Raw genomic sequence first — 57,473 nt, forward strand, 5'->3', positions numbered from 1 at the left:
GCCGCTTGGCATGATTTCGGAGGAGCAGTTCAACCGCACCTTCGATACCAATGTTCGAGGCACCCTGTTTACGGTGCAAAAGGCGCTGCCACTGATGCAGTCGGGCGGGTCGATCATTCTCACTGGCTCGACCACTGGATCGAAAGGCACACCGGCGTTCAGCGTCTACAGCGCGAGCAAGGCCGCGGTGCGCAACTTCGCGCGAAGCTGGGCGCTTGACCTCAAGGGCAGCGGCATCCGCGTCAACGTGCTTTCGCCCGGAGCGACCTTGACGCCCGGCCTTCAAAGTCTTGCGAGTTCGCCCGAAGAAGAAAACGCGCTCGTCGCCGGCCTGACTGCACAGACGCCGCTAGGTCGGATCGGCCAGCCCGAAGAGACGGCCGCGGTTGCCCTCTTCCTGGCCAGCGAAGACAGCAGCTTCATGACCGGTGCCGAGGTGTTCGTCGACGGAGGCATGGCGCAGGTCTGAGCCACCGAACGGCAATTTCTGATATCGCATAAACCCGGCACCTTGCCTTCAACGAGGGGCCGGGCCGCGACAGCCTGGCCCGTCTCGCTCGCCGTTCCTTCGAAACGTCGAGCCCATCAACGCACCGATCCCGGTTGTTCGAAGAATTCGTCTTTGAGGAACCTAGCTTTGAGCAACACGGCTTCCACCTTCTCCATGGCAATCCCGGAAAGCGTTAGCTCATCGTCCAGATTGCTGTCGCCGTCGCCGATAAGCAGAGATTGGACGGTAAGGTGTTTTAGCCACCTGGACATGACCGAGGCGGCAACCCTGTGCCGATCTGCAACTATCCGCCCGGTAATAGGCACGCTATGAGCATCCGCAACAAACAACTCGAGCAGCATTTCCCACGCCGGTTCGCCGAATATGTCCGGCGAAAAAACTTCCATCCGACACCTGCGAAAACGTAGGATTGCGCCCGCTAGCTGGACTGCTTCGTCATTGCCCTTCACAAATCGCTCCCGAATATCGGTAGCGATATCACCGTATTAGGCCTTATTAGGCAACCACTATCGGCTTTCGATGTGATTACCCATCATTCGGTCTAAAGCTTGACTGAGCCAGGCTGCTAGGGCGAAATCCTGTTTGGCATCGGCAAAAGCGATCATATCCTCAAGCTGGCTTGCAAAAACGCGAGGACATTGGTTTCCAGTATTTTGTTCCATATCAGTTCGGTTCCCAGGTAAGCCCGATTGTTACGCCACCGAACGAGATAGCTTAGTCATCTAAGCCGGCGCCCAAACGTATCACAAGCTGAACCAGATTGATCTAGATTATAATTCTGTCACGCCAAGAGATGGCGGTTCGACCGTCTGGTCGACACAACGCCCACGTATAACAACTTGAACATTCGGCTGTAGATGCGCTGCCGGATATCCAAGCTACCTGTTCCAGCATATGAACCGTGAACCACCCGGTAGCTCAACTCCCGATCACGCGGAGCCAACGCGAGCGGTTTGCACCAGAGGTCCGCGAGCGAGCGGTACAGATGGTGTTCGATCATCATCGGGTTATCAATCGCGATCGGCGACGGTGGTTTCGATTGCGAAAAAAATTGGCTGCGTGACGCAGACTTTCCATGAAGTAAAGAAGGCCGAGATCTATAGCGGCAAACGCGCCGGCGTCCCGACCAAGGTCGCCGACAATGTCAAAACGCCGGAACGCGACGTCCGCGAACTGCGCCAGGCTAGGGTCAGGACCCATTGATCTGAGCGGCTCGATCTGATTCAGGCTCCGTGAGGAGACCGAGGATGAGCGACCTGTACTGGCTGACCGACGAGCAGATGGCGCGGCTCGAACCGTATTTTCCCAAGAGCCACGGCAAGCCACGGGTTGATGACCGGCGAGTGTTGAGCGGCATCGTTTTCGTCAACCGCAACGGGCTGCGCTGGTGCGATGCCCCTCGGGAGTATGGCCCACACAAGACGCTCTACAACCGGTGGAAGCGATGGGGCGAAAGGGGTGTCTTCCTCCGCATAATGGAAGGACTGGCGGCCGCGAACGCCACGCCGAAGACGATCATGATCGACGCGACCTATCTGAAGGCGCACCGCACGGCGTCCAGCCTGCGGGTTAAAAAAGGGGCCTTGGACGCCTCATCGGTCGCACCAAAGGCGGTATGAATACGAAGCTGCACGCCGTCACCGATGCAGAAGGCAGACCGCCCAGCTTCTTCATGACCGCGGGCCAGGTCAGCGACTACACCGGCGCTGCCGCGCTGCTTGACGATCTACCCAAAGCGCAGTGGATGCTGGGCGACCGCGGCTATGACGCAGACTGGTACAGGGACGCCCTTCAGGCAAAGGGCATAACGCCTTGCATTCCGGGGCGAAAATGTCGGATCATCCCCGTCAAATATGACAAGCGCCGCTACCGAAGCCGGAGCCGTATCGAGATTATGTTCGGTCGTCTGAAGGACTGGCGCCGCGTCGCTACCCGCTACGATCGATGCCCGACCGTCTTCTTTTCCGCTATCGCGCTCGCCGCCACCGTCATCTTCTGGCTCTGATCAATGAGTCGTGACCCTAAGGAGCGCTTGCGTAAGGCGTCTGCGTATTTTGCCCAGGCGGAGCTTGAACTGCGTTCAAGCGATGATCGCGTTCGTTGACGATAACAGCGGTACCTATGGAATCGAGCCGATCTGCCACGTACTGTCACTGTTCTACTCACCTACCGCGAGCGCGTCGGGCAGCGACAGGATTCCGCGCGCCGGTCGGCGCGGGCGCGGCAGGATGCGGCCCTTAAGCCGGAGATCGCCCGTATGTTCGCGGACACGTTCGAGACATATGGCGTCGAGGAGCGCAATCGGCTTTTGAGCGCACTGATCCAGATGCGGCAAGATGTCTGCGTCACGCGCAGGAGCGACCCTGACCCAAGGCGAGGGCAAACCTCTCCGCATCGTCCAGGTGCAGGTAGCCGGCGTTGAAGTCCGCTACACCGGATAGCGCCTTCCAGTTTTCAATCGTGACGGACCGCTTGTCGCGGGTGATCAGACCATCGCTGTGCAGTTTGTGAAGCGTACGGTTGACGTGAACGGGCGTAAGCCCCGTCGCATCGCCAATTTGCTCCTGGGTCATCGGAAGCTCGTAGCGGTTTCCGGTTATCAACCCGGCGGAATGCAGCCGGAGGGCTATCTCGCAAAGTAGATGAGCAACGCGGCTTCGAGCATCGCGCCGCCCGATATTGGCGATCCACTCGCGGGAAATAGACCCTTCCGCCAGCGTTTCGAGCCACATGGCCCGACCTATTGCGGGATGCGCAACGGCGATTTCATGAACGGCTTCGGCCGCGACGAACGCAACATCCCCATCCGAGAGCATTTGGATGCTGTGATCGGCGATGCCAAGGAAGGCGTGTTGAAGATCAAGCAGTTCACCTGGAATATTAACGGATAATATTTGCCTTCCACCATTACCTACGATCTTACTTCGAAAGGCAAAACCAGAAATAAGAAAACAGCAGTTCTTTGTTATATCCTGTTCGCGGATTATATAACTCGACGGAGATAGGCTCTTTACGGAAAAAGGTAGATTCATAAATGCGGAGCGGTCGCATTGTGAAAACGAGGATCGCCGTTCCAGCTTCTTCAAAGCTGGCCCAAGGACATCTTTTGATAGTGCGGGCATTATGGTTACACCGTTGCGGTAACGCGCAACCCATGCAGTTCAATATTTGGCTGCCATGAAAGATCTAAACAAGGTTACGCAGGAAATCCCTGCGCTAGATCACATCGTAATGATTTTCTGCGCCTAGGAACGTTAACTAATTCCAGGCTGACGATTTGGCTGATCGCCCCCCCCCCCCGAACCACGTGTAGCGCCGCTCGCGCCGCTCGCGCGTTTCATCAGCACTGGTTGGCATTTCGCCACGACCTAATCGAGGCAGCAATGAGTAATCCCTGGGCTACAAAGATGGAGCAATTCACCGCGTTTACCGCGGGTGAGCGTACCCGTCTTGATAATTTAGTAGCGTTCAAGCAGCGAGGATTTCAGGCCCAAGAAGATATCATCGCTGATGGCGCACACTCGGACTACTGCCACGTTCTGCTGACCGGGCTCGCCTGTCGGTATAAAATTCTACCGGACGGAGAGCGCCAGATCATGGCTTTCCTGGTCCCGGGAGATCTGTGGAACGCCGAAATATTCATCTTGAAAAAGATGGATCATGCGGTTGGAGCACTGACCGCAAGTACGACAGCGATGATCCATTCCAGCGAGATGAAGACGCTTTTGCGGGAAGCCTCGCCGATCGCCGAGGCGTTGTGGCGGGGTACGATGACGGACCTTGGAGTTCTGCGCGAACGGATCGTCGATCAGGGTAGGCGCGACGCTACAGAGCGCCTTGCCCACCTGCTTTACGAAATGCTTGTTCGCTACCGGGTCAGTGGGGCCACCAAGACAAACGCTATCGACTTTCCAATCACCCAGACCGACCTCGCCGATGCTACCGGGATGACGCCGTCCCACGTCAACCGGGTACTGCAACGCTTCCGCGAAGATGGGCTGATCGAACTGCGTAGCCGGACGCTGACTGTCACGAACCCTGGACGCCTGAGATCCCTTGCGCAGTTCAGCGCGACATACCTACACTTGGACAGGACAGAGGCCAAAGACCCTACGGTTTATGCGCGGGCCGGGAAATTGATATGAGTTCCAAATGACCCACAACCGGCCGTTCGTAGCGGCTCCGACTTCGCCTATTTTCCCACGTTCGTTCATCGAAAGCACAATGCCTTTCAACAAGCGAACCCAGGCGATCGAACAGATTGCATCGTTCGCGCCCTGCACAGGCTGGTCTGAGGCAAGGCAGCAACTAGGGCTGCTCTTGCCCAACCGCTCCGCCTGACTTGGGATGTCAGTCTGAGGCATTCTTCCGATAATCCAGCGGCGGTTTGCGATCACCGAGCATCGCCTTGTAGGTGAAGTTCGGACCCCGGCGTTTCTCGAACTCCGCCTTTGCCGCGGCGATCTCGGCGGGATTGCGAAACAGCTCCGCCGCGGTCAACGCCAGCGTCTTGGTAGCGACGATCGCACCCTTCACGCCGATGCTGGAGCCCGCCGCGGCGACATTCTGCCAGCTATGCCCCGCCGATCCCGGCACGAAGGTGGCGGTCGAAAGCCCCACCGTCGGCGTCACCCAGCTGACGTCGGACACGTCGGTGGATCCCCCGATTGCCTTAGTCTCCAGCCGTGCAGGTTCGATTTGCGCGACACTGGTCAGTGCAGGTGCGCCCGCCGTCATCGATTTCTGAAGTTGCGTGGCGAACGCCGTCTCTTCCGGCGTCCAGGTAATGCCGCCCGCGGCGTGGAGCCCGCGGTCCATCGCCTTCATCAGCACCTCGTTCGAGAGCAGGCTGTAGACGCCACCGGTCTGCTCGAAATCGACCGTCGTCTCGGTCCCCATCGCGGCGCCCTGCGCAGCCTTCTTTACGCGCTCCATCACCGATTTGACGATCTCGGGATCCTGGTCGCGAACGTAGTAATAGACTTCCGCCTCGTCGGGGACGACGTTCGGCGCCTTGCCGCCATTGGTGATGACATAGTGGATGCGGGTGTGATCGGGAATGTGCTCGCGCATCATGTTGACCATGGCGTCCATCGCTTCGACCCCGTCGAGCGCCGACCGCCCCTTTTCCGGCGCGCCCGATGCGTGCGACGATCGGCCGTGGAAGCGGAACTTGCCAGAGATATTCGCAAGCGACGGTGCCTGCGACGCCGAGTTCGTGTTGCCGGGATGCCAGTGCAGCACGGTATCGACGTCGTTGAAGAGGCCTTCGCGGACCATATACACCTTGCCCGATCCGCCTTCCTCGGCCGGGGTGCCGTAGACGCGGATTTCGCCCTGCACCTTGTTCTTCAACATCCAGTCCTTGACCGCGATCGCGGCATAGGTGGAGGCGGTGCCGAACAGATTATGCCCGCAGCCATGCCCGGCATCGCCACCCAGCGGCGTCCGCACCGGCACCGCCGCCTGCGACAGACCCGGCAGTGCGTCATATTCGGCGAGGACACCGATGACCGGCCCCGTACCGTTCTTGAAGCTCGCGACGAACGCGGTCGGTTCACCCGCCACGCCTGCCGTCACAGTGAACCCGGCGGCCTTCAACCGGGTCTGGAGAAGCGCGGAACTCTGCGTCTCGAGATAACCCATCTCGGCGTATTTCCAGATCTGCAGCGCTGTATCCGAGATCGGCTTAGCGTTCGCATCGACCGCGCCGATCAGCGCGGTGCGATCGGCAACGGCCAGTTCCTGCCCCAGTGCGGGCGTGGCGAGTACGGGCGCGGAGGCGGACGTCATCAGCGCCACCCAGAACATCATGGTCTTCATCGTCGGTATCCCTGTGCGAGGCTGGATCAGAACTTCTTGGTGACGCCGAGGAAGAAATAGCGGCCGATCACGTCGTAGTTCTGTGCGTCGTAATTGCCCTCGGTGTCGCCCACCTGGGGCGGCTTCTTGTTGAACAGGTTGGTCGCGCCCATCCGGAACTCGGTGGTCTCGCCCGCCTCGAACCGCGCGTTCAGGTCGAACACGTTATAGGCATCGACGCCGCGCGTGGTGCTCACCGGGTTCACGACGCGCGCCGACGAGATCATCTTGTCGATATAACGCCAGCGTACGCCCAGGCTCGCACCGCCCAGCGAATAGGTGAACGACGTGACCGATTTCCATTCGGGATGCGCGAGGCCCGCGGTGGTTTCCACGCCAGTGCCGATGCTCCCCGCATAGTCGTAGCTCGGGGCGCCCGGCAGCGCCTGGATCTTGAACGATTCGAGGTAGGACACCGCGGTATTGAGCGCGACCGTACCCGCGTTGCCGCCCAAGCCGATGTCCGACAGGTTTACCTTCCAGTCGAACTGCACATCGACGCCGCGGACCTTGAACGTACCGAGGTTCAGGAGCGGCTGGAGCGGGTTGACCGGCACGCCGTTTGCGGTGTTGCGCGAGATCAGCGAGCAGTAATAATTGCTCGCGGCATATTGCGGATTATTGCCGCCCGAATTGAAGCAGAACTGGAACGCCTGCGCGATCGACAGCGGCCCCACCGCCTGCTTGATGTCGATGCGGTAATAGTCGACCGACAGCGACATGTGGCGGAACACCGGCGACGAGAAGGGCGACTGGATGACGCCACCCGCCGAATAGGTGTCGGCGATCTCCTCCTGAAGATCGGGGTTGCCGCCGGTCAGCGCGAACACCTGCGCGGTACCGAGCTGATAGCTGTCGATGATCGCGGTCGGCACGCCCTGTTGCAGGCACAGCGCGCGGACCTGCGCGCCGTTCGCGCCGACGCGGTAGGACGAGCGCACGTCGCACGGATCGCCGTTCGCGGTGGTCGCGGCCGGACTGCCAATCGCGACGCTGCCGGTCGAGATCGGCGCGTAGAGCTCGCCCACACTCGGCGCGCGGATCGCGCGGTTGTAGCCGCCGCGCAGTCGCAGCGCGTCGAACACCTGCCAGTTCGCATCGGCCTTGTACGCGTGCACCCCGCCGACCGAGTTATAGTTGGAATAGCGATAGCCGAGATCGAGATCGAACTGCTGGATCAGCGGAATGTCGTGCAGCAACGGCACCAGCAATTCGCCGTAGACCTCGCCCGCCTTCACCGTGCCGCCGGCCGCGCGAAGCACGCTGTAACCGAGGATGTCGCTGGTCCCGTCAGGCAGCGACAGCTGCGAATCCGGCTGGAACGCGTAGGAATTGGACCGGTAATCGGCGCCCAGCGCGAACCGCAGATCGCCCGCCGGCAGCTTGGCGAGGCCGCCCTGGATGTTCCCCTCGACCGTCTTCTGGCGCAGCTCGTTCGTATTGAGCGTGCGACGCGAGATATAGGCGATGCACTCCTGCGAGGGCGTCACGTTGCCGAACGGGTTGAAGCCGCCCGCGCACAATTCGGTGCCGCCGGTCGGGCTGTTGAGCAGCCGTGAGATAGCGCCCGCGCTGGCGCCGCCGCTTTGTGCGTTCTGGAACTTGGCCTTGCTGGTGTTGGCGTAGATGTCCCACGTCCAGTCGCGGATGCCGATCTTGCCCGACAGGCCCGCAGTCAGCTGGTACACGTCATAATCATAGGACTGCACGCGCGGTCCGAGAATGCTGAGCGCCTTGTAGAAGGTGACGGGCGCATTGGGGCTCGGCCGCGACGCCAGGATCGAGCGGAAGGCTGGCGTGATGAACGGGTTCGTCGTCGGCACGGTCAGGCCATAGACGTTCGACGCGAGCGTCGGGTTGGTGATGCCGACCGAGCTGTAGGTCGTGTAGCTGAACTGGCCGAACGCCTTGATATTGTCGGTGACGTCGTAGTCGACCTTGCCGAACACCGAATAGCGATCGAGATCGGCCTGCAGCGAGCCACCGTTATAGCCGAAATTGACCTGCTGGCTGTTGGTACCGCTGTTGACGATATAGGCTTCGTCGGTCTGCGGGTCGCGATAGTTGAGGACGGGAACGCCCGCGCTGCTGAACAGCGTCTGGTCGGTGTTGAAGCCGATCTGGCCGGTGTAGCGCCCGGCCGCGTTGCCGGTCAGCGCCGGCGTTCCGTACTGGCCGACGAACACCGCATTGACGGCGGCGAGCGTCGGCAGGTTGGAGCCGAACAACGCGTTGCCCTGCGGGATGGTGCTGAGCCCGGGGGTGGTGGTGCGGAAGGTGTAGTAATCGCGCTCGGCCTGCTGCGCGGTGTCGCGGCGGGTATAGTCGAACGACAGAACGCCGTGCCCACGCTCGTCCGCAAAGGAGGAGCCGGCGGTCGCGGTGATGCGGTAGGTGTTGCCGTCGCCATAATCGCTGACGCCAGTCTGGCCGTTAAGCTCGATCCCCTTGAAGTCGCGGCGCAGGCGGAAATTGACCACACCCGCGGTCGCATCCGAGCCATAGGTGGTCGATGCGCCGCCGGTAATGACCTCGATATTTTCGATCAGCGCCTCGGGAATGGTGTTCAGATCGACCGAGCCGTCGGGGTTGGACGGCTGCATCCGGCGGCCGTCCATGAGGATTAGCGTGCGCTTCGATCCCAGCCCGCGAAGACTGGCGTTCGCCTGGCCGCCGTTCAGCCCGGTGCTGGTGCTGCCGGTGTTGCCCTGCCCGAACGCGCCGCTGAACTGTGGCATCTGCGACAGCGCACTCTCGACCGTGACGCGACCGGTATTCTCGAGCGTGTCGCTCGACAGCGATACGATCGGGCTGTTCGCGACGTAATCGGACCGGGCGATGCGCGATCCGGTGACGGTGATCTCTTCGGTCGGCGCGTCCGCGGCCTGTTCGGCCTGCTCGCTGGGCGGCGGCGCGGTCGGCACGCTGCTCTGCGCGTGCGCGGCGCCCGCGACGAGTGCGATAGAAGCGCAGCTCCCGACGAGAAACGCGCGCGTGATACCCCCTGCAACCATGTCGAATGTCCCCTTGAACCAACCGCATCGTTGGCGGCCTCAAGGATCAAGACGCAGGTAAAAGACGGCCCCTCACGCACGACACGTAAAAAAGTTGCATAAAAAGGGGAGCAACCGTTTCCGATCGCTCCCCGAACCTCACCTTGATGTACTATTATATCATTCCGTCATCGCGTCGCCGTCACCGACGGCCCGTACAACAGCCCGTTGAACAGCAGCTTGAACGTCGCATAGGGCTGCGCGCGCTGCGTGACCTCGGGGCCCATCGCGAACAGCTTGCCCTTGCCCAGATCGGCGTCGACGACCGCGACCGTGCCGTCCAGTTTCTCCTGGCCGACCGCCCAGCCGCTGCGCAGCGGCGCCGTCCCCTCGAACCATGCGACCTTCTTCGCCGCGGCGCCGGACAGCGTGAACGGCTGGCTTTCGTCGAAGAAGATATCGACCGTCGGGGTCATGCCGTACGCCAGCGGCTGGCGCGTATCGATCTTCGCCGACAGCAATGCGCCGGGAATGTAGAACTGCTTCTTGTCGAGCGCCGACAGCGTCCCGTCGGCCTTCTTCGTCACCAGCGCGGGCTGGATCTGCGGATCGAGCAGGGTCGCCAGCCGGTTCGCGCTGCCAACCGTCAACACCGTCCCCCCCGCCTTCGCAAACGCGGCCACGGCGGGCAGTGTCTTCTCGGGCGTCACCTCGCCCAGCCAACCGCGATAGTCGGCCGGAATGTCCTTGGCGTCGGGCATCCCGAACCGATAGCCGCCCGGATACGGCCCGCCCGCCGTCGTCGGCACTGTGCCGTCGGCGAACAGCAGCACGTCGTACTTCGCGTTCAGGTTCCCGGCGTCGAGTTCCGGCGGATAGACCACGCTGAACGGGAACTCGTATTGCTCCAGCAGCCATCGCGTCCAGCCGGCCGGAATGACGCCACCATAGCGATCGACCAGCCCGATACGGACCGGCTTCAACGCCAGCTTGGCACCAGCGGGCGCGCTGCCAACGGCATAGGCATCGATCCCGAGCTGTTTCGTCGACGATGCCAGGATAGCACTCGCGGCCGGCGACGCCGGGATCCAGATCGCGCCGGGCGCCAGATCCTTGCCGCCCGCCTTGGTGGCGGTCTCGATCCAGGACACCGGCACGCCCGCTTTCAACAGTCGGTTGGTCAGCATGAAGCTGTTGTTCGCCTCGTGCCCGACGATCCAGCCCGCCTCGCCCGATCCGATCACGCGGCCGGGGGCGACCGACAGCAGGTCCGGCACGCGTTCGAAATTGCCCGAGAAACCGTCGAGCACGCGGTCGAAACTGACCCCCATCTGGTACGCCAGCGTATAGCCGGTGATGTCGTACGGCGCCTTGGGCGGGCCGCCGGGGAATTCGGGATCGTGCGGATGATCCTGCGGTTCGAACATGTCGATCACGTGCGGGCGATAGGCCTGCGCGGTCTTCACGACGTACGACCCCGCCGGATAGCGCTTGCCGCCGGCGGTGAACGGCGCGGTCGCGCGGTCGATATCGACGCCGTTCTTGATCAGCGCGTTGAGGAACGCGATCGTGGTGGGCATGTCGCGTTGGTCGGGCGACAGCACATAGCCGCGCGGGTCGCGCTTGGCCGGGTCCTGCAGGACCTTGGCATAGAGCGACGACGCGACCATCCCCTCCTTCGCGCGGCTGTTATAGCCGACATAGCCCTCGTCGGCCTTGGCGCCCTTGCCCGCCTCCTTCAACGCATCGACGCGTTTCGGCGTGGTGGTCCAGCTGTCGGTGCTGCCGCGCATGATCGCCTGATGGCCCATTCGCCAGATGTTCATCAGCAGTCGCTCGCGGTTGCGCGACGCGTAATCCATCACCGCGCGGTCGAGCGACCATTGATATTCCAGGCTGTCCTTCAGATGCCAGTCGCCCGGCGCGATCGGCAACGGCTCGTCGCTGCGCGCGAGCTGGGTATCGGCGATCAGCGGGATTTTTTCCGGCGTCGGCCCGCCGATGATCTCGGTCAGCAGCCCGATCGAATTGTGGAAATACGCGACCGAGCGCTCCATGCCGTTGTGCCAAGTCGAATAGGGGGCGGCGCTGCGCATCCCCGATCCGCCCTTTTCCTCCGACACCAGCCGGCTGTGCATCGCCGAGCCGACCTCCTGCAACTCGGTCATCACGATCGGGTTGTAGTTGTAATTGAACGGATCGCGGAACGGCGGCACGAACACCACCATGCCGGCGGGGCCGGTCTGGTGCTGGTTGAACACGATCTGCGGAAACCACTCGCGGAACAGCATCCTGTTGACGGCTTCGGTCTCCGGCATCTGCACCATGAAGCTGTCGCGGTTGTTATCGTGGCCGATATACTTCTGGTAGAGACGCGGGATCGTCCGGAACTCGCGGGTATTCTTGTCGGCGTTGCGCATGTACCAGTCGGCAACCAGCTGAAGCCCATCCGGATTGTCCTGCGCGAACAGCACGATGTCGTCGTTCAACACGCGCATCGTCTCTGCATCTGTGCCGGTCAGCATGCGGTAGAGCACGTGGATCTGGCTTTGCGTCGTCACCGTCTCGGTCGCGTGCATGCCGGAGTCGATCCAGACGATCGCCTTGCCTTCGTTCGCGAGCGCCTGCGCCTCGGCCTCGGTCTTCACCTCCGCCTTGGCGAGTTTCCGCGCGATGCCCTGGTAATGGTCGAGCTTCGCCAGGTTGGCGGGCGAGCTGACGATCGCGACCCACATCGTGCGCCCCTCCGCCGACTTGCCGATATCGACCAGCTTCATCCGGTCGGACTGGCTGGCGAGCTTTTTCAGATAGGCTTCATAGGCGTCGTAATTGGCGAGGAAATAGTCGCTGCCGGGTTCCTGTGCGAAGGCTTCGGCGGGGGACGTTATCGTGCCGACCTTGGGGCTGATCGGCTCGGCGGATGCCGCACCCGCGAGCGCCAACAGCCCCGCGCCCAGAAGCAACATGGTCTTCGACATGCGATATCCCCCTTTTGCCGCCGGACGTTGCCGGCCCCGTATTCCTCTAGACGTACGCGTGTGCCGATCCCTCAGCACGCCGCGACAATAATTCAGCCGGGCAAGAGATCGAACGCTACCGTCAGCCGCGAGGCATCGCCGGTAAACGGCTCGGTGCCGTGCCACGAATAGGATGGGAACAGCACGAGCTGCCCCGGCACCGGCCGGACATGCCGAGTCGGCGGCAGCGCGGGCGCGGTCGGAATGCCGGGCCGCCCGAACGCCAGCCAGCCCTGCGGCTCCTCCGCCACAGACGCCGGCAGATCGACATAGAAGGCGGACGACAGCCATCCGCGCGGATGGACGTGATCGGTGTGATAGCCGCCGGGCCGCAGCAACACGGACCACGCCCCCGCGAGACGATATCCACCCGTATTGCGCCGCCGTACCGGATCGCCCCCCGCCCCCAGCTGCGCCAGATGCGCCCGGATCGGCAGGTCGAGCGCCGCGAACAACGCGCGCAGCACCGGATGATGGACCTTGCTCAGATCCTCCTGCGTCTGGCTGCCGTGGCGAAGCGACTGGTCGAGCGGATGCGTGCGCCACGCATGCCGCGCGCGCAGGGTCGCCGCGAGATCGTCCAGGAACGCGGGCAGCGTGGACCATCCCGGCGGCACGTCGATCGTGCGCGCGGAGACCAGCCTGGGATCGTCGCAGAGCGCAGCATGGCGCGGATCGCCGAGCAGCCGCCACGCGGTCGCGAGCAACGCGATCACGCCTTGATCGTCGGGTGCGACGGCGGCGATCCGTTCCGCCAACGCCGCCCCTTCTGCGACACGCCCGACGTGCAGCAACGCCTCGACCGTGGCCTTCGCCGCGTCGGTAGACGACGGCACAAGCCGCAAGGCTGCCGTGGCCTGGGCGAGTTGGCCGTCGGCGTCGCCCAAAGCGGCCCGCGCATTCGCCGCGAGCAGATGCAGTCCGGCATCCGGTGCGCGGGCGATCGCGCGGGCGAGCGCAGCCGCCGCACGCGCCGGTTCGCCCGCACTCATCAGCACCACCGCCTCGACCGATGCGAGCGCAGGCACCCGCGTCGCATCGACCGACGCCAGCGCCGCGCCGACATCGGCGGTCCGCATCCACCGCAACTGCGCGAGATCGCGATGCGCGGTCAAATAGTCCGGGCGCACGCCGATCGCCGACAGGAAAGCAGCCTCCGCCGCATCGAAATCGCCCGTCCCCTGCAATGCGCGCGCACGCACCAGCCAGGTCTCGGGCGCTGTCGATCCCTTGGCGAGGGCACGGGCGGACGCCGCCGCCGCGCCGGCGAAATCACCGAGATCGCCCAGCGTGGAGGCAAGATTATGCTCCGCCACCGCGCTTTGGGGGCGCTCCTCGGCGGCACGCGCATACAGGGCCGCCGCGCTGCGCAGATCGCCCGCGGCCTTCGCCTGCCGCGCCTGCTCCATCGCCGCGGATGCTGTCACTTTGGTGGCATCACTTTGGCGGCATCACTTGGGCTCGGTGACCATCAGCACCGCGAGCGCCAGTGTGCGGATGCCCGTGCGGATCGCCTTGTCGTGGTCGGGTGCGAAGAACGGCGAATGGTTGCTCGGCACCGCTTCGCCCTTCGCCTTGTATGCGGCCAGCGTCGCCGCATCATAGCCGCCGATCGTGAAATAGACCGACGGCACGCCTGCATCGACGAACGCCGACCAGTCCTCGCTCGCCGACCAGCCGGGGGCGGTCGCGGGCAGATACGTCACCCGGTCGCCGCCCGCCGCCTTCAGTGCCGCCGCGGCGCGCTCGGCCAGCACATGGTCGTTCATCACCGCCGCGGTGCCGTGCAGCCATTTCACCTCCGGGGGCGGCGCCATCGACATCGCCGCCGACGCGTCCGCAGTGCGCTTCACACCGTCTAGCAGCAGCTGGCGCACGTCCTTGTCGAACGACCGCAGGCTGAGCTTGAGCACGGCCGTGTCGGGAATGATGTTGCCGACGGTGCCCGCCTGGAACGCGCCGACGGTGACCACGCCGAATGCGTTCGCGTCCTTCTGCCGGCTGATGACCGCCTGCACGTCGGTGACGAAATGCGCGCCCATCACGATCGGATCGATCGTCGCGCTGGGCATCGACCCATGCCCGCCACGGCCCTTGAAGGTCACTTGCAGGCTGTCGGAATTGGAACTGGTGACGCCGTCCTTGACCAGCACCGTCCCCGCTTCGCCCGATCCGACATGAGCGGCAAAGCCATAATCAGGCTTGGCGAACTTGGTGAAAAGCCCGGCGTCGAGCATCGCCTTGGCGCCTTTGAGCTGCTCCTCGGCGGGTTGGGCGATGAACATCAGCGTGCCCTTCCACTGCGCCTTCATCGCCAGCAGCGCCTGCGCGGTGCCGACCCACGCCGCCATGTGCACGTCGTGGCCGCAGCTTTGCGCGACGAAGGTCGTCTTACCCTCGAACTCGGTCTGCGCGCGGCTGGCATAGGGAAGCCCGGTCTTCTCCTCCATCGGCAGCCCGTCGAGTTCGGTGCGCACCATGACCGTCGGCCCCGCACCGTTCCTGTAAATCGCGACGAGCCCGGTACCGCCGACCTTCTCGGTCACGGTGAAGCCCAGCGCCTTCACCTTGCCCGCCAGCAGCGCGGCGGTACGCACCTCCTGCATGCCGATTTCGGGATGCGTGTGGATATCGCGGTACAGCATGTCGAGCCCGGCGTAATTCTTCTCGATCTGTGCATCGATCGCGGTCCGGTCGCCCGCCGGATCGGCCGACGCCACGCCGATCCCCGCCATCATCGCACATCCGGTCAACAGCAGCCGCATCGTCTTCATCGGAAATACCCATCTTTCGAGACCGAGGATGCCCCGCCCTGCCATGCAAGACGCGATTGTGCGCGATCCCCTCAGCATCGAAAAGGCACACCCCTCAGAAATCACGATCGAGCGACAGCATGACGGTGCGCGGTGCACTGCTGTAAAGCTGCCGCGTGCCGAACGCGCTCGACGTCAGCCGGTTCGCGCCGACCGCGTTCAACACGTTGCGCAACGCTACCCCTGCGCGCCACTGCGCCAGCCGGATATCGGCCGTGGCGTCGATCACGAACCGCGCGGGCGTCACCGCGTAATAGGTGCTGCGATCGTTGAACGCGGTGCGCACCCGCGTCGCGCCGACCGCGTCGACGGCGAACGTCGCGACCTTGCCCCCCGCGATCGCCGTGCTGGTCTGCACGCCAAGCGCATAGGTCAGGCGCGGCACGTTGGGAAGCGGATCGCCGCGCCGCCCGGCACCATCGGTCGTGCTGACCGCCTGATCCTCGCCGAGCCGCGCATCGGTATAGTTGGCGGACCCCGTCAGCCGCATCGCGCCCAGCGCGAGACTCGCCTTGGCCTCCGCACCGTCGATCCGCACCGTGCCGATATTCGTATTGTACCCGAACGCGCCGTTCGCGCTCCATGCGGCGTAGATCGGATCCGACCAGTCGATATGGTAGAGCGCCCCCTCTAGCGTGAGCCGCCCGCCCGCGATCCTGGTCCTGGCGCCCAGTTCGTAGCTCCAGACATGGTCGGCGTCGTAACTGCGCTCCTGATCGGTCAAGTCGGGGGTGATGTTGACCCCGCCGGGCCGGAACCCTTCCGATGCGATCGCATAGACGAGCGTCTCGCCCGGCAGGCGATAGGCAAGTTCGGCCTTCAGGTTGGTGCCGTCGTCGGCGCGCGCATACCGATCGGTGCCGATCGCGCCGGTGCCGGTGATGATGTTGGGGATCGGCACCGATCCATAGGCGGTGCGCGTGTAATGGAAATAGCGCAGGCCCAGCGTCGCCGTCAGCCGCGACGTCACGCCCCAGTTCGTCTCCGCGAACAGCGCCTGCTGGTCCAGCGCGCTGTGCAGCAGCCGCAAGCCGGTGATGTCGAGCGGCGTGACGCGCAGTCCGGTGGTGGCATCGGCGCGCACCGTGTAACTTTCAGCCGAATCGCGCCGCCGCTCGACGAATCCGCCGAGTGTCCAGCCGAGTGCCCCTGTCCTGTCCGACGACACGCGCACCTCGGCGGTCGAGCTCTGGACGTGGAAGGGCTGGTACAGCACGCCCGGCAGCCGCGTCTGCAGATAGGCCTGGAACGCGCTGCGCTGCGCCGGCGTGCACCCGGTACCGCTCGCCAATACCGCATAGCGCTGGCAGCCCGCCTCGCTCCTCGCCTGTTGCGCCAGCACCTGCGTGAAGTCGCCTTCCTTCACGATCGTCCAGCGATAATGCGACCCGGTCGCCACGATCGCGATGGCGCCCGTCGTCCAGTGCGCGGTGACGCTTGCCAGGTCGAGCCGCTCGCGATTGGGCGTACGCACCGGCTGGTCGTTGCGATAGCGCCCGAGGTCCGGGTACCAGAATCCCGCATCATCGATCCGCGTGCTCTGGTGCAGCAGCAGCGTATCGACGCGCAACGCCTGCGATGGCGTCCACGCGAGCCCTAGCCGCGCGCCCTGACGCAGGATGCCGCCGGTGTCCTTCAGTCCCAGCCGATCATTGTCGACATAGCCGCCGCTCGTGCGCCGATGCACCACGATCCGCGCGGCCAGCGTGTCGCGCACGATCGGCGCGTTGACGACGGCTGCGACATTGCCGCCCATCACGCCGCCCTGCACCGCCGACACCCCGGCATCGACATGCCCGGTCCAGCGCGTCGCGTCGGGCCGATTGAACAGGACCCGCAGCGTGCCGCCCATCGAACTTGCGCCATACAGCGTCCCCTGGGGCCCACGCAGCAGCTCGATCCGGTCGACATCGACCAAGTCGACATCGGGCGTGCTCGCGGCGGGATCGAACGTCGTCCCCGACGGTCCGCTTATCGGGGTCTCGCCGTAATAGACGCCCACTGTTGACTCCCCGGTGCCCGTGACGCCGCGGATAGCGATCCGCTGTTGCAACGGTGCGGTCGCGATCGGCACTAGCCCCGGCAGTAGCGCGGCGGCACTGCGCAGGTCGTACGCACCCCGCGCCAGCACCTGCGCGCCCGTCACCGCGTCCATGCTGATCTCGGTATCGCCGAGCGCGGTCGGGCGTTTCAGCGCGGTGACGACGATGTCGGCCGAGGGCGGCGCAACCTCTGCCGTGGCGTTGGACGATTTCGCGGTTGACGACCGCGTGTCGTGCGATCGCGCAGGGGGTGCGGCGACGATGATGATGACCCCGGCACGGACATGCTTCGCGACCAGCCCGGTATTGGCGAGCAACGTCCTGAGCGCACGCTCCGGCTCGATAGGCCCGTGTAGCGCCGCCGTCGTGCGGCGACCGGTCATCTTGGGATCGAACAGGATCTGCTGACCCGTCTGCGTCGCCAGTTGGCGCAGCGCTATGTCGAGACGCCCAGCGGGGATCGCCAGCAGTATCCGGTCGTGGGGCGCCGACGTCGCGTAACCACAGCCGGCACCACAGACGACGCCGCAGACAACAACCGCGATCCTTGATGCTGTAACGCCGCGTGCATGCATCAGAACGTGTCGATCGACCCCCGGTAAGACGTGGTCCCTCCCCCCGTTCTGATGACGGTTTCGCTACAGTGTCTGCTTGACGCCGGACTGGCAACATGATCGATTGTGACAGATATATAAAAAGGGGATGCCGCGGGCTTCGGGCGGATTTGAGACGGGGCGCGATCATGCAGAGTTCCTATGCGCGCATACCCGCCGGCGACGGCGGTACCGTCGACCTGAGCCGCCATCTGGGCGCAGTCCGCCGGTTCCTGATGAAGCGCGCACCGATCGGCGAAGTCGACGATCTGGTCCAGGAGGTGGCGCTGCGCATGCAGACCCGTCGTGCGACCGAAGCCATCGACAATGTTGAAGGGTATCTGTTCCAGGTCGCACAGAGCGTACTGGCCGATCGCGGCCGCCGCGATACCGTCCGCCATCGGTCGGCGCACGACAGCCTGGAAGAATTTCATCATCCCGTTGAGGACCGCTCGCCCGAGCGCGTCCTACAGGGCAAGGAACATCTCGCGCAGCTGATCGCCGCGATGAACGACCTGCCCGACCGCACGCGTCAGGCATTCGTCCTTCATCGCTTCGAGGAAATGAGCTATGCGGCGATCGCCCGACACTTGGGAATATCGGTGAGCGCGGTCGAAAAGCATATCATGAAAGCGATCAAGCTCCTCTCAGGTTCGCTGCGCTGATGGCCCCCGTATCGGCGAATCCGGACGCCGCGGCGGCCGCTGCGGCATGGTATGCGCGGCTGCATGCCGACGATGCGACGCCGGCCGACCGGGCGGCATTCGGCCGCTGGCTCGCCGCCGAGGATGCGCATGATCAGGCTTGGCACGATCTGGTATCCGCGACGCGCATCCTGGACGAGGCACGCGACGATCCCGCCCTCCTCGCGATGATCGCCGCGACCTACAGCGAAGCGCGCGCCAGCCCACCGCGGCGCTGGTGGCCGATGGCGGGCGCCGCAGCCGTGCTGCTCTCTATCGGTGGCGCCGCCGCTCTTGTCGTCGACAGGCATGCGTCGACGCCCGCGACCGAGATCGCGGATACGCGCTATGCGACGCTGATCGGACGATCGCGCGACATCGCGCTGCCCGACGGAACGCTGATGACGCTCGATGCCGAGTCCTCGGTCCGGGTTGCGGCCCCCGGTGCGACGCGCCGCGTGGCGATCGATCGCGGCCAGGCCTTTTTCAAGGTCGCGCACGATGCAGGTCATCCGTTCATCGTGGCCGCAGGCGGCAACAACGTGACCGCTCTGGGCACGCAGTTCGCGGTACGCACCGCGACTGACCGCGTTGTCGTCAGTCTGATCGAGGGCTCGGTTCGCGTCGACACTCCCGCAATCGGTCGCGCGATGACGCTTGTGCCGGGCAATACGCTGACGGTCGGCCGATCGGGACTGCAACTCACCCGCGCCGGCGCCGATACCGCCACCGGATGGCGCAAAGGCGAATTGACGTTTGACGCAACGCCGTTGAATCAGGTCGTAGCCGAACTCAACCGGTATTCCGTGCAACGCATCGAACTCGCCGACGCACGCCTCGCGAGCCGCGTGTTCAGTGGCGTCCTGAAGACAGACGGTGGCGGGCCCGCGCTTGCCGACGCGCTATCGGCCTATGGGGTTGCGCGCGTGACACATGTCGATCGAACGCGATTGGTGCTTGCTTCCCAACCGTGAAAGACAAGTTGGGCGAGCAAGATTGCTAGGGCGTCGCAGCTTCCCGTCGAAGGTCGTTCGACCTCACTAAGCGGGGATCGCACGCACGTGTCATTTAAGATTGCGGCATTAGACCTATAAGTCGCCGTTCAAGTCCCTCCCCGGTTTTCCCAACTTCAGACGCTCATTAATCTTAGCCGGACGGTCGCTCGACCGGCCACCAAAGGTATTCTCGGAGGGCAATAAGTGGGACGAAACCGTCGTTCCGAAGGGAGGCACCTAACGGCGACTTGTGTCAGAAGCCGCCATTCCGCGTTTGCCCAATCGGCTCGGTAGAACGGCAAAAGGTGGTCGAAGGCTCACCTTCATTAACGAGCCAAGAGTCATGCGTTGCCGCGCTGTGGGAGCATGCGATCGCGTAGAGCGCCCGCTATTTGCGTCGCGACCATGACGGAAACGGCGACGTCAGGTCTCGAACGATAAGGATAGGAGAGCGGCCACGGAACGGACGGCTTTGGCGGAATGGGTGGGATGCGAGATAATGCCCCACGAACGCGACCTTCGTGGTTGGCTGCGGTCACGCGTGCTCGCCGCTGATGACGTGGAGGATGTCGTGCAGGAATGCTATTGTCAGCTCGCGCAGCTCCCCAGCGTGTCCCACATCGTCGAGCCGCGGGCCTATCTGTTCGCTATGGCGCGGAACCTCGCTAACCGACAACGCCGGCGCGCTCGCGTCGTGCGGATCGAGCCGATCGCGCAGGTCGAAAGCAGCGAACTGGCAAGCGACCAGCCCCTACCGGATCGGATCGCGGCGGGGCGGCAGGAACTCGATCGCGTGCGTGCCGCGTTGGGCACCCTGTCCGATCGCGCTCGCAAGATTTTCCTGCTGCGACGCATCGAAGGGCTGAGTCAGAAGGAGATCGCCGCACGGCTCGGCGTGACGGAAGCGGTAGTTGAAAACGATGCCAGCCGTAGTCTTCGCGCTATCCTCCGGATGCTGACCGAACCTGCAGAGGTGGTTCCCCCGGCGAAGGAAGGAAAAGCTCATGCTCGATCGCGTTGAAGATATCGCGGCCGAATGGGCGCTGCGCCACCCGCTTGACCCGGCGGGTGAAGCTGAAATCGCGGCATGGCTGGCGGAAAATCCGGCCCATGCCGGAGCGCTCCTGCGGGCAATGGCCGGGCTGAGCCTCGTCGATCAAGCCATCGCACCGAGCGCCGGCTTTGCAGAGACATTGCCCTGGTCACCCATACGCCGCAGGCTTCTAACTGGCATGGCCGCTGCGCTCGCGGCGAGCGTTACCGGGCTATTCGGATTGCAGTATTGGCGCGCGCAGCATGTCGAGACTGCGCAAGGCGAAATCCGCCGCCTGCCGCTTGCCGACGGATCGGTCGCGATGATCAACACCGACAGCGCGCTCAGCGTCGCACTGGAGCGGGACATCCGCCGCATTTCGCTCGATCATGGCCAGGCCTGGTTCCAGGTTGCCAAAGATCGGGGCCGCCCCTTCGTCGTCGATGCCGGTATCGCGCTTGTCCGAGCGGTAGGAACCGCCTTTTCGGTGGAACGACGCGACCAGGGGGTGGAGATCGCCGTGACCGAGGGCACGGTGGCAGTATGGGCGGCGGACGCCAGCGGGGCGATGACGATCATCGAGGCAGGCCAGTCCGCGCGCTTTCATGCCGGTGCGGCAGAGCCTGTTGTCAGCACCGCGCCTGCCGCAATCACCCGCGCGCTGGCCTGGCGCAGCGGCGAGATCGCGCTGGAGAACGAAACGGTCGCCAGCGCGGTTGCCCAATTCAACCGCTATAACCGCCAGCAACTGATCGTCGAGGATCAGGAACTGGCGCAGGAACGGCTGATCGGCCTATTCCAGATCGACAGGCCTGGAGACTTCGCCGCAACGTTGGCCACATCGTTCGAGGCGCAGGTGACCGCCACGCCGAATGAAATCCGCATCGCGCGCAAAAAAGTTGAGCTGCCCTGACGGAATCCTGGGCTCATCGGCTCGTAAGGTGTGAGCGCTTCGGAAGAGAAGGCGCCGACACAGGGAGAGGTTCACCCATGGCATCCGTGCGTTCTCAAATCCTAGGCTCCGCCGCGATTCTACTCGCGTCGGTTGCGCCGATGGCCGCCGCGGCGGCGCAAACCCGCCAGTTCGACGTCTCGGCGCAGCCGGCCCGCACCGGCATCCCCCAATTTGCGCACCAGGCCGGCATCCAGATCCTCGTTCCAGGGCCGTTGGCAGAAAACCTCCGGGTCAACCCCGTGAAGGGATCGCTGGACGTCGCCGCGGCGCTGCGTCAGTTGCTCGACGGAACGGATCTGGTGCCGGTTCGCGCGAGCGGCGCGATCGTCCTTCGCCGTCGCGCAGAGAACGCGCGGGCGTCGCTCACACCCGCCGCCGCCCAGGTCGAACCTGCGTCGATGCAGATGACGGCGGAACTCGCATCGCAGGAGGAGCCGAGCGCGGGCGAGGAGATTGTTGTCACGGGCATTCGCGCCTCTCTGCAGGAATCGATCAACGTCAAGCGCGCCGCTGGCAACATCGTCGACGTCATCACCGCGCAGGACATCGGCAAGCTGCCTGACCAGAATGTGGCAGAGTCGATGAGCCGCATCACCGGTGTGCAGATCACCCGCCGCGAAGGCGACGGGTCGAACTTCACGGTGCGCGGCATTTCGCAGAACCGTCTCGAGATCAACGGCCGTACCTTCCTTGGCCCCGGGGCCGGCGGGAGCGCCTCGCTCGAATCGGTGAGTCCGGAGATCATCTCCAGCATCGTGGTGTCGAAGTCGCCGACGGCGGACATGCCCGAGGGTGCGCTGGGCGCCACTGTGAACCTCAAGACCAAGAGGCCACTGGAGCTTGCCGACTTCGTCGTCAGTGGCCGTCTGCAGGGTGCCTATACCGATCAGGCGGATCACCTCGGCTATCGCGGGTCGGCCCTGGTGTCGAAAACGTTTGCGGACAATTTCGGGATCCTAGCGAGCGCCGCCTATTCGAACACGCATACCCGCGGTTATTCGTTCGACACAGGCGGATGGACCCGCACCAACAATATCGACGGCAATGGCGACGGGGTGAACGATCCCGGCCTGTACAGGCCAAACCGCTACATGGCACGGATCTACGATCGTGCCGAGGAACGGGTCACGCTCAACAGCTCGATCCAGTATCGGCCGGGCGAGCGCTGGGAGATGATCCTCGACGCCACCCATACCCGGCTGAAGCGCAACCGGCAGAGCGCGAACTACCAGATCCTGTTCAACGACAACGACGTCGGCGCCGTGGCGGATGCCAACGGCACGGTGGTCCGTTCCACCTATACCGGCGTGACGGTGCGCCCGCTGATCTATGACGAGCCGACCGAATTCAAATCGACCAATATCGGCTTCTCAACCAAGTATGAGGGCGACGTTGTAACGGTGAAAGCCGATGCGTCCTACGCCAAGGGGCTCGGTACCGATGGCGGACCGGGCGCGTCCTTCACCTATGTGGTGGTGCCCCGCGCCGGCCGTACCGCCAATGCGACGATCGATTTCTCCCGGCGCGGCACCGTGCCCGATCTGTCGCTCGCTTCCAATTTCGATGTGAACGATCCGGCTCAATATCAGCTCGCCTCAATCTTCGAGAACGACTTCCGCACCGACAATAGTGGTTATGACGGGCGCGTGGATTTCACCATCCGCACGGATTTCGGCCCACTGCAGACCGTCGAGGTCGGTAGCCGCTATGAATCGATCCAATTCTATTCGGAAGCGCCGCAGAACATCCCCACGGCGGGAAGCCTGTTGTCGCGCGGCGACAAGAATGGTGACGGCATCCTGACCGTCGATGAACTGCCGGGGCTGGTATATGATAATCAGCAGGGCAGCTTCTATCCGGGCGTGCCGGGCAATTTTCCGCGCGACATACTGGGCGGCACAACGGACAAGCAGGCCGCGCGCGACGCCTTCGGCCTGCCCGTTCCGCGTGCAGACACGATCCCGTTCGGGCGCGTCTCGATCAAAGATGTGAACCAAGATACACTGGCCTTTTACGCCAAGGGCAATTTCGAAGGCGCGATCGGATCGATGCCGCTCACCGGCAATGCCGGCGTCCGCTACATCACCTTCGAGCGGATTTCGTCGGGCTATCTCTCCGATACCCAGCCGACGGCATCTAAGTCGCGGTTCGGCTATTGGCTGCCGAGCGCCAATGCTTCGCTCGACATCGTTCGCAACCTGACTTTCCGGCTCGCTGCGGCAAAGGTCGTCGCGCGGCCCAGCCTCAGCGATGTGGGAGTTAGCTTCGTGCCGCTGTTCGTGTCGCGCACGGGCTCGCGCGGCAATCCGGCGTTGCGCCCGTTCGAGGCCACGCAATATGACGCGACGCTGGAATGGTATTTCGCGCCGTCCAGCGCGCTGACGGTCGCCGGCTTCTACAAGAATGTTGATTCCTTCACACTCAACCGCACCCAGAGCGAGTTCATCGCCGGCCTGTCGGATCAGCTCGATCCCAGCACCGGCCAGACCTATGGCGCCTTTCAAATCACCCAGCCGGTCAACGGCGCTTCGGGCAAGATCAAGGGCGTCGAGGTCGCCTATCAGCAGTCGTTGCGCTTCCTGCCTGGTCTGCTGCGCAACCTCGGCGTGCAGGCGAACTACACCTATGTCGACAGCGAAACTCCGCTGATCGACGAAGCGACGGCCGCGCGGCTGCCACTGCCGGGGCTGTCGAAGCACAGCTACAACCTGATTGGTTTTTACGAAGACAAGACGCTCTCTGCTCGGGTCGCCTATATCTACCGCTCCAGCTACCTGCTGGGCCAAGGCAGCGCCGGCGCAGGCGGCAGCTCCTATGCAGCAGCCCGGGGGCAGCTCGACGCCTCGGCGCAGCTCAACCTCACCCGCAGCCTGCGGTTGACGGTGGAGGCGATCAACCTCACCCGATCGATCGACCGCCAATATCTACAGGACGCGACGCGGCTGCTCACGAGTGCGCGGGAAGATCGGCGCATCTTCTTCGGTCTGGCGGCGACGTTTTGAGGGGCACGGGCATGCGATTGGCATATCTCGCTTCAGCAGCGCTACTCGCCGCCTCCGGGCCAGCTACGGCGCGCGAAGCGCCGGCTACCGCCGACATCGTCATATATGGATGCACGGCGGGCGGTGTAATCGCCGCGATCGAGGGCCGGCGGCTCGGGCGCAGCGTTACTCTGGTTTGCCGGGACGCCTATCTCGGCGGCATGACCACCAACGGCCTCAGTTGGTCCGATACCGGCAACCATCGCGCGATCGGCGGGCTGGCGCTCGAATTCTACCGCCGTGTGAAGCGTCACTATGACGACCCGGGCGCCTGGACCCATGCCCCGCGGCCGGCGCGCGCCGAGAACTTCATCGACGACGGCGCGATGTGGCAGTTCGAACCCAAGGTCGCGGAGCGCATCCTTGAGGCGTGGGTGCAGAGCGCTGGCGTCCCGGTGGAGCGGAGCCAGCCGCTCGACCGTAGCCGCCATGGAGTGGAGCGGCGCGGCACGACGCTGGTCGCCTTCCGCTCGAAGACGGGGCGCCGGTTCGCCGGCCGGATGTTCATCGATGCCAGCTATGAGGGCGACCTGATGGCCGCCGCCGGGATTTCCTACACCGTCGGTCGTGAGGCGAATGCGACCTATGGGGAGACACTGAATGGCGTCCAGCTCGGCAGAACGACCAACCACCAATTCACGCTCGACATCGATCCGTATAAGGTGCCCGGCGATCCCCGCAGTGGACTGCTGCCACGGATAAGCGCGGAAGCGCCGGCAGCGGACGGCAGCGCCGACACCAAGATCCAGGCGTATACCTATCGCCTGTGCCTGACCGACGTGGCCTCGAACCGTCTCCCGCTGCCTAAGCCGGCGCGCTACGATCCCGGACAATATGCGCTGCTCCAGCGCTACATGGTCGCGGGCTACCGCAACTTCTTCCAAAAGTTTGATCGCATTCCGAACGGCAAGGCGGACGTTAACAATTTCGGCGCATTCTCCACCGACAATATTGGCAGGAACTATCGTTACCCGGAGGGCAGCGACGCAGAACGCCAGGCGATTGCGCGTGAGCATGTTCGATACCAGCAGGGCCTGTTGTGGTTCATGGCGCACGATCCGGGCGTACCGGCCGAGACGCGTGCCGAGATGGACCGCTGGGGCCTGTGCCGCGACGAATTCACCGCCACCGGCGGGTGGCCGCGGGAAATGTACGTCCGCGAGGCCCGACGAATGGTGTCTGATTTCGTGATGGCAGAGCCGCAGGTGCGCGGGATGCAGCCAACGCCGCGGCCGATTGGCATGGGCTCGTACCAGATGGATTCGCACAATACGCAGCGGATCGTCGATGGCCGGGGCCGCGTGCGCAACGAGGGCAATATCGAGGTGGCGGTCGGCCACGCCTATCCGATCAGCTACGATGCGATCGTTCCGAAGCGTGGAGAGGCACGCAATCTGCTGGTGCCGGTCGCGCTGTCCGCTTCGCACATTGCCTATGGAACGATCCGAATGGAACCGGTGTTCATGATCCTAGGCCAGTCGGCGGCCGCTGCCGCCGATCTTGCCATTGCAGGAAACGTACCCGTGCAGGCGGTGGCGTATCCGCTGTTGCAGCAGCGGCTTCTTTCCGAGGGCCAAATCCTGACGCTTAACGGTCGATAAGGCAGGGATCGTGGCAATTGCCGATCGCCATGGGATACGTGCGAGCGCTCCGATGTCGCTGTCCCGAGCAAAAGCGCAAGACATTAGGGCGCCCAATTGGAAACGTTGCCGTTCGACAAGATTGCAGGGCGAATGACCGGTCTCGGGGTTTTCCGCCGTGGTATGTTACGCGACAAGGCGTCTATCGGCTGCCCGGCGGCCAATTGTCGGCAAGCCTGTCCTACCTAATCGCGACACGGCTTTGGATCACACTGGCAGCGCTGTCGTGTGCTTGATCTCAGATAACGCCACCGTCGAATTGATCTCCTGGACGCCCGGCAGTTGCGACAGGCGCTCGAAGAAAAGGCGTTCATAGGATTCGATATCGGCTGCGACGATGCGCAGCATGAAGTCGACCGAGCCCATTAGGACATGGCATTCCAGCACTTCGGGAACATCGCGGATTGCAGCGGAAAATTCGTCCAGATTGGCCCGACCGTGCGCGTTCAATTTCACCTGTGCGAAAACCTGCGCCTTCAGCCCGACCTTGGCGCGATCGACCAGCGCGACCCGCCGTTTGATGATGCCTTCCCGCTCGAGCCGGTCGATACGCCGCCAGCATGGCGACGTGGACAACCCCACCGCTTCGGCGACGGCGGCAGTCGACAGGCTCGCATCCTGTTGCAGGATCATCAGGATCCTGCGGTCCCATTTATCGAGATCGATCGGCATAATCGACCCGATACTCTATATTCGCCGGTCGATCCAACCTGGTCTCCGGTCTTTCGGTACATAATTAGGTCAGTTCCACCGCCGGTTTCCCGCTAACTTCGCGTGACGACAACATGGGGAAACACGATGTATTCTGACGCGCAGACCGGTCCTTCCGTACCCGAAGAGGTGGTGCCGTTCCACGATGCGATCACCGGCGTGCGCGGTGCGATCGTGCTGCATTCCACGGCGCTCGGCCCCGCCGCCGGCGGGTGTCGCCTGGCGCGGTATCCATCCGACAAGGACGCGGTCGCCGATGCTCTGCGGCTGGCCGAGGGGATGGCGTGGAAGAATGCGCTGGCCGATCTCCCGCTGGGTGGAGGCAAGATGGTGCTTTGCGCCGCCGACGAGTTGGACCGGACGGCGCTCTTCCGGGTGGTCGGCCGTGCGGTCGAGGCGCTGGGTGGTCGCTACGTCACTGCGGAGGATGTCGGGACGAGCGTCGCGGACATGGACGTCGTCGCGCAGGAGACGCAGCATGTCGCCGGCCGGACCGTGCGACCCGGCCATGCAGGCGGCGATCCGTCGCCATGGACGGCGCTCGGCGTGCTGAACGCGATGCGCGTCGCGGTGCGGCATCGGCTGGACGCGGACCTGTCCGACATAACGGTCGCGGTACAGGGACTGGGGCATGTCGGTTACGCGCTGTGCGAGCTGCTGTACGAAGCCGGTGCGCGCCTGCTCATCGCCGAGCCACGCAGCCACGTCGCGGCACAAGCAGCCGTGCGGTTCGGTGCGACGGTGGTCAACGGAACGCGACTGTCCGACGTTCATGCCGATGTTTTCGCACCCTGCGCACTGGGCGGCGTACTCGACGCGCCGATGGTCCGCAACCTGCGCGCCAAGGTTGTATGCGGCGCCGCCAACAACCAGTTGTTCAGCCCATTCCAGGCCGAACAGCTGGCCGATCGTGGCATACTGTATGCGCCCGACTTCCTGGTCAACGCCGGCGGCATCATCAACGTCGCGGCCGAGCATCTTGGCTGGGACGAGAGCGACGTCCGCACGAGGATCGACCAAATCGGCGCCCGGCTGAACGAAACGTTGCATTATGCCGAACGGTTTGGCGTCACGGCACATGACGCTGCGCGCCGGATCGCGGTGCAACGCATGGCCGCAAACCGCGTGACCATGGCCGCGGCGGCGTAGGGCGATGATGGTGGCGACGGTCCAGTGCACCTCTGTCTTCGACATCCGGCTGGAGCGCTGCACGCAGACGCTGTGCCGGCTGATCGGTCTGTTCGCCCAGCGGGACGAGGCGCTGTCCGCGCTGACGCTGACCGACATCGCCGACGTGCAGATCCTGACGATCGCCACCGACGCCCTGGCCCCCGACGACGCACGAATTGTCGCGGCCAGAATGCGGCAATTCATCGCCGTCCACTCCGTCATGCTGCGCAGCGACTACAGCGACGCATCACAATGGGCAGGCGCTGTCGGGAATACCCGGCACCCGCTGCCATGTATCGACGGCCGCACCGCGCGGGAGGTAGGTGATGGGCAACACGCGGCCGGCGCGCATCACCGATAGCGTCAACTCGCGTCCCTGCGTGCCCTGAAGCTGATCCTGCGGCACCGGCGTGACGACCTGGTCTCCGTCGCGCAGCCCGGCTCGGGCCGCCGCCGAACCGGCGATCAATCCCCGTACAATCCGCTGAGGTTCGGCGAGAACGGCCGTATCGAAACCCAGGTCGTAGCGTCGCAGGCGCACGCTCGTACGCTGAAAACACGGACCGAACGCATCCGACGGCGGCAGGGGCATCTGACCGTTCAGAAAGGCGCGAAATTCGACCACTGCTTCTGCTCCGAGTTCGCGCGTCAGCTGATCTTCCCAATCGGCGTTGGTCAGCAGCGTTCCGCTCCGCTCCCGACGCAGCATCGCGAGCATCATGTCGTCCAGCGACCGTCGCCCCCGCGAGGAATGGCGGACCGCCGTATCGACCGTCGAGAAATACAGCATGCCGCGATCGTAGGGCAGCGTGCGGATCCGCGTATCGGCCCAGAAGCGCTTCGCTATTTCGGCATTCGGCACGCCTGCCATTACGCTGGAATAATAGCGTCCGGCATGGAAGTTCACGTCCTTTAGAAAGGCATCGGGCGTTACGAGCCCGAACCGCAACGGCAGGCGACGCTGGTACAGCGTTGCCAGCCCCTCGTTCGACTCTCCGCGGGACATCCTGCTTGAGGGTTGGAGAGCCGTCCACGTCATCAGTTGTGGATGTTCACGGGTTAGTTTCCGCTCCCCACCTTCGGCCCTTCGTTCATGTCGAGGCGGGGCTCATGCGGCACGCATTCCCCCTGTCGAACGGTACGCCGAATTTCTCGAAAAGGATCAAGAAACGGGGATCAGCGCGTGAACAAGAACCCCACGCCGAACAGGAACGTCGCACCTTCCAGCAGCCCTACAAATACGTTCCCTGCGGCACGCAATAGGGTGATGCCCAGCGCTTGTGCGAACCACCGCGTTTCTACGATCCAGAAGTTCACGATGCTCAATACGACGAGCCAATGGCCAACCGTACGCGTCACTTCGTGTTGGTCGAGCCCGAAGCTGCTACCGACACTCAAGCCGAGAGCAAAAACAGCTGCCGGATAACATTGCTCGTAAAAAGGCTGCTGTAGAGAATTGCGATCGAGCTTGATCTTGCGCTTGCGCACCATGCGCGCTGCCAGGAAGAGTGGGAAGCCCGCGAAAACGACGACGCGAAGGACCAGGGCACTCGCATTGTCGTTGACCAGGTCGGCGAGGCCATGATGATTGGCGATAATCTTGTCGGTCTGCCCCAGCGCCGTAGAGACCGTGTGCGCCAGCAACAGCGTCAGAGCCAGAAAAAGGGGCGGACTGAGCACCGACGCATATCGTTCATCGTCAGGGAGCGCCATTTCGAGCTCGATCTCCTTCATCGTATCGACCGGTCGCAACAGCGCCTGCCAAAGCGTAAGGGGGAAGAAGATCACCCAGCTCATGACCTCGTAGAGGAGTTCATCGAGCGAATTTAGCCACTTCATAAAGTCCATATCGCATGATGTGCGATGTAGAATTTGTTCGCAACGGCTTGCTATTCGTCGTCTGTGTATTTCCAAGGCTCGCCCACGGCGGAACCTGCGGCAGCAATAAGTGATTGAGAAACGTCGACAGTGATGGACGCCGTCATCCCGCTTCCATAAACTCGTCACATTGATGAAGAGGTAATTTCGAACGAACGGGAGAGTCGCCATGCGCTATCGAGCACACCTGTCGAAGGTCACGACCGCACTTCTTTTAGGAACAGCACTTCCGGCGGTTGCCGATGCGCAATCTACGGGTCTCGAGGACATGGTAGGCGCCCGTGCCGGGCAAGGCGAGATAGAGTTGCAGCGGCGCGGCTACGTCAACATCCGCGGTGAGCAGGGTGATGATCGCGCCTATACCTATTGGTGGAACGCCGATCGCCGCCAGTGCGTCAGCATCGCCACGATGGAAGGCCGCTACAATTCCATCCAACCGACCACGTCCCCCGATTGCAGGAAGCCGGCGAACCTTCGCCCCAACCCCAACTACGGTGGACCGCCTGCGTCCCGGCCACGGCCCGACTATGAACCCGATCCGGCATATGGACGCGCGCCAGTGGGTCCCGGTGGCGGTCAGGCCAACTATCCATCGAGTGGGCCGGTCGTCGATGGAAGGAACGTGGAACTCGGTCTCGTATGTTTCGGGGATGGGTCGAAAACCGGTTTCGCCAGCGGTACGACGTGGAATTGGAACCGTGATCGTGATCGGTATGAGTCCGGCAATTACACGGAAACCAGAAGGGAGGTCTTCGATGCCTCCCTCATGATCCAGACTTGGGCAGGTGGGGGACGTATCCGGCTACCCAAATCGCTGATCCCGCCGATCAATTCTCGTGGTGATCAGGGATGGTGGGACTTGCGCGACGTATCCGTCGGCCCCGACACGATCCGCGCCAGTTACCGTCTGAACGGGTTGAACAAGCCAAGGCTGACGATCGACCGGCGCAGCGGTCGCATCACGGTCGAGGGGATGAGCAACTATGGTTTTCGGGGCACGTGCGACACAATCGGGCACGAACCGCGGCGGTTCTGAGTAAAGTCGCGTCGATGCATTGCGGACGCATTGGGGCGATAGCTGAGGCCCACGCGCTTGACGAATAGCTGTTATCGGGAGGCCCGATCCACAACCTGAGCGTCCGTGGGTGAGCGAACGCGCCCCATCCGACACCTTCCGGCCAGACCCGGTTGTGGACGTTCACGACGTAATTTCCGCTCCCCAACTTCGGCCCTTCGTTCATGTCGAGGCGGGCTCACGTGGCACGCATTCCACCCTGCCTGACGGCACGCCGAATTGCTTGAAAAGGATGGCAGACCGTGCGAAAACTCGCTGGCATGGTGCCAACCTGACGTTCTTTTCGACGGGGCGGATCTAGAGGCGATAAAATTTGGTTCTTCGGCTGTGCCGGTGCCGCAATGGCTCGATGGGGAGCATGCTTGGGCTGTGTCGGCGCAATTTGCAGTGTGGATCAGGCCCTCACTGCCTGGATAAGCTCCGGGATGCCGATGATGGTGATGGCCCGCCTGAGATTGTAGGCGAGCGCGGTCAGGCTGAACTCGGCGCGGACCTTCTCCAGCCCGCGCATTAGGAACACGCCTTGGTTCATCCACTGTTTGATCGAGCCGAACGGGTGTTCGACCGTTTCGCGCCGTATGGCGAGGACGCCGGGCCGGGCCGCGAGCCGTTTCGCCATGCGCTCGAGCACCGCCTCGTTCTCCCAACGGTTGATGCGTCGCCAGCGGCTACCGGTGCAGCGTGCCTTGATCGCGCAGGCGGCACAGGCGGCGGGGCTGGAGTACTGGATCGAGACATGGCCCCGCGTCACCGAGCGGTAGCGGGTATCGAGAAGCTGGCCACCGGGGCAACGATAGGCATCGGCTGCCGGGTCGTAGACGAACCGCTCCTTGGGAAAGCGGCCGTTGGCAATCGCGCTGCCACGCTCCGGCCGGGCGACATAAGGCGTTATGCCAGCCGCCTCGCATGCCTCGATGTCCTCGCCTTTGTAATAGCCCATGTCCGCCACGGCAGCGATCCGGTCGACGCCAAGAGCTTCCTTCGCCGCGCCGGCGGTGGATGCGAGCAGACCCATGTCGGTCGCGGCGTTGGTGACGTGCTGCTCGACGATCAGCTTGTGCTTCGCATCGACCGCCACCTGCGCGTTGTAGCCGACCGTGGTCTTTTGACCCGTGACCATCGCGCGCGCATCGCGATCGGTCAGCGAGATCTGGCTCTCGCCGCTGGCGGTCAGCTGCTCCAGCATCGCCGCCTGCGCCTGCCGCCGCTCGCGCACCCTGGCGATCTTCGCCGCCAGTGCCTCACCGCGACCAAGCCCATGGCCGTCCTCACCGCGGTCGATGGCATCCAGCTCGACCAGATACCCCTCAAGCCGCTCGTCGGCCGCGGCGATATACCGGGCCAGCTTGTCGCGCGAGAAGTTCCGTCCCGGATTGTTCACCGCCTTCAGCCGGGTGCCGTCCACCGCCAGCAGCTCGCGGCCGAACAGGTCGAGCTTGCGGCACAGGATGACGAAGGCGCGGAACACCGCCTTGAAGGCGCTCCGGTTGTCGCGACGGAAATCGGCGATGGTCTTGTAGTCCGGCCGCAGCCCGCGCAGCAGCCAGATCAGCTCAAGGTTGCGCGTCGCCTCCGCTTCCAACCGTCGGCTCGACCGCACCCGGTTGAGATAGCCGTACAGGTACAGCTTGAGCATGTCGCCCGGGGCATAGCCCGGCCGCCCCGTCGCCTTCGGCCGCGAGCGATGGAAACCGGCCTCGCCCAGATCAAGGTCATCGACAAAGACGTCGATGAACCGAACCGGACTATTCGCCGCCACATAATCCTCGACCGATGCCGGCAGCAGCAGCGCCTGGTCGCGCGCATGACCCTCGATGTACGCCATGATCACAGCATACGCCGGTCAGCGACACGATGGAATCAGCCAGCGAGTTTCCGCACAGTCTGGATGGCTGATCGGGAAAGCACTATCCACGATTGTGGCGGCGGCGAAGCTAGCTAACTTAGCTAGTGAGGTGGATGACGTCGCTCACAAATCTATTTGCGATCTAATTAATCATATAGAAAAATGAGAGTTATAGTAAATTATAATACTCTTAGTTAAACGTATGGAACGGGCCCCGTGGATCCCCTAATGATAAAGTCCACGTCGAACAGAGCTTTCATCACAGATGGCAGAGATGGCTTGCTAATAAGAGTCTCAACCGCTGCTTTAGCAATTTCGCTGATCGGCTGTCGGACCGTAGTCAATGATGGCCATACCAGTTGAGCGGCTTCGCTATCGTCGAAGCCTGCCACCGAGATGTCACCCGGCGTAGCCAATCCGGCGCGATGTGCTGCGGCGACGACGCCGACCGCCATGTCGTCATTTGCAGCAAACACGAAGGTCGGGCGGTCGCGGAGATTGAACAGCCGTTCTCCCGCTTCCATGCCGGACGCGAAGGTAAAGGCTCCGGATGCGCACATTACCGCGCATTCACCGACATGGCGCGCAATGGCCGCGTGATAGGCCTCGCGGCGCACGCCCGACGCACGGTGGGCAGGTGGCCCTTCGACGAAGGCAAAACGACGATGACCCAGAGCGGCGGCATATTCCACCATCGCATCGACGCCAACCGCATCGTCGGCGACGATCATGGGCGCGGCGTTTACCTCGTCAATCGGATCGAGAAGGACATAGCGAACGTCGTAACGGTCCAGGATCGCCAGTACAGCCGGATCGTTACAGAGCGGCGGCGGGACGATCGCACCGTCGAACGATGCAGTCGCGACGGCGCGCTCGAATTGCGCTAGCATCGCCGGATCGCTGGAATCGAGTTCTTCCAGCGCCAGATGAAAGCCCCGTTCGCGGCAGATGACTGACGCCCCGCGGTGCAGTGCGACGCTGTAATGCGCCGAAAGGCTTGCGGTAAGCGCCGCGATCAGAAACGTTCGTTCGCCGGCCAGCGATCGCGCGGCGGTGTTGGGCCGATAGGCCAGGTCCGCGATCACCGACCTGACCCGTTCCGCGGTCGCCGGACGCACGTTTGGTTCGCCATTGACCACGCGCGATACCGTTTTCCACGAAACGCCCGCCTGCTTGGCGACATCGATGATCGTCGGATTCTTCATCACTCGATATCGTCCTTTGTGCAGATGTTGACAATAACCACCAGGAATTTTCAAAGTTACAACGTTGTCATTATGAGTTGACAACGTTGCCATTGATCCGCCAGCATCGTTGTCAAGCAGGAAAAATCTGCACGAGGATTCGAAAAGGGGAGAGGAAAAATGCGCACGTTCCGCATGTTGACGTCTGTGATCGCTATATCCACAGCTGCCACCCAGCCGGCCTGGGCTCAACAGCTACCGGGTGCCGGGCCCGCTACCACTGAGCAGCGAAACACGGACATAAACGGGACGCCCGATCCGTCATCGTCACCCGACCGGACCGCAGACTCATCGACAGCATCCGATCAGGGCATTCCCGGCGATGCGATATCCACTGGCGACATCGTCGTCACCGCGACCCGCACATCGACGCTGGCATCGAAGACCCCGGTGGCCCTCACCGCTGTGACGGGAGACTCGCTGATCGAGACCGGCGTCACCAACCCTACCCAAATCGGCGAGGTCGTCCCGAACATCTCGATCGACCGAAACAACGGGCTTCAGATCACGATCCGCGGCGTCACCTCCACGGACGGCACCGAAAAGGGTGATCCTTCCGCTGCCTTCATGCTCGACGGAATCTACATCGCGCGCAGCCAGGCGCAGGAGACGAGCTTCTTCGACGTCGCCCGGGTCGAAGTCCTGCGCGGCCCACAGGGCACGCTGTTCGGCCGCAACACGACCGCGGGCCTCGTCAACGTCATCACGAATCGGCCGACGTTCACCTTTGGCGGACGCGCCGATGTGACTTACGGCAATTTCGGTCAGGTCCAGACGACCGGCGTCGTCAACCTGCCAATCACGAAGACCTTCGCGGTTAGGGCCGCCGTGAACTACGATCGCAGGGACAATTTCATTACCAGCGGTGCACGGCTGACGCGCGATCTTGACCCGTTCAAGAAGAACATCTCTGGTCGCGTCACTGCGCTTTGGGACCTTGGCCGAGGCGAGATCATTGTGCGCGGCGACTATGCGCATATCGGCGGCAACGCACCCAACGGGGTGCTGACCAGCAACTTCTATTCTGGGTTCGGGACGGGGCAGACGCCGCTCTACATCGGCAATGATCGATCAAGCAAAGACCTGCGCCGCTTGAATGTCCCGATCACGAGCGACCTCGATCGCGACAACAGCACTTGGGGCGTCCAGGGCGAGTTCACCTATGATTTCGGACCGATCGGCGTCGCCTATCTTGGGTCCTATCGCGAATTCAAGCGCCGGGAAAACGGCGTGAGCATCCTGGGCAGTGGCGCCGCCGCGATCCGCAATCGTTTCGACGGCGATTATTGGCAGAACAGCCAGGAACTGCGCGTCTATACCAATGGCGACGGTCCATTGAAGGCACAGGCCGGGCTCTACTATTTCAAAGAAAAGTCCGGGATCAGCTTCAACCTGTTCGGCCTTCTTGCCCCCAATCCGGGGACAGTCGGCTATGTCTTCGGCTTTCCGCAGGACCCGACGATCGCCAAATCCTATGCCGGTTTCGGCCAGCTCACATGGCGCGTCGTCGAGGGCGTGCGCCTGACCGGCGGCGTACGGTATTCCAACGACGACAAATCGCGCGTCGGCGCTACGATCCGTTGCGGCACCGTCGCCTGCACCGGCCCTGGCGACGTCGTCACCCGCAACATCGCGCAGCGCACCTTCGACAAGGTGACTTGGCGCGCCGGCGTCGATGTCGATCTCGATCCGCGCACCTTGCTGTTCGGCACCATATCGACCGGATACAAGGCAGGCGGGTTCAACGACGGTTGCCTGGCGACCACGGCCGGCTGCAACAATCCGCTGCCCGAAGCGGCATTGTTCTATAATCCCGAGACGATCACCTCGTACGAAGCCGGAATCAAGACGCGCCTGCTGAACAACGCGATCAGGCTCAACCTGACGGCCTTCCACTATGACTACAGCGGCATCCAGCTGAGCCAGGTGTCGGATATCTGCGGCGGGCCATGTTCGGTGACGACCAACGCCGCCGAGGCCGACGTCACCGGCTTCGAGCTGGAAACCACGGTGCAGCCGGTCAAATCGAGCCTCTTCAACATCGCGTTGTCCTATCTCGATGCCGAATATGCCGATTTCCAGGTTACGCCGGCAGTCAGCTTCACGGGCCGCAAGCTCGACCGGTCACCCGGCCTTTCGGTGATCGCAGGCTATACCCACACGATCGAACTGCCCGGCGGCGGCAACATCGAGGCGAATGTCCGAACCCGCGTCAGCGACAGCTACATGCTGTCTGCGCTGGCGACGCTGAACCAGTTCCGCGTTCCCGGCAGTACGCGGTCCGACGCCAGCCTCACCTTCAACGCGCCGTCGGACCGGTTCTACGTGCAGGGCTTCGTCAAGAATATCGAGGACGCGGTGGTCGTGACGACGGTCGCGACCGGCACCTTCGCCACTGCCAACTTCGCTGATCCGCGGACCTATGGCGTGCGCGCCGGGGTCAAGTTCTGATGCGGCGGCGCATCCTGTCGACGATGACCGCGATCCTGCTCTGCACGGCGGCCGATGCCGCCGGGCGACCGGACCAGATCGAGATCAACAGCCGGGCGGTGTCGGTCGTCGTCGTCGACGGGCTGCGCTTTCGCGATCTCGACCGGGACGGCCGACTGACGCCCTATGAGGACTGGCGTCGGTCGCCCGCGGCGCGGGCGGAGGATCTGCTTGGGCGGATGACGTTGGCGGAGAAGGCCGGCGCGGTCATGCACGGCAACCTCCTGGGCATCGGCAACGCGATCGGCGCGTCGACGACGGGATATGATCTTGACGCGACACGTGCGCTGATTCTCGACAAGAAAGTGACCACCTTCATCACCCGGCTGGCCGTCACGCCGCAGGTAATGGCGGAACAGAACAACGCGGTACAGGCGATCGCCGAGCAGGGGCGGCTCGGCATCCCGGTGATGATCAGCACCGATCCCCGCAACCATTTCCAGGCGGTGGTGGGTGCGAGCGTCGGCGGCCGCGGCTATTCGCGCTGGCCCGAGCCGCTGGGTTTCGCAGCGCTGCGCGACCCGGCGATGATGCGACGCTTCGCCGATATCGCACGCGTCGAGTACCGCGCTACCGGCATCCACCAGGCCTTGTCGCCGCAGGCCGACCTGTTGACCGAGCCACGCTGGTCGCGCGGCACCGCGACGTTCGGGGCCAGTCCCGATCTCGCCCGGCAGATGGTCGAGGCCTATGTCACCGGGTTCCAGGGCGGCAGCGGCGGGGCGGGACGCGATGGCGTGCTGGCGACCGTGAAGCACTGGGTCGCCTATGGCGCGACGCCGGACGGATGGGACGGACACAATTATTACGGCCGTCACGCCCGTGTCGATGCCGCCAGTTTCGCGCGACATGTAGAGCCGTTCACTGGCGCCTTCGCCGCGAACGTCGGTGCCGTCATGCCGACCTACAGCATCGTTCACGGTGCAGCGGTCGATGGCAAGCCGATCGAGGCGGTCGGCGCCGGCTTCAATCGCGCGCTGCTCACCGACCTGCTGCGTGGCACCTATCGATTCAGCGGGCTGATCGTGTCGGACTGGGCGATCACTAACGATTGCGCCACCGCCTGCAGCGCACCCACCGCCGCCAGTCCGCAAAGGCCAGCCGATATCGCCATGCCGTGGGGCGTCGAACGGCTCAGCCGCCTTCAACGGTTCGCCAAGGGCATGAACGCGGGGCTCGACCAGTTCGGCGGCGTTGCCGAACCCGACCTGATCGTCGAGGCAGTCGAGCGCAAGCTGATCGCCGAGGACCGCCTCGACGGGTCCGTGCGGCGCATCCTGATTGCCAAGTTCGCGCTCGGCCTGTTCGACAATCCCTTCGTCGATCCGGCGGCAGCGGCCACGATCGTCAACCCGGCGGCGGTCGAGGCGGAATCACGGCGGGTGCAGGCTGCAGCGCAGGTATTGCTGAAGGACCCGCGGAGCCTGTTGCCGATCAAGGCTGGGACTCGCGTCTATCTGCACGGTGTCGATACGCAGGTGGCGCGGGCAGCGGGTCTGGTGCCGGTTGCCGATGCAGCGCTCGCGCAGGTCGCACTCGTCAGGATCGACACCCCGTTCGAGCGCCTGCATCCCGATCATTTCTTCGGATCGCGCCAGCATGAGGGGCGGCTCGATTTCCGGACGGGTAGCGCGGACCTTGCGGCAATCCGATCGTTGCCGGCCGGCCTGCCCGTCGTCGCCGCGCTCTTTCTCGACCGACCGGCGGTGCTCGGCCCGATGAACGAAGCCGCTAGCGCAATCCTCGCCAATTTCGGTGTGTCTGACGAGGCGTTACTCGCCTCGGTTACGGGCGCCGCACCCCCACGGGGACGCCTGCCGTTCGAAATGCCCTCGTCGATGGCCGCGGTAGTCGCGCAGGATCCTGCCGTTCCCGACGACACGCGTACCCCACTCTATCCATTCGGCGCCGGCATCGTCGCCGCTCGCTGAGCCGCCAAGGAGTTCGTTCCATGATTCGATCACTGCTGTGGGGCTCGGCATCGCTGGCCCTCGTCATCCCGATGCTGTCCGCCGCCCAGACAGGCGTGTCCGATCCCGATGCCCGTGCCGCGCGAGCGGAAGCGCGGATGACCGACGACGAACGGGTCGGCCTGCTGATCGGCATCATGCCCATCCCCATTCCCGGACTACCGGTTGATATCCCTCCCGGCGTGCCGGTGACGGCCGGCTATATCGCGGGCGTGCCACGGCTCGGCGTGCCGGCACAGCTTTCGAGCGACGCTAGCCTCGGCGTCACCAATCCCGCCCAGTTGCGCAAGGGGGATACGTCGACCGCCCTCCCCTCGGGGCTGGCGGTGGCTGCTACGTTCGATCCGACGCTGGCGGAACGGGCGGGCGCGATGGTCGGCGCAGAGGCGCGGGCCAAGGGGTTCAACATCCTGCTGGGCGGCGGTGCCAACCTGACCCGCGACCCGCGCAACGGGCGCAACTTCGAATATCTCGGCGAGGACCCGCTTTTGACCGGGCGCATGGTCGGTCAAGCGATCCGTGGCACCCAGGCGCAGGGCGTCGTGTCGACGATCAAGCATTTCGCGATCAACGGACAGGAGACGCAGCGGCACACGGCAAATTCGACGATCGATCCCGATGCGCTGCGCGAAAGCGATCTCCTTGCGTTCGAACTGGGGATCGAGACCGGCCGTCCCGGCGCGGTGATGTGCGCCTACAATCTGGTCAACGGCGCGGAGGCATGCGGCAACGCCCCGCTGTTGAACGGCGTGTTGAAAGGCGATTGGGGCTATAAGGGTTGGGTGATGTCGGACTGGGGAGCGGTGGAGAGCACCGATTTCCTTGAGAAGGGCCTCGATCAACAATCGGGCTCGCAACTCGACAAGCAGCGCTGGTTCGATGCACCTCTGAAGCGCGGCTTGGCCGACGGCACCATTCCCCGCGCCCGCGTTTCGGATGCCGTGCGCCGCATCCTGCGCAGCGTCTACGCGGTCGGTGCCGACAAGCCCACCCGCCCCGCCCCGATCGACGTCGCCGGCCATGCGCAGGTCGCACTGAAGACGGCTCAGGACGGCATCGTGCTCCTCAAGAACGACGGTATCCTGCCGCTTGCCAAGACGGCACGCACGATCCTGGTGGTGGGCGGGCAGGCTAGCTTCGGCGTGCTGTCGGGCGGCGGATCGAGCCAGGTCACGCCGAATGGCGCCGCGCCGCGGATCATCGACCTGGGTGGTGCCGGCCTTGGCGGCCTGCTCAGTCGGCAGATCTATTTCCCGTCGTCGCCCGTGGATGCGCTGAAGGTCGCAATGCCTCAGGCGACGCTGACCTTCAGCAGCGGTTACTCAATTGCCAATACCGCAGCCATGGCGAAGGCCGCGGACATGGTGATCGTTTTCGCGACCAAGTGGGAGGGCGAGGATGTCGACTCCGCGTCGCTCGAACTGCCGCAGGGACAGGATGCACTGATCGCCGCGATGGCCGGCGCCAACCGCAATACGGTGGTCGTCCTCGAAACCGGCAATCCGGTGGCGATGCCGTGGCTCAACGACGTCCGCGCGGTGGTGGAGGCGTGGTATCCTGGGCAGGAAGGCGGCCGCGCCATCGCCGACGTCCTCACCGGCCGGATCAACCCCTCCGGTCGTCTGCCGATCACCTTTCCCCGATCGCTCGCGGACGACCCCCGCCCGACCTTGCCGGGGCTCGGACAGCCAGACCGCACCGCGGTCGACGTGCCCTATTCCGAAGGGTCTGCGGTAGGCTATCGGCGGCTTGGCCGTGCGCGCGACGCGGTGCTGTTCCCGTTCGGCCACGGCCTTAGCTATACCCGGTTCGGCTACTCGGCGCTGACCGCGAGCGGCGGCGACACGGTGACGTTGCGCATGACGATCAGGAACGATGGCGACCGGCCGGGCGCCGACGTGCCGCAGGCCTATCTGGTCCGACGCGGGGGGCAAGCGATCCGCCGGCTGGTAGGATTCGAGAAGGTGATGCTCCAACCAGGCGAAAGCCGCACCGTGACCATGGCCGTAGATCCTCGCCTGCTCGCCGATTTCCGAGACGGTCAATGGCGGGTGCCAGCCGGTCGCTACGCGTTCGCCATCGGCAAGTCGGCCACCGATCTAGGCAATCCCGCCGAGGTAACGGTACGTGCGCGGCAGGTGCGTCCATGAGGACGATCGCATTGCTGGCGGCGATGCTTTTCGTCGCACCCGCAGCGGCACAGGTCGCGACGATCGACACCGGCCAGCTCCGCGGCACGACCGAGGGCGCGTCTGTAGCCTGGAAAGGCATCCCGTTTGCGGCGCCGCCTGTCGGCGCCAATCGCTGGCGTGCGCCGCAGCCGGCCCCGCGCTGGCAGGGCGTCCGCGATGCCAGCACCTATGGCAGCGACTGCATGCAGAAACCGTTCCCGAGCGATGCCGCGCCGCTCGGCACCGCGCCTGCCGAAGATTGCCTGGTCGCCAATGTCTGGGCACCGGCCGGAGCGCGCGCCGGACAGAAACGCCCCGTTATCGTCTGGATCTATGGTGGCGGTTTCGTCAACGGCGGCTCGTCGCCAGCAGTCTACTCGGGCGCGAACTTCGCGCGTGACGGGGTGGTGTTCGTCAGTTTCAACTATCGCGTGGGGCGCTTCGGCTTTTTCGCCCACCCCGCGTTACGCGCCGCCGGTGAAGGCCTCCAGGGCAATTTCGCCTATATGGATCAGCTCGCCGCCATGCGCTGGGTGGCGCGTAACGTCGCTGCGTTCGGTGGGGATCCTGCCAACGTCACGGTGATGGGCGAGTCTGCCGGTGGGCAATCGGTGCTGACGATGCTGATGGCTCCATCGGCGCGCGGCCTGTTCGCCCGCGCAGTCGTCATGTCCGGGGGCGGACGCGGCCCGCTGACGGGCATGCGCGATGTCGAGACGGATCGCCCCGATACGCCATCGGGCGAGACGATCGGTCTGGCATTTGCTCGGCGGGCCGGGATTGACGGCATCGATGCCGGGGCACTTGCCCGACTCCGCGCCCTGCCCGCCGATCGCGTCGTAGACGGCTTGTCCATGATCCAGCTGTTCCAGCCACCACCCGGCGAGCGGACCTATGTCGGGGGACCGATGCGTGATGGCCAGCTCGTCGCCGGCACGCCTCAGCAATCGTTCGAAGCAGGAAGACAGGCGCCCGTGCCGGTCATGATCGGCACGACCAGCGCCGACATCGGCTTTTCGACAGCGGCCACCAAGGACGAACTGTTCGCCCCGTTCGGTGCCAACGCCGCAGCTGCCCGACGCGCCTATGATCCGGATGGTACGGCGTCCCTCAAGACACTGGGCGCAACCATCGCTGCCGACCGCGGAATGACCGAACCCGCGCGCTACGCCGCCAATATGATCTCGAACGCCGGCCAACCGGCGTATCTCTATCGCTTTTCCTATGTCGCCGAGTCGGTGTGGTCGACGCAAACCGCCGGCGCGACGCATGCCAGCGACATCCCGTTTGCCTTCGACACCGTAGCGGTCAAGTATGGCTCCGCCCTGTCTCAGCGTGATCGCAACGCCGCTAAGGTATTTCACGATCGCATCGTCGCTTTCGCGAAAAGCGGCTCGCCGAACCACGATGGATTGCCGCAGTGGCAACCATTCGATCGGCAACGGGCATTCTTGCTCGATTTTAACCAGTCCGGATCGGCAACCGGGGGCGCGGACCCATGGGGAACCCGGCTGGACCTGATTGCAAAGGCCGCTCGGTGATGGCTGGACAGGAGGCGATCGCTAGCAGGTTCTGTCATTCTTCTCGATCTTGCCCTGATGCGTATTTGCAATGGAAGCACCGCCATTCGGATGCCACTAACGAGCCTCGATGTCAGACCGCAGTGCCTTCGGTCCCGATCGTCGTCGGCGCGCTCGGACCGTTCATCTTCAGGAGAGTGATCCCGACGATGTTCCTGCTCAGTCTCGTGCCGATTGGTGCCTACTGCTTCAAGGGCCCGTTCTGAAGCATGGCGTCGGAATGGCTCTCGGCGGCAACAGCGACAAGAATAGCCGGGATCAACCCCGTATCGAATTTCGATCGATGGGGCGTGATGTTCAACGTTTATCGCAAATCAATGACGCCACGCACAGGTAAGAACTGGAGTTGCCTTTTAGCCGGACCCGCAGTTTTAGTGCATAGAAGATCCTGTATATTAGCCGCCAGTAAATCTCAGAATTGACTACACCGCTCTTACTCGTACTAACAGTAAGCGTTTCACTGACAAGCACAGTCTGCTTAGGTTCCAACAGGATAAATAGGAGGCCTTCGCATGATCAACGACGATTATGTCCATCGGCCGCGTACCATCGCTTTACGCCAAGTCGCTCCCGACGTCGTTCATAAAATGCTCAATAACCTACCTGGTCAAACGGACTTGATACTCATGTCGCATTTTGGAATCAGCTATAACACATTTCGGAAAATACGATCGGGAGAACCAGTTAGATGCTCAGTCGCAGATCGGTTAGAAAAGAGGTTGCGCCTATGAAACATACCGTTTCCTCGCGCCCACTCCCCCCTGTCTCTTCACGAGCATGCGACGCGTAGCACTAATCGACTTACAATCGGCCATTCACGGCCGCCGAAGCGGTTTCCGAGACCGGCCGTCCGTTCATATCGCTGCAACACGTCAGATGGAGCTCTTGAGCAAGCCGCCTTGTACAGCTCGAGTATTTTATGCGACCAACAAGCGCGCCGGGGTGGGCCCCCGCTAAGGCTTGTGGAGGAGCGAGGTCGATGAGTAGGAGGGGATACAACTTCAAGATTGAAGGGCGGAGCGGCCCGCTTGCGACGCGGTTCTCAGAAGATTCACCTCGGGTAGGCGATATCCAAATGATAGCTGACAACGAGTGGGGTATAGTCATAGGCTTCGACACGTTTGTTCAGAACCCGCTCGGTGGGACTTCCGAAGTCGCCATCGTCCGTCCCTGCAGGGTACTATCATAGCGGCAATGGGTTAAGACGATGCAATTCCGGTCATTCGACGAGCGCTTTTTGCTTCCTACCTTTGGCCATTCGTTCATCCTGCCAGTTCTGCGTCGCAAGCAAGCGTGGCTGCGAGAAGCATCTTTTAATCAAGGCTGTCGGGCTGCTCGCGACTTTGCTCGTTCCGCGGCAAACGGCTCGGCCGCGGACCAGCTGGGCCAGCTACGTCCCGTGGCGATCTCACGACCGAGCCCATAGGCAACGCTGCCCTCCTGCGCGGCCCCCGTCATGTCCCAGCGGGGATCGAATTCGTCGCAAGTCTGATGATAGCATGCCGCGTTGTAACGCGCGCGCTCCCGCTCCCCGGCAACGAGACCACCATTGATAAGATCGCGGCCCGCACGGAAATACACACCGGGCACGCCCTTCTGCGCCAACGCGTAGTGATCAGACCGGTAGTACCAGCCTGCCTCGGTGTTCTCCTCGGGCACGATCTTGAGCCCTTGCGCGGCAGCGACGCGCGCTAGGTCGGTTTCCAGCGGCGTCCTGCCGACACCGATCAGCTCGAGATCACGCGTCCGGCCCAAGACGACATGCGGATCGAGATTGAACTGCGCCGCGGTGAGTGCGAGCGGCAGCACGGGGTGATCGGCATACCAGCTTGCCCCGAGCAGTCCCTTCTCTTCTGCCGTCCACAGGGCGAACACTACCGAACGCCGGGGTCGCTTCGCACTCACGAAGGTGCGGGCGATCTCCAACAGCGTTGCTGTCCCAGTTCCATTGTCGATTGCGCCGTTGCGGATGCGGTCCGCGGCCGGATCGAACGCGTTCTCGCCATACGCATCCCAGTGCGCGCCGTAGAGCACACTGCCGGCGGCAGGATCAGTGCCGGGCAGGATACCGATGATGTTGTGGCTAACGACATGGTCAAGAGAGATAGTCGTCGACGCGGTGAGATACGCGCCCTTGAGTTCGACTGCCCCAAAATCAGCCTTTTGCGCGGCGAGCTTTGCGGCGGCATAGTCGAGACCGCCCTGTTTGAGCATCGCGATGCCGATGTCATTGCGCACGGTTCCACGCAAACCGAATGCAGCGGGCACGCTGCCGGTATCGAGCGCATATCCCGGGACGGCATCGCCCTTGGCAAGTTGAAGCCATGGATAACTCGACGGGAACGTGTCGTGGATTTGGAAGAACGCGGCTGCACCACGCTTCTGCGCCTCGGCGAGCTTTGTGCGTACCGCGGGGGATGAAGCCCGGCCACCGAAGCCGAGATCGCGCCCCGCCTCGACATCCGGATCGCCCGCGAGCGCCACGACCACCTTACCGCGCACATCCACGCCGCGATACGGATCATAGCCGAGGCGCGGTTCGACAACGCCATAGCCAACGAAGACGATGGCTGCGTGGTCCAACCCGGCGGCACCGACGATCCGAGAACTCGCCGCGACGTCGGTGCCGGGTGTGAGCGCCCGCTTGGCGCCCCCCAGATCAAGCGTGAAACTGGCACGATCGCGGGTCCAGCGGAGCATCGGTACCGTCTGGCGGTATCCCTCATCGCCGCCCGGCTTCAGACCAAGCTGCTTGAACCGAGCATCAAGGAACGCGAGCGTTACCGTTTCGCCGGCCTGCGTCGGTCCACGGCCATGGAAATCATCGGCGCTGAGCGTGCGGACATCGGCCTTGATCCGGGCGGCGGACAGAATCGGTGGTGCCGGATCGGTCGCAGCGGTGAGGAGGAGGACAAGGGGAAGCAAGCGTTTCATTACAACAGGATGACCGCGAACCGGCACTGACACAAGCGTGATACAACAATTGATCGGACCGCATCGGCCGCTCGTTCGATGCTTCATCTTGTCAAGGTATGCAGCACCGGACGATACCAAATTCGGTACTAGTGGCTGCGATGTTTTGCGACTGTGCCTCGGATGCTAACCTACGGGTTTCCCGACCGCAGCAATCGTGCATCGGAGCTAAACGAGGAGACCAGTCGCCCGTCGTGAATGCAATCGCGCGCTCGACCTCGGCGTGACGTTTCTCGACACCGCCGACATGTACGGCATTGGGGCCCACGAAGAGCTGGTCGGCCGCGACGTGCGCGAGCGACGCGACTGGATCGTCGTCGCGACCAAGTTCGGCAACGTGCGCGGGGCGGATGGCAGCTTCAAAGGGGTCAACGGGTGCCCCGACTATGTGCGGTCGGCCTGCGACGCGAGCTTGCAGCGGACCGCGCCGCTCCCCTTACACGCGTAACAGAGATACGAATTGCCGATCTGGTTGCGCGATGGAAGAATGCGAATCATGCAGATACTCAAAGCGGCCGGCCTCGCCCTCCTCGTGTCAGTGCCCACCAGTGCGCAGATCGTCGCACAACCCTCGGCAGGAACGTACCAGCGCGCTGTCGCGGCCGGGTACAAGGCAGCTCTCTATTGCTCAGGCATCTTCAATGCGGGACGCACGCCGGAACAGATCGATGGCGATGAGCTGGCCGGCATCTACCCCGACTATGATAAGATCGTGCCAACGCTCATGGCGAACGCCGACCGCACTAGCCAATCCGTCTCCGTAGCGTTCGATCCGAAGCTTCCCCCGAGGCGCGCGATATGGACCAGCGGGCATGGTTGCGTGACCCTGCCGATCGGCGGCACGGCACCGGCTGGCCGCAAGTCGACAGCGGCACCGTCGATTACACCGGCGGATCCGCGGCGCTGGCCGCAGGGTGACGCCGGCATCGCACCGCGCCCATCGCTCACGCTGACCGGCGCAGTCGGCAAGGCATTCGGGACCTCCTATGGCGTCGACACCAAGACGGTCGGCGTGATCGTTGTGAAAGACGGCCAGGTTCTTGCCGAGCAATACGGCCGCGGTTTCGGGCCGTTCGTGTCCAACCGCACCTGGTCGGTCGGCAAGTCGATCGCCGGCACGCTCATCGGCCTCACCAATGCAGCCGCGTTGAAGGCTCCCGCCGCCGTGCCACAATGGAAGGTCGGCGATCCACGGCAGGCCATCACGCTCGACGATCTCCTGCGCATGGCATCCGGCCTGCACAGCGACACCGCCGGCAATCGCACCGATGCCATCTATTTCGGCGGCGCCACGGTGGACGAACAGGCGGTGTCATGGCCTTTGGAGGCGCTGCCTGGGACACGCTTCCGCTACGCCAACACCGATATCCTGCTGGCGGTCTATGCCACCCGAAACGCGATCGGCGAGGCGCGGTACCGGGCGTTGCCAAGCAGCCTGTTCGGTCCGCTCGGCATGGCGCACACCGTCGCCGAGACCGACTGGCACGGCAATTACATCCTCTCCAGTCAGGTCTGGTCGACCGCCCGCGACCTGGCGAGGCTGGGATTGTTCTGGTCGCAAGACGGAGTCTGGCAGGGCAAGCGCCTGCTACCGGCAGGCTGGATGCGGACCATGACGACGCCGACCGGACCGCAGCCCGCGAGCGGACCGGGCTATGGCGCGACGATGTGGCTGTTCGGCGCCAAGCAGGGCCTGCCCGACGGCAGCTTCGCCGCGCAAGGCAACCGGGGCCAGTATGTGATGGTGATCCCGTCCCGGCATCTGGTTGTGGTCAGGCGCGGCGAGGATCCCGGCACCGCGCGGTTCGACATCGCGCGCTTCGCGGCCGACGTTGCCGCCACGTTGCCATAGGCTTCTTACCCGAACGGCATACGCGGCGACCTGAGAGACAGGCGTAAGCCGTCGGCGCTAGTGCTTCGTGAACAGCGCCTTTGGCAGGACGACGTGGACGCCCTTGTTGCGGTCGACGAGCTCGGTAATCTCGACATCGCCTGCGACGCTGATCAGCATGTAAGCATCGTCACGCGTCATGCCTTTTTCCGCGACGAGGAAATCGATCATGTTGCGCAGCGCCTTGCGGGTCGCATGGCTGAGATCATCGTCGAAGCCCATCGCGATATAGGCTTTGGGCGTCTCAGCGCGCGGATAGCTGATCGCCGCCTTCTTGTGCAGCACGAACTCGAACGTTCCGGTCAGCGAGGTTTCGAGAGCGGTGATATCGACTTCGCCATTGCCCTGCGCGGCATGACCATCGCCGACCTGGAACAGCGCGCCGGAGACATAGACGGGCAGGAACAAGGTCGTCCCGGCGACGAGCGCCTTGTCGTCCATGTTGCCGCCGTTGATCGTCGGCGGCGCGCTGTCGTAGCGGCCGAACGCCGATGGCGGCGCGACCCCCATGCTGCCGAAGAACGGCGCCAGCGGCACTTCGATGCCGGGCGCGAACAAGCCGACCATGCGCTTAGCATCCAGCGGCACGATCTTCATGCGGGTATAGGGGAAATCGTCGGTCAGGAACCCCGCCCCGTACCGGAACGCGTTATAGGCATAGGGAATCGCCAGATCGACCTTGCGGATGCGCACTTCCAGCATGTCGCCGGGCTCCGCGCCTGCGATTGCGATCGGTCCGGTCAGGATATGGCCACCGGGACCGCGCGCGCTGGCGGGTACGCCGTCATAGACGGCACGCAGCGCCGGTTCGATCTGCGCGGGCGCGACTCCCGCCTTTTCCAGACCCGCCGGACTATTGGTCAGCAACGTATGGATCACCACCGTGTCGCCCGACCGGATCGTCAACACAGGCTTGTCGGTGGCATCGTAATGCCCCCAGGCGACCGTCTGCGGCGTCGCCTTCAATTCGTAGGTCGCAGCGCCCGCGGGCGTCGCCATGGCAGCCAGAGCGGCAAAGATCAGGTGGCGCATCGTCATCCTCTCAATAGGCCAGAGCGCAGCCGTCGGCGCGCATCTCGCTCGCCGCTGCATATACGCGGGTTGCACCGTCCATGCGGTGTTCGACGCATTCGTAGCGGCCAAAGCCCCCGTCGGGCTCGCCGATCGTCCAGCCGATGTCGGCCAGCCGCTGCTTCGTGACGGCAGGTACACCCGATTCCAGCCGCAGCAATCCACGCGGCCCAAGCCCGGCCGCATCTTCCCCCATCGATTGCGAGGAGCCCTCGTGGTGCCAGCGGGGCGCGTCGCCCGCTGATTGGACCTCTAGCCCATAGTCGACGCGATTGACGATGATCTGCGTCTGCCCCTGCGGCTGCATGTCGCCGCCCATCACACCGAAGCTCATCCAGGGATCGCTCCCACGCGTGGCGAAGCCGGGGATGATGGTCTGGAACGGCCGCTTGCCGGGCGCGTAGATGTTGGGGTGACCGTCTTTCAGGCTGAACAACTGCCCGCGGTCCTGGAACATGAAGCCGAGACCATCGGCGACCAGCCCCGACCCCATGCCGCGGAAGTTCGACTGGATCATCGACACCAGCATGCCGTCCTTGTCGGCGCAGCTGAAATAAGTGGTGTCGCCGTGGCTGGGCGCCTGGCCGGGATGGACGGGGTCGAGGATCCGGTCGCGGCGGATCAGCGCGGCGCGCTGGCGGGCATATTCCTTTGAGACCAGCCACTCGACCGGCACCTTGCTGAACTTCGGGTCGGCGTAGAAGCGCGCACGGTCTTCATAGGCGAGCCGCTTCGCTTCGGCCTGAAGATGGATCGACAACGGCGACTGGAAGCCTGCGTCGCCGAGATCGAAGGTCTCGAGAATGTTGAGCATCTGGAGCGTCGCGATGCCCTGCGTGTTGGCGCCGAGCGCATGCACGTCCACGCCGCGATAGCCCGTCCGGTGCGGCGCGATCCATTCCGATCGATGCGCGGCCAGATCCTCATAGCGCAGCCAGCCGCCGATCCGCTTGAAGTACCGATCGACGACACGGGCAAGGTCGCCGCTGTAGAACGCGTCACGCCCGCCCGCTGCGATCGCGCGATAGGTGCGGGCGAGATCGGGATTGCGAAAGACCTGCCCGGTCGCTGGGCCTTTGCCGTCGGCGAGGCCGTACGTCCTGATCGCGTTCGCCGTTTCCTCGATACCGGTACCCGGCCGGCGGAATGCCGCCATGCTGCGGCGGATGTAATAGGCGATGATGTCGGGCACCGGCGCCCCCGCCTCGGCATGCGCGATCGCCGGCTCGAACAAGTCCGCCCAGGGCAGCCGGCCGTAGCGCTGGTGCATCGTCCACCAGGCATCCACCGCGCCCGGCACCGATACGGACACCGCACCCAGCGGCGGCAGCGCACCGCCGCGCGCGCGGGACCGCACCGTTTCCAGGCTCAGCCCCTGCGGCGACGCGCCCGATCCCGCCAGCCCGACAACCTTGCGCTGCTTGGGATCCCAGATCATCGCATAGGCATCGCCGCCGATGCCACTCGACGTCGGCTCCAGGAAACCGAGGCAGGCGTTGATCGCGATCGCGGCGTCGACCGCCGATCCGCCTCGGCGCAGGATATCGACCCCCGCCTGCGTCGCCAGCGGATGTGCAGTACCCGCCGCGCCGTTGAGGCCATAGGCGGCAGTTCGCGAGGCGAAACTCGCGCCGACCGGGCGGTCCCCTGCCGCGACGTCAGGACGAAGGAAGCGGTCTTCGCCGGCGATCCAGCGCGGCAGCGGCGCCGCGGTCGCTGACTGAGGCGCACCACCCTGTCCGGGGCCCGGAACACCTTGCTTACCTGCCACCCCGGGTCCGGCCTGACCGCCCTGCGCCATACCGATGCCCGGTAGCAAAGCGGCCCCTGGCAAGGCGGCAATGAAAGTTCGACGACGCATAGAGGACGCTCCCGGTGCTGATGCCCGATCTTCGCTGGCTCCTTGAGCGAGTACAAGGGCTTGATCGGTGCTGCGTTACCGCAGCAGCCGCACCCCGACAGTGACCAGTTCCGATAGCGCAGCCGGTCGCCTATGCGTCGCGTGGGGCACGAGCGATCACGGCTTGGCCTGCACGAAGACGGGCCTTCCAGATCTTAACCGAAGGATGCCCGGCAGCCAGGCCGACCAGCCGTCCCTCGATCTGTGCAACCTCTCGCTTGGCCGCATCGAGCTCGGCGGCGGTCGGTGCAGGTTGGATATTGGCGCGCGCGTGCGCGCCGGTGCGCCCCTTGGTCTTGGTCATGGGCAACGCGATGGTCTTAAAGGTGGGACGCGGTCAATGAGGGATGACACCGGAGACGCCGCGTCTCGCTACACGACCCAGAATCGGCCATTCTGACGAAATTTTTGCGGCGCAACTTCGGTCCTTCGTTCATGTGAAGCGAGGGCGGATGGCAGCAGCCTCGAGCGCTTGCGCCAATACGGCGAAATGGGGATTTCCAGCTGTTGCTCTCGTCCAGGGCGAGCGGCGATTTCGAAATCGCTGCCGAAGCGATCCCTGCTAAACTCTGGTCACCGCATTTGCATGAAAAGCGCGACCGCGTTGCGGACGCTATCCGCAAAGCGGTCATAGATCGCGCGTGCGACTTCGGCGATGACAGGCTGGCGATCGCGTCCGCCTCGTGCGAATACAGCGACCGCCACGCGGCGGCCGTCGGGCATGGTAATGAACCCCACATCATTGGTGATACCGTCCAGCGTGCCGGTCTTGTCCTCTACCCGAGTACCTGCGGGGAGCAGGGCGCGGATGCGGCGGGTTCCGGTTGCGCATCGGCTCATCAGTCCGAGCAGAAAGGCGCGGCTTTGCGCGGTCAGAACGGTACCGTTATCCAGCTTGTTCAGCAGCGTGACCATGGCAATCGGCGTGGCAACATCCTTGCTGTCGGCAAGGTGGCCGCGGTCGCGAAGCAACTGGGCTATGGTCCGGTCCATCCGGATCCCAGCTATCTGTTGGGACGACAGCCACTGCTGGATCGCGACGGGGCCGCCAAGCGCGGCGAGCAACTGGTCGGTTGCCTGGTTGTCACTGCGGATGATCATCAACTCCATGACTTTCGCCGCGGATCGGCCAACGATCATGTCCCCGAGGCTGCGTCGCCCTTGATCGACCTCGGCGAGGTAGGTCGCCGCGATGGCGAGCTTGACCGTGCTCGCCATCGGGAACGGTGTGTCGCCGTTGATGGAAACGATCGCGCCATCGCGAAGGTCGAGCGCCGCAATCCCGTAGTCTCCAGAGCGTTGCGCGACGAGCTTGCTCAGCGCGCTCTCAAGCCCGATGAGTTCAGGGGAGCTTGCGACCGCCGGTGCCGGGACGAGGAGGTTTGCGGCAACACTGAAAAGAAGCAGACGGGAAAGCAGGGGCGCGCGCATCGATCATCCTCGAATGTTGTCTTAAAGCGACGTGGTGACGGTGAACCGAAAGCCTCAACGTTTCGTGTTGCATGCCGTTAAGGTCCGGACAACGGCGGGTCGCGGACCTACGACTCGGCAGCTTTTGGAAAAGGCCCGTCGAGCCCGCCATGTCTAAGATCGGGCCCCTGCCGTCCGACCGATTTGAAGAAGACAAGCGTCGACACCTGCTCTTCCCGAACTACCGCCGCCACGTCACAAAGCATCTGTGGTGGCGATACATCAAGCGGCATGCGCCGCGGGTTAGAGTCAATCATCCAAATCCTCTCGACGGGCCGTGTACAGGCACGATCATGAAATCTCCGGCCCGGCCCGGTCACGGCCAAATCGCCAATTGATCCCGTCCGCACGCATGATCCCGCCCACTTGGTGATCCAACTGCTTTTCGAGCGCCGGTCGCCAGGGCACGAGCGTGAACTCCCGGCTCTTCTCGACCAGCGCGAACTTGCCGCTGAGCAGATCAACCTTGCGCGCGAGCCGCCCCTCGATCGTGTCGCCGGTACGGGCCTCGACGAACGTCTTGCCCATCTCCTCGGAAAGCTGCCCGGCCACACGCAGCAACTCGCGCCGCTGGAGGACCGCCAGCGCGTTGGCACGCAGCCTGACGGCGTCACCATCGCGGTCCGCCAATTGCTGCTCGACCAGCCACTGCCGACGGACTGTCACGGCCGAGCGTACCTCGTGCCCAAACCCGGCATCGCGGAGCGGTGTCGGCATGCCTGATGCGAGTTCACGGTCCAACCATGTTGCGGCATCGATGCGGCCGAGCCGTTCGATGGGTATCGCGGACACAGTCTCGACCGCCATCGGCTGGTCGCGCCGCAAGCGCTGCTCATAGGCTGCAGCGCGATCGACATGATCGGCGGCGATGATCCAGGTGCCGTTCGGTTCGCGGTCGACACCTGCGCCGGAGCGACGCATCGCCTCGAGCCGCCGCACATGCGTTTGCGCAAAGGTCTCGGTGGCCGATGGATCGTGGCGAAGGTGCAGGTCGACCGAATAGCGTCCCTCATGCGCCGCCGCGATGGCCGCGACGGTACGATCAGCCGGACGCGACCCGGCTTCGCGCGGGCTGACACGCACGATCGAGCCTTCCGGCGTCGCACTGGTCGCGTCGCCACGCCCGATATCGACATAATGGACGCGGCCATCGACACCATCGACCATCAGATAATGGCGATCGCGATACTCGTCGGAAAAGCCTCGGGTGATGACGCGCCCGACGATCGGCTTCGCGTCGCTGCCGGTGATCACCTGATCCACCCCGGCGCGATCCAAGCGACGGCGGGTGAGTTCGCGCTGCATCGTGCGGACGATGTCACCACGCTCGCCCATGCGGCGTAGCGTATCCTCCAGGCCATCGGCAAGCCGGTACCGGCCGCCGCCGATATCGTCGGCAAGACCCATCGTTTCCAGCCGGCGCAACCGGCCCGCCTGGATTGACTGCTGGAACGGGTCACGGTCGGCGGCTACGACGATCCGATCGGTATCCATACGCCGAAGCAGGCGACGGTCGATCGCGGTCAGCCGCTCCTGGCCGACGTCGTGGCGCAGTCGCTCCTCGATTTCCCGATCGGTACGCGGCCCGAGATCGAGCGTGACCAGCTCGGCCGCACGCTCGCGCAAGCCATGCGAGATATACTCGCGTGCGATGACGAGATTCTGACCGCGATCATCGACCCCGCGCAGCATGACATGGGTATGCGGTCGCTCGGTATTGAAATGATCGACCGCGACCCAGTCGAGCTTCGTCCCGAGGTCGACCTCGACCTGCGTCATCAGTCGGCGCACATAGGGTCTGAGGTCGGGATATTCCGCGCCATCTTCTGCCGAGACTATGAACCGGAACTGGTGACGATCCCCGTTGCAGCGTTCGAGGAACGCCTTGCCGTCGGCAGAATCACGATCGGATGAATAGAGTTCGCCAGGCGCGCCGTCGCGGGTAACGCCGTCGCGCTGGATGTAGCGAAGATGAGCCTTCGCCGTTGCCATGCCCTTGGTCCCCAGTCGCACCAGCCGCGTCTTCACCACCGCGCGGCGCGACCGGAATCCGGCGAGCCGATCGCGACTGGAGAGAAGCCGGCCAACGCTTGCCCCGCGCCCGATCCGACTGCCATCGAAACGGCGCCCCTGAACGCCGGCTTTTGCGCCTGCCAGACGGGCTGCGACGACAACGCGACCGACATAGTTTGCCGCGCGCTTGCCGTCCTTGCCGCGCATGCGACCAAGGTGGGGTTCGAACGGATCGTCGATCACGACGACAATGCTCGATCTGGAACCGGAGTCTCGCGATTGTCTGGCAGGAATGGCGGAATTTGGCTATTTGCCGTACGCATATCTCTTATCGCCGATCCCATGTCTCTCGAAAAAACGATGTGCAGACAAAGACTTGAGGCCTGTCGCGAGACAGTGCCTTTATCTTGTTTTCTCTGCCCCCCTTCCCAAACCGCTCCCCGACGCGCGAAGACAGCCGGAACACGATGCCTGTCCGGCACCGCATCCCGGCCTGAACGATCATGCCGATCACGCATCTGCGAACGCCCTGCGTGCGTCATCCGCACGACGGAAAGCCTGCTTGCCTGTCATGTCGTGCGCGTTTCCATCGCCATCGACGATCATCACCGCAACGAACCACGCGCCGTTCAGCCGTCCGAGAATACGCACGCGGTCCAGCTCTAGTCCGTCGTCATCCGCACTTTCATAGGCGCCGATCCAGCGTTCCTGCACCCTCGCCTGCCAATGAAAATCGCTCTGTTCCGCGTCGAAATAGCGATGCGCCAACGCGGCGCCGGCGCCCCGTCCGAACTCGATGTCGAGCGTAGACACCAGCGCTGCCATCGTTCGATCCGACGCGACCGAGATGGGATGAATCATGGTCATGAAAGCCTCCTTCTTCGTCATCCTCCGATTGAGGACGTGTTCCGGGAGACGGGCGGCGGGGCGGTTGTCAGGGCCGCAAAACGCAGTGAAGCGCCGCGCCAGCGGCGGCGGAGGAACCGATTTTGCCGCGTTGGCAACACACCGGAACGCGCGCGCAGCGCGCTCCCTTTCGCGGCAAAATTGGAGGGGCCGCCGGGCTTGAGAACCGCTCCGCCGTCCGTCAGCATAGGACGACCCGAGACGAGCCCCTCCCCCGCCCGCGATCATGGCACCACGGCCCGAACCGCGAAGATCGATGGTTGCGACACGCCATCCGCCGTCGGTTGAAGACCAGCAGACCCAGCATGACGGATCGCGAACAGCGTCGGCTGCGGCAGGGGTGTTGGCGCCAAGCGCACCGGATCGCCACCACTGACCGTGTCGAGATAGGCGATCGTTTCACGCGGCAATGCCGCCCTACCGGCGAGATAGGCAGCATAGCGGCGTGGCCCGGCATTATAGGCCGCGAACAGGCCGGGATAGCCGAACCGGTCGTACATCAGCCGCAAATAGAGCGTGCCGGCCAGGATATTGTCGCAAGGGTTGTCGGGATCGATACCCAGACCGAGCCGATCGCGCATCTCAGCCCAGGTCTTCGGCATGAGCTGCATCAGGCCGATCGCGCCTGCGCGACTGCGGATCGGCTGACCACCGAGCGTGGTCCTGCCGCCACTTTCGGCGCGCATGACACGTTCGATCCAGCGCATCGGCACGCCGAACCGAGTCGATGCAGACTGGATACAGGACCGCCAGCGATCGATGTCTTGCGCATGCGCCGGTGGAACGGTCAGCATGCCCGCGACGAGGCCGAACCGGGTCAGCGCGCCCATAGCAACCGCGCCTTCCCGATCACGTCCTCACCTTCGGTCGACCCGAAATAGCGCCCGTCGAACGATGCTGGATTGTCGGTCATCAGCAGAAAGAGCTGGTGTCCCCTGAGGTGAACGCATCCGTTCCACCACGGCATGGCGCGGCCGTGTCCGTCGGCGATGCGGCGCTGTGCGATCCGGCGCCCGTTGAGGAATATGGTCTCGCCCAGCGCGCAAATCTCGTCCCCGGCAGAGGCGACGACATGCTTCACCAGCGGGACGTTGGCGGGGAGATAATGGCGGACGGCTGCGAGCATCCGGTACCGCGCAGGCAGCCGTGCGATCACCATGTCGCCGCGGTTGATCGGTGCGCCCGGCGTCACGGCATAGAGCCCGATTGGGGCGCTGGCACTTGCGTTCCAGACAAGGCGCGGCAGCGGCGGCGCGACGATCGTGAGGCCGAGCGTCATGATCCCGACGGTGCTGACGACGACCCAACGCATGCGTTTGCGATGCTTCAGGCGCGCTGCGCGCACGGCGTCGCCCCAGGCGAACAGCGGCGCATCGGACACGCGGGCGGTGCGCTTAGCCATGCCGCAGCTCCCGTGTCGCCTGCTCCGCCGACCAGGCGTCGAGGTCGTCGATATGATATTGGACGAAGCGGCAATGGCGGCGGAAGATCGGCCCCTGGCCCTTCACGCGTAACCGTTTCAGCAGCCGACTCGAGATCTTGAGATAGGCCGCTGCCTGATCGGTGTTGAGAAAGGGCGAGCCGCGTTTGGCGCGATTCGCCCGTTCGATCGTGTCGTCGCTATCCATCATGCGTACCTCCAAGCGACGGCAGCGTGCCGTCTGTGTCCCTGGGGATGGCGTGTGCGACACCGGTTGCGGAGCGTCGAAAACCGGCATCCCCGTTTTCGACACAGCCACAACGGGAAGAATGCCCCGCGCGTCGGCGCGCGGGGCATTCGGGTTCAGCGCGACCAGATGAGCTTGTGCTCGCCATCGTCGCTTTGGATAAGCGTCGCGTAGATCGGTGCCGGGAGCGACGGATCGTCGAGCTTGAGGCTCAGATATTGTGCGCCGGTCTCGCGCGCCGTCTTCGTCCAGGCTGCCCCGAATTCGACGCCAGTGGCGCTGACACGGTGGTCGGGGGACTTGTCTGTGTCGTGCTCGCAGGGGCGGATCGTCGCCTTGACGCGCAGCGTCAGGGTCCGGATTTCGCCGGTGTAGACGCCGTTTTCGCCGCGGGTAAAGCTGCCAATCTGTGCCATGTTAACCTCCTTCATGTGGTGCGATGCCGCCCGATGCGGCCTCGACAGGCGGTCGATCAGGCGGGCGGAGGACGGTCCCGCACCCCGTTCGGGGTCCCCATCGCCTCTGCGCGATGGGGTGGACGAAGGGCCGAAGCACAGCGGAGGACGGCCAAAGCCGGGCTTCTTGTCTCGCGAGGAAGGCGAGGGATAGCCGAGCCGGGGAAGAAGGTCGGCGACGCCGTTGCGGGACCGGCGGCCCCCGCCAGACCCGCCGAAAGAGAGGTCGTTCAGGGCGGCAGCCAGGCATGCAGGAAGGACTGGCAAAGGCGCCTGCCAAGCGCGACACACGGCCTGACCCCACGCGAATTGCATCGATGCTGCATGCGTCTGCCGTGCCCGCCCCCAATTGCCGCGATACTGTCACCAACCAACGCCGCGGACCCTGGCTGTACGAATGACGTGACCGCGGGACGATCGACGCCACGTCCGGCCGGACTGTGGTGAGCGAACCTTGATCGCGCAGCGTCGTTGTCCTGGAGCGCACCGCGATCGGGCCTATGCGGCACTGCGATCGTGCCGGGATTCTGGCCGAAGGACCGGGATCTATCGCGCTTCGTGCGGGGTGATGTGCCCTTCCATGGCGGCGACCGCCGTGATGACGGACACAGGCCGTATCCACCGTTGATAGCGGCAATCTCGGCAGCGACATCGTCCGTCTAGGCCCGGCCCATCGGACCCATTTGGCGGCCGAATCGGACCCAGGATCCACCGGTACAGGGGGGGGGGCATCGTGGTTGAAGGCGTGCTCGACAGCTGCCCGACAAACGCGGCCGAGACGCAAAACGGCGATCGGTTTGCAGCCACCAAAGCC

Annotated in this window: 43 protein-coding genes, 1 pseudogene and 1 other annotated feature; of the genes and pseudogenes, 20 read left to right on the plus strand and 24 right to left on the minus strand. The window is 64.0% G+C overall.

Annotation, left to right across the window (positions count from 1 at the left end):
• A partial coding sequence (locus tag NLI89_RS15195) for an SDR family NAD(P)-dependent oxidoreductase (protein WP_254687791.1) occupies positions 1-469 on the plus strand: 469 nt, incomplete at its 5' end.
• A gap of 116 nt (positions 470-585) precedes the next feature.
• On the opposite strand, the gene NLI89_RS15200 is transcribed toward NLI89_RS15195, so the two are convergent.
• Positions 586-897, minus strand: a complete 312-nt coding sequence (locus tag NLI89_RS15200) for a hypothetical protein (protein WP_254687792.1) — start codon at positions 895-897, stop codon at positions 586-588.
• Positions 898-1,570: 673 nt separating this feature from the next.
• On the opposite strand from NLI89_RS15200, the gene NLI89_RS15205 reads away from it, so the two are divergent.
• Both NLI89_RS15205 and NLI89_RS15210 read left to right on the plus strand, forming a co-directional pair.
• Entirely contained in the window at positions 1,571-1,714 is a 144-nt protein-coding gene (locus NLI89_RS15205) for a hypothetical protein (RefSeq protein WP_254687793.1), read from the plus strand.
• Between the two features lie 44 nt (positions 1,715-1,758).
• Positions 1,759-2,516 (plus strand): IS5 family transposase gene (locus tag NLI89_RS15210; protein WP_254687794.1). Its coding sequence is split into 2 segments (ribosomal slippage): positions 1,759-2,095 and positions 2,095-2,516, totalling 759 coding nucleotides; the frame shifts between segments, so codons are not numbered across the junction.
• A gap of 41 nt (positions 2,517-2,557) precedes the next feature.
• Positions 2,558-2,672 (plus strand) — a sequence feature (AL1L pseudoknot).
• Positions 2,673-2,856: 184 nt separating this feature from the next.
• Here NLI89_RS15210 and NLI89_RS15215 read toward each other — a convergent pair.
• A complete protein-coding gene (locus tag NLI89_RS15215) occupies positions 2,857-3,597 on the minus strand; it encodes a Crp/Fnr family transcriptional regulator (protein ID WP_254687795.1) in 741 nt (246 codons plus the stop codon).
• Positions 3,598-3,918: 321 nt separating this feature from the next.
• On the opposite strand from NLI89_RS15215, the gene NLI89_RS15220 reads away from it, so the two are divergent.
• Complete coding sequence (locus tag NLI89_RS15220; RefSeq protein ID WP_254687796.1) at positions 3,919-4,656, plus strand: Crp/Fnr family transcriptional regulator; 738 nt, start codon at positions 3,919-3,921, stop codon at positions 4,654-4,656.
• A 205-nt stretch (positions 4,657-4,861) separates the two neighbouring features.
• Here NLI89_RS15220 and NLI89_RS15225 read toward each other — a convergent pair whose 3' ends face one another.
• The 6 genes from NLI89_RS15225 to NLI89_RS15250 form a co-directional block, all read right to left on the minus strand.
• Positions 4,862-6,334, minus strand: coding sequence for an amidohydrolase (locus tag NLI89_RS15225; RefSeq protein WP_254687797.1), 1,473 nt, complete (start codon positions 6,332-6,334; stop codon positions 4,862-4,864).
• 26 nt (positions 6,335-6,360) lie between these two features.
• Positions 6,361-9,387, minus strand: a complete 3,027-nt coding sequence (locus NLI89_RS15230; RefSeq protein WP_254687798.1) for a TonB-dependent receptor domain-containing protein — start codon at positions 9,385-9,387, stop codon at positions 6,361-6,363.
• A 167-nt stretch (positions 9,388-9,554) separates the two neighbouring features.
• Complete coding sequence (locus tag NLI89_RS15235) at positions 9,555-12,344, minus strand: M14 family metallopeptidase (RefSeq protein WP_254687799.1); 2,790 nt, start codon at positions 12,342-12,344, stop codon at positions 9,555-9,557.
• A gap of 92 nt (positions 12,345-12,436) precedes the next feature.
• Complete coding sequence (locus NLI89_RS15240) at positions 12,437-13,810, minus strand: putative 2OG-Fe(II) oxygenase (protein WP_254687800.1); 1,374 nt, start codon at positions 13,808-13,810, stop codon at positions 12,437-12,439.
• Positions 13,811-13,834: 24 nt separating this feature from the next.
• The gene (locus NLI89_RS15245; protein WP_254687801.1) at positions 13,835-15,157 is read right to left on the minus strand and encodes an amidohydrolase; all 1,323 of its coding nucleotides are present in this window, start codon (positions 15,155-15,157) and stop codon (positions 13,835-13,837) included.
• A 94-nt stretch (positions 15,158-15,251) separates the two neighbouring features.
• On the minus strand, positions 15,252-17,813 hold the full coding sequence (locus NLI89_RS15250) for a TonB-dependent receptor domain-containing protein (protein ID WP_254687802.1): 2,562 nt from the start codon (positions 17,811-17,813) through the stop codon (positions 15,252-15,254).
• A gap of 167 nt (positions 17,814-17,980) precedes the next feature.
• On the opposite strand from NLI89_RS15250, the gene NLI89_RS15255 reads away from it, so the two are divergent.
• The 6 genes from NLI89_RS15255 (at position 17,981) to NLI89_RS15280 (ending at position 26,139) form a co-directional block, all read left to right on the plus strand.
• A complete protein-coding gene (locus NLI89_RS15255) occupies positions 17,981-18,496 on the plus strand; it encodes an RNA polymerase sigma factor (RefSeq protein WP_254687803.1) in 516 nt (171 codons plus the stop codon).
• Positions 18,496-19,488: a FecR family protein gene (locus tag NLI89_RS15260; RefSeq protein WP_254687804.1), complete on the plus strand. Its 993-nt coding sequence runs from the start codon at positions 18,496-18,498 to the stop codon at positions 19,486-19,488. The genes NLI89_RS15255 and NLI89_RS15260 overlap by 1 nt, the downstream gene beginning before the upstream one ends.
• A gap of 520 nt (positions 19,489-20,008) precedes the next feature.
• Complete coding sequence (locus NLI89_RS15265) at positions 20,009-20,530, plus strand: RNA polymerase sigma factor (RefSeq protein WP_254687805.1); 522 nt, start codon at positions 20,009-20,011, stop codon at positions 20,528-20,530.
• The gene (locus NLI89_RS15270) at positions 20,514-21,455 is read left to right on the plus strand and encodes a FecR family protein (RefSeq protein ID WP_254687806.1); all 942 of its coding nucleotides are present in this window, start codon (positions 20,514-20,516) and stop codon (positions 21,453-21,455) included. Before NLI89_RS15265 ends, NLI89_RS15270 begins: the two co-directional genes overlap by 17 nt.
• Positions 21,456-21,532: 77 nt before the next feature.
• A complete protein-coding gene (locus NLI89_RS15275) occupies positions 21,533-24,499 on the plus strand; it encodes a TonB-dependent receptor (RefSeq protein WP_254687807.1) in 2,967 nt (988 codons plus the stop codon).
• 11 nt (positions 24,500-24,510) lie between these two features.
• On the plus strand, positions 24,511-26,139 hold the full coding sequence (locus tag NLI89_RS15280; protein WP_254687808.1) for an FAD-dependent oxidoreductase: 1,629 nt from the start codon (positions 24,511-24,513) through the stop codon (positions 26,137-26,139).
• Positions 26,140-26,385: 246 nt separating this feature from the next.
• On the opposite strand, the gene NLI89_RS15285 is transcribed toward NLI89_RS15280, so the two are convergent.
• A complete protein-coding gene (locus NLI89_RS15285; RefSeq protein WP_254687809.1) occupies positions 26,386-26,850 on the minus strand; it encodes an Lrp/AsnC family transcriptional regulator in 465 nt (154 codons plus the stop codon).
• Between the two features lie 126 nt (positions 26,851-26,976).
• Here NLI89_RS15285 and NLI89_RS15290 point away from each other — a divergent pair, with 126 nt between their 5' ends.
• Positions 26,977-28,038, plus strand: a complete 1,062-nt coding sequence (locus NLI89_RS15290) for a Glu/Leu/Phe/Val family dehydrogenase (protein ID WP_254687810.1) — start codon at positions 26,977-26,979, stop codon at positions 28,036-28,038.
• Positions 28,039-28,042: 4 nt separating this feature from the next.
• Positions 28,043-28,420: a hypothetical protein gene (locus NLI89_RS15295; protein ID WP_254687811.1), complete on the plus strand. Its 378-nt coding sequence runs from the start codon at positions 28,043-28,045 to the stop codon at positions 28,418-28,420.
• Here NLI89_RS15295 and NLI89_RS15300 read toward each other — a convergent pair.
• Positions 28,307-29,065 (minus strand): hypothetical protein, encoded by a 759-nt coding sequence (locus NLI89_RS15300; protein ID WP_254687812.1) that lies wholly within the window; start codon positions 29,063-29,065, stop codon positions 28,307-28,309. The two genes, NLI89_RS15295 and NLI89_RS15300, sit on opposite strands and share 114 nt — an antisense overlap.
• A 170-nt stretch (positions 29,066-29,235) precedes the next feature.
• Positions 29,236-29,907 (minus strand): hypothetical protein, encoded by a 672-nt coding sequence (locus NLI89_RS15305; RefSeq protein WP_254687813.1) that lies wholly within the window; start codon positions 29,905-29,907, stop codon positions 29,236-29,238.
• 199 nt (positions 29,908-30,106) lie between these two features.
• Here NLI89_RS15305 and NLI89_RS15310 point away from each other — a divergent pair, with 199 nt between their 5' ends.
• Positions 30,107-30,973 (plus strand): hypothetical protein, encoded by an 867-nt coding sequence (locus tag NLI89_RS15310; RefSeq protein WP_254687814.1) that lies wholly within the window; start codon positions 30,107-30,109, stop codon positions 30,971-30,973.
• 433 nt (positions 30,974-31,406) lie between these two features.
• Here the strand turns inward: NLI89_RS15310 and NLI89_RS15315 are convergent, their stop codons facing one another.
• Both NLI89_RS15315 and NLI89_RS15320 read right to left on the minus strand, forming a co-directional pair.
• Entirely contained in the window at positions 31,407-32,837 is a 1,431-nt protein-coding gene (locus NLI89_RS15315) for an IS1182 family transposase (protein ID WP_254687815.1), read from the minus strand.
• Between the two features lie 215 nt (positions 32,838-33,052).
• Positions 33,053-34,063, minus strand: coding sequence for a LacI family DNA-binding transcriptional regulator (locus tag NLI89_RS15320; RefSeq protein WP_254687816.1), 1,011 nt, complete (start codon positions 34,061-34,063; stop codon positions 33,053-33,055).
• 429 nt (positions 34,064-34,492) lie between these two features.
• Between NLI89_RS15320 and NLI89_RS15325 the strand changes: the two genes are divergently transcribed.
• The 5 genes from NLI89_RS15325 (at position 34,493) to NLI89_RS21765 (ending at position 42,519) form a co-directional block, all read left to right on the plus strand.
• Entirely contained in the window at positions 34,493-36,553 is a 2,061-nt protein-coding gene (locus NLI89_RS15325; RefSeq protein WP_254687817.1) for a TonB-dependent receptor, read from the plus strand.
• On the plus strand, positions 36,553-38,523 hold the full coding sequence (locus NLI89_RS15330; RefSeq protein ID WP_254687818.1) for a glycoside hydrolase family 3 protein: 1,971 nt from the start codon (positions 36,553-36,555) through the stop codon (positions 38,521-38,523). Before NLI89_RS15325 ends, NLI89_RS15330 begins: the two co-directional genes overlap by 1 nt.
• A 20-nt stretch (positions 38,524-38,543) precedes the next feature.
• Positions 38,544-40,712: a beta-glucosidase gene (locus NLI89_RS15335; RefSeq protein WP_254687819.1), complete on the plus strand. Its 2,169-nt coding sequence runs from the start codon at positions 38,544-38,546 to the stop codon at positions 40,710-40,712.
• Entirely contained in the window at positions 40,709-42,274 is a 1,566-nt protein-coding gene (locus NLI89_RS15340; protein ID WP_254687820.1) for a carboxylesterase/lipase family protein, read from the plus strand. Before NLI89_RS15335 ends, NLI89_RS15340 begins: the two co-directional genes overlap by 4 nt.
• Before the next feature lie 122 nt (positions 42,275-42,396).
• Complete coding sequence (locus tag NLI89_RS21765) at positions 42,397-42,519, plus strand: hypothetical protein (protein ID WP_302675813.1); 123 nt, start codon at positions 42,397-42,399, stop codon at positions 42,517-42,519.
• Positions 42,520-43,630: 1,111 nt separating this feature from the next.
• On the opposite strand, the gene NLI89_RS15345 is transcribed toward NLI89_RS21765, so the two are convergent.
• Entirely contained in the window at positions 43,631-45,247 is a 1,617-nt protein-coding gene (locus NLI89_RS15345; RefSeq protein ID WP_254687821.1) for a M28 family peptidase, read from the minus strand.
• Between the two features lie 250 nt (positions 45,248-45,497).
• On the opposite strand from NLI89_RS15345, the pseudogene NLI89_RS15350 reads away from it, so the two are divergent.
• Both NLI89_RS15350 and NLI89_RS15355 read left to right on the plus strand, forming a co-directional pair.
• Positions 45,498-45,734, plus strand: a pseudogene (locus NLI89_RS15350) (aldo/keto reductase); the annotation flags it as partial.
• Positions 45,735-45,782: 48 nt separating this feature from the next.
• Complete coding sequence (locus NLI89_RS15355) at positions 45,783-47,138, plus strand: serine hydrolase domain-containing protein (protein WP_254687823.1); 1,356 nt, start codon at positions 45,783-45,785, stop codon at positions 47,136-47,138.
• A 57-nt stretch (positions 47,139-47,195) separates the two neighbouring features.
• On the opposite strand, the gene NLI89_RS15360 is transcribed toward NLI89_RS15355, so the two are convergent.
• The 10 genes from NLI89_RS15360 to NLI89_RS15405 form a co-directional block, all read right to left on the minus strand.
• A complete protein-coding gene (locus NLI89_RS15360) occupies positions 47,196-48,209 on the minus strand; it encodes an acetamidase/formamidase family protein (protein ID WP_254687824.1) in 1,014 nt (337 codons plus the stop codon).
• A gap of 10 nt (positions 48,210-48,219) precedes the next feature.
• On the minus strand, positions 48,220-50,109 hold the full coding sequence (locus NLI89_RS15365) for a gamma-glutamyltransferase family protein (RefSeq protein ID WP_254687825.1): 1,890 nt from the start codon (positions 50,107-50,109) through the stop codon (positions 48,220-48,222).
• A 130-nt stretch (positions 50,110-50,239) separates the two neighbouring features.
• On the minus strand, positions 50,240-50,452 hold the full coding sequence (locus NLI89_RS15370; protein ID WP_254687826.1) for a hypothetical protein: 213 nt from the start codon (positions 50,450-50,452) through the stop codon (positions 50,240-50,242).
• Between the two features lie 269 nt (positions 50,453-50,721).
• A complete protein-coding gene (locus NLI89_RS15375; protein ID WP_254687827.1) occupies positions 50,722-51,579 on the minus strand; it encodes a serine hydrolase in 858 nt (285 codons plus the stop codon).
• A gap of 330 nt (positions 51,580-51,909) precedes the next feature.
• Positions 51,910-53,874, minus strand: a complete 1,965-nt coding sequence (gene rlxS, locus NLI89_RS15380; protein ID WP_254687828.1) for a relaxase/mobilization nuclease RlxS — start codon at positions 53,872-53,874, stop codon at positions 51,910-51,912.
• Positions 53,875-54,141: 267 nt separating this feature from the next.
• Positions 54,142-54,519 (minus strand): hypothetical protein, encoded by a 378-nt coding sequence (locus NLI89_RS15385; RefSeq protein WP_254687829.1) that lies wholly within the window; start codon positions 54,517-54,519, stop codon positions 54,142-54,144.
• Between the two features lie 242 nt (positions 54,520-54,761).
• Positions 54,762-55,367 carry a lytic transglycosylase domain-containing protein gene (locus tag NLI89_RS15390; protein WP_368077289.1) on the minus strand — a complete coding sequence of 202 codons (606 nt, stop codon included), beginning with the start codon at positions 55,365-55,367 and terminating at the stop codon, positions 54,762-54,764.
• Positions 55,355-55,939 carry a S26 family signal peptidase gene (locus tag NLI89_RS15395; RefSeq protein WP_254687830.1) on the minus strand — a complete coding sequence of 195 codons (585 nt, stop codon included), beginning with the start codon at positions 55,937-55,939 and terminating at the stop codon, positions 55,355-55,357. Before NLI89_RS15395 ends, NLI89_RS15390 begins: the two co-directional genes overlap by 13 nt.
• Positions 55,932-56,165, minus strand: coding sequence for a helix-turn-helix domain-containing protein (locus NLI89_RS15400; RefSeq protein ID WP_254687833.1), 234 nt, complete (start codon positions 56,163-56,165; stop codon positions 55,932-55,934). Before NLI89_RS15400 ends, NLI89_RS15395 begins: the two co-directional genes overlap by 8 nt.
• Positions 56,166-56,320: 155 nt before the next feature.
• Positions 56,321-56,620 carry a DUF736 domain-containing protein gene (locus NLI89_RS15405; RefSeq protein WP_254687831.1) on the minus strand — a complete coding sequence of 100 codons (300 nt, stop codon included), beginning with the start codon at positions 56,618-56,620 and terminating at the stop codon, positions 56,321-56,323.
• Positions 56,621-57,473: the final 853 nt, after the last annotated feature.

The sequence above is a fragment of the Sphingomonas faeni genome, assembly GCF_024273235.1.
GTDB classification, from domain to species: domain Bacteria; phylum Pseudomonadota; class Alphaproteobacteria; order Sphingomonadales; family Sphingomonadaceae; genus Sphingomonas; species Sphingomonas faeni_A.

Excerpts from the sequence above, each read along its gene's own strand:
- NLI89_RS15200 (WP_254687792.1), bottom strand. The coding sequence starts at position 897 with ATGGAAGTTTTTTCGCCGGACATATTCGGCGAACCGGCGTGGGAAATG.
- NLI89_RS15220 (WP_254687796.1), top strand. The coding sequence starts at position 3,919 with ATGGAGCAATTCACCGCGTTTACCGCGGGTGAGCGTACCCGTCTTGAT.
- NLI89_RS15225 (WP_254687797.1), bottom strand. The coding sequence starts at position 6,334 with ATGAAGACCATGATGTTCTGGGTGGCGCTGATGACGTCCGCCTCCGCG.
- NLI89_RS15230 (WP_254687798.1), bottom strand. The coding sequence starts at position 9,387 with ATGGTTGCAGGGGGTATCACGCGCGCGTTTCTCGTCGGGAGCTGCGCT.
- NLI89_RS15235 (WP_254687799.1), bottom strand. The coding sequence starts at position 12,344 with ATGTCGAAGACCATGTTGCTTCTGGGCGCGGGGCTGTTGGCGCTCGCG.
- NLI89_RS15245 (WP_254687801.1), bottom strand. The coding sequence starts at position 15,157 with ATGAAGACGATGCGGCTGCTGTTGACCGGATGTGCGATGATGGCGGGG.
- NLI89_RS15250 (WP_254687802.1), bottom strand. The coding sequence starts at position 17,813 with ATGCATGCACGCGGCGTTACAGCATCAAGGATCGCGGTTGTTGTCTGC.
- NLI89_RS15255 (WP_254687803.1), top strand. The coding sequence starts at position 17,981 with ATGCAGAGTTCCTATGCGCGCATACCCGCCGGCGACGGCGGTACCGTC.
- NLI89_RS15260 (WP_254687804.1), top strand. The coding sequence starts at position 18,496 with ATGGCCCCCGTATCGGCGAATCCGGACGCCGCGGCGGCCGCTGCGGCA.
- NLI89_RS15265 (WP_254687805.1), top strand. The coding sequence starts at position 20,009 with ATGCCCCACGAACGCGACCTTCGTGGTTGGCTGCGGTCACGCGTGCTC.
- NLI89_RS15270 (WP_254687806.1), top strand. The coding sequence starts at position 20,514 with ATGCTCGATCGCGTTGAAGATATCGCGGCCGAATGGGCGCTGCGCCAC.
- NLI89_RS15275 (WP_254687807.1), top strand. The coding sequence starts at position 21,533 with ATGGCATCCGTGCGTTCTCAAATCCTAGGCTCCGCCGCGATTCTACTC.
- NLI89_RS15280 (WP_254687808.1), top strand. The coding sequence starts at position 24,511 with ATGCGATTGGCATATCTCGCTTCAGCAGCGCTACTCGCCGCCTCCGGG.
- NLI89_RS15285 (WP_254687809.1), bottom strand. The coding sequence starts at position 26,850 with ATGCCGATCGATCTCGATAAATGGGACCGCAGGATCCTGATGATCCTG.
- NLI89_RS15290 (WP_254687810.1), top strand. The coding sequence starts at position 26,977 with ATGTATTCTGACGCGCAGACCGGTCCTTCCGTACCCGAAGAGGTGGTG.
- NLI89_RS15295 (WP_254687811.1), top strand. The coding sequence starts at position 28,043 with ATGATGGTGGCGACGGTCCAGTGCACCTCTGTCTTCGACATCCGGCTG.
- NLI89_RS15300 (WP_254687812.1), bottom strand. The coding sequence starts at position 29,065 with ATGTCCCGCGGAGAGTCGAACGAGGGGCTGGCAACGCTGTACCAGCGT.
- NLI89_RS15305 (WP_254687813.1), bottom strand. The coding sequence starts at position 29,907 with ATGGACTTTATGAAGTGGCTAAATTCGCTCGATGAACTCCTCTACGAG.
- NLI89_RS15310 (WP_254687814.1), top strand. The coding sequence starts at position 30,107 with ATGCGCTATCGAGCACACCTGTCGAAGGTCACGACCGCACTTCTTTTA.
- NLI89_RS15315 (WP_254687815.1), bottom strand. The coding sequence starts at position 32,837 with ATGGCGTACATCGAGGGTCATGCGCGCGACCAGGCGCTGCTGCTGCCG.
- NLI89_RS15320 (WP_254687816.1), bottom strand. The coding sequence starts at position 34,063 with ATGAAGAATCCGACGATCATCGATGTCGCCAAGCAGGCGGGCGTTTCG.
- NLI89_RS15330 (WP_254687818.1), top strand. The coding sequence starts at position 36,553 with ATGCGGCGGCGCATCCTGTCGACGATGACCGCGATCCTGCTCTGCACG.
- NLI89_RS15335 (WP_254687819.1), top strand. The coding sequence starts at position 38,544 with ATGATTCGATCACTGCTGTGGGGCTCGGCATCGCTGGCCCTCGTCATC.
- NLI89_RS15340 (WP_254687820.1), top strand. The coding sequence starts at position 40,709 with ATGAGGACGATCGCATTGCTGGCGGCGATGCTTTTCGTCGCACCCGCA.
- NLI89_RS15345 (WP_254687821.1), bottom strand. The coding sequence starts at position 45,247 with ATGAAACGCTTGCTTCCCCTTGTCCTCCTCCTCACCGCTGCGACCGAT.
- NLI89_RS15355 (WP_254687823.1), top strand. The coding sequence starts at position 45,783 with ATGCAGATACTCAAAGCGGCCGGCCTCGCCCTCCTCGTGTCAGTGCCC.
- NLI89_RS15360 (WP_254687824.1), bottom strand. The coding sequence starts at position 48,209 with ATGCGCCACCTGATCTTTGCCGCTCTGGCTGCCATGGCGACGCCCGCG.
- NLI89_RS15365 (WP_254687825.1), bottom strand. The coding sequence starts at position 50,109 with ATGCGTCGTCGAACTTTCATTGCCGCCTTGCCAGGGGCCGCTTTGCTA.
- NLI89_RS15370 (WP_254687826.1), bottom strand. The coding sequence starts at position 50,452 with ATGACCAAGACCAAGGGGCGCACCGGCGCGCACGCGCGCGCCAATATC.
- NLI89_RS15375 (WP_254687827.1), bottom strand. The coding sequence starts at position 51,579 with ATGCGCGCGCCCCTGCTTTCCCGTCTGCTTCTTTTCAGTGTTGCCGCA.
- NLI89_RS15385 (WP_254687829.1), bottom strand. The coding sequence starts at position 54,519 with ATGACGAAGAAGGAGGCTTTCATGACCATGATTCATCCCATCTCGGTC.
- NLI89_RS15390 (WP_368077289.1), bottom strand. The coding sequence starts at position 55,367 with ATGGGCGCGCTGACCCGGTTCGGCCTCGTCGCGGGCATGCTGACCGTT.
- NLI89_RS15395 (WP_254687830.1), bottom strand. The coding sequence starts at position 55,939 with ATGGCTAAGCGCACCGCCCGCGTGTCCGATGCGCCGCTGTTCGCCTGG.
- NLI89_RS15400 (WP_254687833.1), bottom strand. The coding sequence starts at position 56,165 with ATGGATAGCGACGACACGATCGAACGGGCGAATCGCGCCAAACGCGGC.
- NLI89_RS15405 (WP_254687831.1), bottom strand. The coding sequence starts at position 56,620 with ATGGCACAGATTGGCAGCTTTACCCGCGGCGAAAACGGCGTCTACACC.